42 protein-coding genes, 2 tRNA genes, 2 rRNA genes and 2 pseudogenes are annotated in these 43,582 nt (G+C 70.3%); 19 read left to right on the top strand and 29 right to left on the bottom strand.

Features of this window, described 5'->3' with window-relative positions; translation table 11 throughout:
* Nucleotides 1-629 precede the first annotated feature (629 nt).
* The 5 genes from K336_RS0109680 to K336_RS0109660 are packed head-to-tail and all read right to left on the bottom strand — an operon-like array spanning nucleotide 630 to nucleotide 4,965.
* A complete protein-coding gene (locus tag K336_RS0109680; protein WP_021797865.1) occupies nucleotides 630-1,403 on the bottom strand; it encodes an enoyl-CoA hydratase/isomerase family protein in 774 nt (257 codons plus the stop codon).
* Nucleotides 1,400-2,530, bottom strand: a complete 1,131-nt coding sequence (locus K336_RS15790) for a CaiB/BaiF CoA transferase family protein (RefSeq protein ID WP_043121983.1) — start codon at nucleotides 2,528-2,530, stop codon at nucleotides 1,400-1,402. Before K336_RS15790 ends, K336_RS0109680 begins: the two co-directional genes overlap by 4 nt.
* A gap of 40 nt (nucleotides 2,531-2,570) precedes the next feature.
* Nucleotides 2,571-3,377 (bottom strand): ABC transporter permease subunit, encoded by an 807-nt coding sequence (locus K336_RS0109670; protein ID WP_028706913.1) that lies wholly within the window; start codon nucleotides 3,375-3,377, stop codon nucleotides 2,571-2,573.
* A 14-nt stretch (nucleotides 3,378-3,391) separates the two neighbouring features.
* Nucleotides 3,392-4,315 (bottom strand): ABC transporter ATP-binding protein, encoded by a 924-nt coding sequence (locus tag K336_RS0109665; protein ID WP_028706912.1) that lies wholly within the window; start codon nucleotides 4,313-4,315, stop codon nucleotides 3,392-3,394.
* Nucleotides 4,312-4,965, bottom strand: a complete 654-nt coding sequence (locus K336_RS0109660; protein WP_162142597.1) for a response regulator transcription factor — start codon at nucleotides 4,963-4,965, stop codon at nucleotides 4,312-4,314. The genes K336_RS0109665 and K336_RS0109660 overlap by 4 nt, the downstream gene beginning before the upstream one ends.
* Before the next feature lie 583 nt (nucleotides 4,966-5,548).
* Between K336_RS0109660 and K336_RS15785 the strand changes: the two genes are divergently transcribed.
* Together K336_RS15785 and K336_RS0109650 are read left to right on the top strand one after the other, a co-directional pair.
* Nucleotides 5,549-6,523, top strand: a complete 975-nt coding sequence (locus tag K336_RS15785) for a sensor histidine kinase (RefSeq protein ID WP_162142596.1) — start codon at nucleotides 5,549-5,551, stop codon at nucleotides 6,521-6,523.
* Nucleotides 6,520-7,164 (top strand): response regulator transcription factor, encoded by a 645-nt coding sequence (locus K336_RS0109650; RefSeq protein ID WP_021797855.1) that lies wholly within the window; start codon nucleotides 6,520-6,522, stop codon nucleotides 7,162-7,164. Before K336_RS15785 ends, K336_RS0109650 begins: the two co-directional genes overlap by 4 nt.
* On the opposite strand, the gene K336_RS15780 is transcribed toward K336_RS0109650, so the two are convergent.
* The 6 genes and pseudogenes from K336_RS15780 to K336_RS0109625 form a co-directional block, all read right to left on the bottom strand.
* Nucleotides 7,151-7,963 (bottom strand): SDR family NAD(P)-dependent oxidoreductase, encoded by an 813-nt coding sequence (locus tag K336_RS15780; RefSeq protein ID WP_123825925.1) that lies wholly within the window; start codon nucleotides 7,961-7,963, stop codon nucleotides 7,151-7,153. The two genes, K336_RS0109650 and K336_RS15780, sit on opposite strands and share 14 nt — an antisense overlap.
* A gap of 8 nt (nucleotides 7,964-7,971) precedes the next feature.
* Nucleotides 7,972-8,937 (bottom strand): 3-oxoacyl-[acyl-carrier-protein] synthase III C-terminal domain-containing protein, encoded by a 966-nt coding sequence (locus tag K336_RS0109640; protein WP_155945055.1) that lies wholly within the window; start codon nucleotides 8,935-8,937, stop codon nucleotides 7,972-7,974.
* Entirely contained in the window at nucleotides 8,930-9,895 is a 966-nt protein-coding gene (locus K336_RS15775) for a ketoacyl-ACP synthase III (RefSeq protein ID WP_211223484.1), read from the bottom strand. The genes K336_RS0109640 and K336_RS15775 overlap by 8 nt, the downstream gene beginning before the upstream one ends.
* A 62-nt stretch (nucleotides 9,896-9,957) precedes the next feature.
* Nucleotides 9,958-10,845: a hypothetical protein gene (locus K336_RS19775; RefSeq protein WP_233418749.1), complete on the bottom strand. Its 888-nt coding sequence runs from the start codon at nucleotides 10,843-10,845 to the stop codon at nucleotides 9,958-9,960.
* Between the two features lie 261 nt (nucleotides 10,846-11,106).
* Nucleotides 11,107-11,628: pseudogene (locus K336_RS20210) on the bottom strand (CoA-transferase); the annotation flags it as partial.
* Nucleotide 11,629: 1 nt separating this feature from the next.
* A complete protein-coding gene (locus tag K336_RS0109625) occupies nucleotides 11,630-12,925 on the bottom strand; it encodes a beta-ketoacyl-[acyl-carrier-protein] synthase family protein (protein ID WP_028706909.1) in 1,296 nt (431 codons plus the stop codon).
* Nucleotides 12,926-13,199: 274 nt separating this feature from the next.
* Between K336_RS0109625 and K336_RS0109620 the strand changes: the two genes are divergently transcribed.
* Genes K336_RS0109620 through K336_RS0109585 form a run of 8 tightly spaced genes read left to right on the top strand, consistent with a single transcriptional unit; the run spans nucleotide 13,200 to nucleotide 21,646 of the window.
* On the top strand, nucleotides 13,200-14,183 hold the full coding sequence (locus K336_RS0109620) for a ketoacyl-ACP synthase III (protein ID WP_028706908.1): 984 nt from the start codon (nucleotides 13,200-13,202) through the stop codon (nucleotides 14,181-14,183).
* Nucleotides 14,184-14,186: 3 nt separating this feature from the next.
* Nucleotides 14,187-15,500, top strand: a complete 1,314-nt coding sequence (locus K336_RS15765; RefSeq protein WP_051245615.1) for a beta-ketoacyl synthase N-terminal-like domain-containing protein — start codon at nucleotides 14,187-14,189, stop codon at nucleotides 15,498-15,500.
* Complete coding sequence (locus tag K336_RS0109610; RefSeq protein ID WP_021797850.1) at nucleotides 15,497-16,882, top strand: SDR family oxidoreductase; 1,386 nt, start codon at nucleotides 15,497-15,499, stop codon at nucleotides 16,880-16,882. Before K336_RS15765 ends, K336_RS0109610 begins: the two co-directional genes overlap by 4 nt.
* The gene (locus tag K336_RS17115) at nucleotides 16,879-17,664 is read left to right on the top strand and encodes an SDR family NAD(P)-dependent oxidoreductase (protein WP_081660744.1); all 786 of its coding nucleotides are present in this window, start codon (nucleotides 16,879-16,881) and stop codon (nucleotides 17,662-17,664) included. The genes K336_RS0109610 and K336_RS17115 overlap by 4 nt, the downstream gene beginning before the upstream one ends.
* The gene (locus K336_RS15755; RefSeq protein ID WP_051245608.1) at nucleotides 17,657-18,610 is read left to right on the top strand and encodes an amidohydrolase family protein; all 954 of its coding nucleotides are present in this window, start codon (nucleotides 17,657-17,659) and stop codon (nucleotides 18,608-18,610) included. The genes K336_RS17115 and K336_RS15755 overlap by 8 nt, the downstream gene beginning before the upstream one ends.
* On the top strand, nucleotides 18,607-19,401 hold the full coding sequence (locus K336_RS0109595; protein WP_021797837.1) for an enoyl-CoA hydratase/isomerase family protein: 795 nt from the start codon (nucleotides 18,607-18,609) through the stop codon (nucleotides 19,399-19,401). Before K336_RS15755 ends, K336_RS0109595 begins: the two co-directional genes overlap by 4 nt.
* Before the next feature lie 18 nt (nucleotides 19,402-19,419).
* Nucleotides 19,420-20,244: an SDR family NAD(P)-dependent oxidoreductase gene (locus K336_RS0109590; protein ID WP_028706907.1), complete on the top strand. Its 825-nt coding sequence runs from the start codon at nucleotides 19,420-19,422 to the stop codon at nucleotides 20,242-20,244.
* A 1-nt stretch (nucleotide 20,245) separates the two neighbouring features.
* The gene (locus K336_RS0109585; protein ID WP_162142594.1) at nucleotides 20,246-21,646 is read left to right on the top strand and encodes an SDR family NAD(P)-dependent oxidoreductase; all 1,401 of its coding nucleotides are present in this window, start codon (nucleotides 20,246-20,248) and stop codon (nucleotides 21,644-21,646) included.
* 73 nt (nucleotides 21,647-21,719) lie between these two features.
* On the opposite strand, the gene K336_RS0109580 is transcribed toward K336_RS0109585, so the two are convergent.
* The 4 genes from K336_RS0109580 to K336_RS0109565 all read right to left on the bottom strand — a co-directional run bounded on the left by K336_RS0109580 (nucleotide 21,720) and on the right by K336_RS0109565 (nucleotide 24,754).
* Nucleotides 21,720-21,792 (bottom strand) — tRNA-Ala (locus K336_RS0109580).
* A gap of 94 nt (nucleotides 21,793-21,886) precedes the next feature.
* Complete coding sequence (locus K336_RS17110) at nucleotides 21,887-22,654, bottom strand: hypothetical protein (protein ID WP_123825929.1); 768 nt, start codon at nucleotides 22,652-22,654, stop codon at nucleotides 21,887-21,889.
* Nucleotides 22,655-22,760: 106 nt separating this feature from the next.
* Entirely contained in the window at nucleotides 22,761-23,432 is a 672-nt protein-coding gene (locus tag K336_RS0109570) for a GNAT family N-acetyltransferase (RefSeq protein ID WP_211223483.1), read from the bottom strand.
* 35 nt (nucleotides 23,433-23,467) lie between these two features.
* The gene (locus K336_RS0109565) at nucleotides 23,468-24,754 is read right to left on the bottom strand and encodes a molybdopterin-binding protein (protein ID WP_028706904.1); all 1,287 of its coding nucleotides are present in this window, start codon (nucleotides 24,752-24,754) and stop codon (nucleotides 23,468-23,470) included.
* Between the two features lie 18 nt (nucleotides 24,755-24,772).
* Here K336_RS0109565 and K336_RS0109560 point away from each other — a divergent pair, with 18 nt between their 5' ends.
* The 4 genes from K336_RS0109560 to mscL all read left to right on the top strand — a co-directional run bounded on the left by K336_RS0109560 (nucleotide 24,773) and on the right by mscL (nucleotide 27,397).
* Complete coding sequence (locus K336_RS0109560) at nucleotides 24,773-25,447, top strand: 5-formyltetrahydrofolate cyclo-ligase (RefSeq protein WP_081660743.1); 675 nt, start codon at nucleotides 24,773-24,775, stop codon at nucleotides 25,445-25,447.
* A 113-nt stretch (nucleotides 25,448-25,560) separates the two neighbouring features.
* Nucleotides 25,561-25,887 (top strand): FmdB family zinc ribbon protein, encoded by a 327-nt coding sequence (locus tag K336_RS0109555; protein WP_021796892.1) that lies wholly within the window; start codon nucleotides 25,561-25,563, stop codon nucleotides 25,885-25,887.
* A 170-nt stretch (nucleotides 25,888-26,057) separates the two neighbouring features.
* Nucleotides 26,058-26,690 (top strand): SAF domain-containing protein, encoded by a 633-nt coding sequence (locus tag K336_RS0109550; RefSeq protein WP_028706902.1) that lies wholly within the window; start codon nucleotides 26,058-26,060, stop codon nucleotides 26,688-26,690.
* 305 nt (nucleotides 26,691-26,995) lie between these two features.
* Complete coding sequence (gene mscL / locus K336_RS15745) at nucleotides 26,996-27,397, top strand: large conductance mechanosensitive channel protein MscL (RefSeq protein WP_021796897.1); 402 nt, start codon at nucleotides 26,996-26,998, stop codon at nucleotides 27,395-27,397.
* Nucleotides 27,398-27,550: 153 nt separating this feature from the next.
* On the opposite strand, the gene K336_RS0109540 is transcribed toward mscL, so the two are convergent.
* Both K336_RS0109540 and K336_RS0109535 read right to left on the bottom strand, forming a co-directional pair.
* The gene (locus tag K336_RS0109540; RefSeq protein WP_123825933.1) at nucleotides 27,551-27,928 is read right to left on the bottom strand and encodes a hypothetical protein; all 378 of its coding nucleotides are present in this window, start codon (nucleotides 27,926-27,928) and stop codon (nucleotides 27,551-27,553) included.
* Nucleotides 27,925-29,298 carry a UTP--glucose-1-phosphate uridylyltransferase gene (locus K336_RS0109535; protein WP_021796895.1) on the bottom strand — a complete coding sequence of 458 codons (1,374 nt, stop codon included), beginning with the start codon at nucleotides 29,296-29,298 and terminating at the stop codon, nucleotides 27,925-27,927. The genes K336_RS0109540 and K336_RS0109535 overlap by 4 nt, the downstream gene beginning before the upstream one ends.
* A 364-nt stretch (nucleotides 29,299-29,662) precedes the next feature.
* Between K336_RS0109535 and K336_RS0109530 the strand changes: the two genes are divergently transcribed.
* Nucleotides 29,663-29,735 (top strand) — tRNA-Arg (locus K336_RS0109530).
* A 99-nt stretch (nucleotides 29,736-29,834) separates the two neighbouring features.
* On the opposite strand, the gene trxA is transcribed toward K336_RS0109530, so the two are convergent.
* Together trxA and K336_RS0109520 are read right to left on the bottom strand one after the other, a co-directional pair.
* Complete coding sequence (gene trxA, locus K336_RS0109525) at nucleotides 29,835-30,194, bottom strand: thioredoxin (RefSeq protein WP_021796898.1); 360 nt, start codon at nucleotides 30,192-30,194, stop codon at nucleotides 29,835-29,837.
* A gap of 103 nt (nucleotides 30,195-30,297) precedes the next feature.
* The gene (locus K336_RS0109520) at nucleotides 30,298-30,984 is read right to left on the bottom strand and encodes a metal-dependent transcriptional regulator (RefSeq protein WP_028706901.1); all 687 of its coding nucleotides are present in this window, start codon (nucleotides 30,982-30,984) and stop codon (nucleotides 30,298-30,300) included.
* 295 nt (nucleotides 30,985-31,279) lie between these two features.
* Between K336_RS0109520 and serC the strand changes: the two genes are divergently transcribed.
* Complete coding sequence (gene serC / locus K336_RS0109515) at nucleotides 31,280-32,404, top strand: phosphoserine transaminase (RefSeq protein WP_021798786.1); 1,125 nt, start codon at nucleotides 31,280-31,282, stop codon at nucleotides 32,402-32,404.
* A 21-nt stretch (nucleotides 32,405-32,425) separates the two neighbouring features.
* Here the strand turns inward: serC and K336_RS0109510 are convergent, their stop codons facing one another.
* From K336_RS0109510 to K336_RS0109495, 4 genes are all read right to left on the bottom strand, one after another.
* Nucleotides 32,426-32,773, bottom strand: coding sequence for a hypothetical protein (locus tag K336_RS0109510; RefSeq protein ID WP_021798783.1), 348 nt, complete (start codon nucleotides 32,771-32,773; stop codon nucleotides 32,426-32,428).
* Between the two features lie 93 nt (nucleotides 32,774-32,866).
* Complete coding sequence (locus K336_RS0109505) at nucleotides 32,867-34,285, bottom strand: NCS2 family permease (protein WP_081660749.1); 1,419 nt, start codon at nucleotides 34,283-34,285, stop codon at nucleotides 32,867-32,869.
* Between the two features lie 229 nt (nucleotides 34,286-34,514).
* Complete coding sequence (locus K336_RS0109500; RefSeq protein ID WP_028706898.1) at nucleotides 34,515-35,297, bottom strand: DUF3027 domain-containing protein; 783 nt, start codon at nucleotides 35,295-35,297, stop codon at nucleotides 34,515-34,517.
* Nucleotides 35,297-35,683 carry a cold-shock protein gene (locus K336_RS0109495; RefSeq protein ID WP_028706897.1) on the bottom strand — a complete coding sequence of 129 codons (387 nt, stop codon included), beginning with the start codon at nucleotides 35,681-35,683 and terminating at the stop codon, nucleotides 35,297-35,299. Before K336_RS0109495 ends, K336_RS0109500 begins: the two co-directional genes overlap by 1 nt.
* A 176-nt stretch (nucleotides 35,684-35,859) precedes the next feature.
* Here K336_RS0109495 and K336_RS0109490 point away from each other — a divergent pair, with 176 nt between their 5' ends.
* The gene (locus tag K336_RS0109490; RefSeq protein ID WP_028706896.1) at nucleotides 35,860-36,915 is read left to right on the top strand and encodes a hypothetical protein; all 1,056 of its coding nucleotides are present in this window, start codon (nucleotides 35,860-35,862) and stop codon (nucleotides 36,913-36,915) included.
* 198 nt (nucleotides 36,916-37,113) lie between these two features.
* Here the strand turns inward: K336_RS0109490 and K336_RS15740 are convergent, their stop codons facing one another.
* Nucleotides 37,114-38,502, bottom strand: a complete 1,389-nt coding sequence (locus tag K336_RS15740) for an ATP-binding cassette domain-containing protein (protein WP_081660742.1) — start codon at nucleotides 38,500-38,502, stop codon at nucleotides 37,114-37,116.
* Entirely contained in the window at nucleotides 38,388-38,900 is a 513-nt protein-coding gene (locus K336_RS17105) for an FHA domain-containing protein (protein ID WP_051245602.1), read from the bottom strand. The genes K336_RS15740 and K336_RS17105 overlap by 115 nt, the downstream gene beginning before the upstream one ends.
* Nucleotides 38,901-39,076: 176 nt before the next feature.
* Here K336_RS17105 and K336_RS17100 point away from each other — a divergent pair, with 176 nt between their 5' ends.
* Both K336_RS17100 and K336_RS17805 read left to right on the top strand, forming a co-directional pair.
* Complete coding sequence (locus tag K336_RS17100; protein ID WP_051245600.1) at nucleotides 39,077-40,822, top strand: serine/threonine-protein kinase; 1,746 nt, start codon at nucleotides 39,077-39,079, stop codon at nucleotides 40,820-40,822.
* A gap of 420 nt (nucleotides 40,823-41,242) precedes the next feature.
* A pseudogene (locus tag K336_RS17805) lies at nucleotides 41,243-41,389 on the top strand (hypothetical protein); the annotation flags it as partial.
* A gap of 27 nt (nucleotides 41,390-41,416) precedes the next feature.
* Here the strand turns inward: K336_RS17805 and K336_RS0109465 are convergent.
* The 4 genes from K336_RS0109465 to K336_RS0109450 all read right to left on the bottom strand — a co-directional run.
* Nucleotides 41,417-41,992, bottom strand: a complete 576-nt coding sequence (locus tag K336_RS0109465) for an NUDIX hydrolase (protein WP_028706894.1) — start codon at nucleotides 41,990-41,992, stop codon at nucleotides 41,417-41,419.
* 358 nt (nucleotides 41,993-42,350) lie between these two features.
* Nucleotides 42,351-42,602, bottom strand: a complete 252-nt coding sequence (locus tag K336_RS18630; RefSeq protein WP_162142593.1) for a hypothetical protein — start codon at nucleotides 42,600-42,602, stop codon at nucleotides 42,351-42,353.
* Between the two features lie 456 nt (nucleotides 42,603-43,058).
* Nucleotides 43,059-43,175: ribosomal RNA gene (gene rrf / locus K336_RS0109455) — 5S ribosomal RNA — on the bottom strand.
* 158 nt (nucleotides 43,176-43,333) lie between these two features.
* Nucleotides 43,334-43,582, bottom strand: a 23S ribosomal RNA gene (locus K336_RS0109450); the annotation flags it as partial.

Here is a 43,582-nt window from a genome sequence, read left to right as displayed (position 1 = left end):
TGACCTCAACCTGCATGTTCCAATCATATCCGAAACGGCACAGGAAATCCACGAAAAATACGGTTTCGTTTCATGTCAGCCGTAGTTGCCTTCTTCGCGGTGGATGCGGCGGTGTTCCGCGCTCACCCGGACTCCCGGGCGAAGAAGGCCGCCGCTTCTTCCAGGAACTCGTTTTCCATGCGGGCTTCCCGGAGCTCTGCCTTCAGACGTTTGATCTCGGCGTGCTCTTCCGCGGTCATGGCATCAGCGCTGAGGCCGGGGTGCCCCCCGCCATCCTGCGACCCAGTTCCCGACTGTCTGCGCCACAAGACCGTACGATCCGGCCACCCCGGCCACCGGCCCGGACCCCCGGACGATCCCGAGAACGACTTGTTCCTCAAACCCCGCACTATATTTCGGTGCCGACATGATCTAATTCTACCTCACGATCATTTCACCCACTGTCCGAAAAACACCAATCACTCCAAACAAACAAACCCTCGGCGCATCCGCCCCATACGTCACCGGCCGCGCCTTCGACCACGACTTCGAACACCTCCCACCCCGCGAAACCAGAAACGATCTTGTTTCATGACGGCCATACCACCGGGCTCGGGCTGCCAGCGTCGTGCCGCTGAGGAACCGGCACGCTACCTCCCCCGGAACACGGGCTCGCGCTTCTCGAGGAATGCAGCGACACCCTCCTGCGCGTCCTGGGTGGCCAGCGCCTCGGTCGCGATCTGCCACTCGACGTGGAAGGCGTCTCGGAAGCTGAGGTTGTACGCAGCACGGACAGCCTCCTTGATCTTGCGCAGAGCAACCGGCGCGTTCTGCGCAATCCTGGCAGCGAGCCCCATCGCGCGATCGCGCACCTCTTCCGGCGGCACCACGCAGTTGACCAGGCCCAGCCGAAAGGCCTCCTGCGCGGAATAACGCCGGCCCGTGAGAAGCATCTCCATGGCGTGCGCCCATGGGATCTGCTGGGGCAGCCTCACGTGCGCACCGCCGTAGGGGACCAGGCCGAGGGTTGCCTCGGGCAGGGCGATGACGGCACGCTCGCTCATCACGCGCAGATCAGTCCCCAGTAGCACCTCCGCTCCCCCGCCGATGGCTGCGCCATTGACCGCTGCGATGATGGGCTTCCCGACCTCTGAGAAGAGCCGCTGCTCAGGGCTGTAGGCATCGTGGCGCTCCCCGACCCCCCGCTCGTGACCGAGCCGCAGGTCCCGGCCCGCGCAGAAGGCTCGGTCGCCCGCACCGGTGATCAGCAGTGCCCGTGCCGACTCGTCCCGGTCGTACTCCTCGGCGATGGCAACCAGATCATGGATCATCGCGGTCGAGAGCGCGTTGTGCACCTCGGGGCGGTTGAGCGTGACGACGACGACCGGGCCGTCCTTCTCGCACAGAATCTCCCTGCTGTTCATCCCTTCCCTCCGCTGTGCTCCGCTGCACCTCGGCCAGCCTCGGGCACGGCGACGCCCCACTCCTGGAACACCTCCGTCTGGTGCTGCCCAGGGCGGGGCGGGGCAGCGACCGGCTGCGCCATGGAGCATGAGAACCGAGGGGCAGCGGCGGGCACCGCGGCACCGGGCTGGGCGAACACGCCCCTGGCTCGCAGGTGCGAGTCCCGTCGAGCCTCGACCAGGCTGCGTACGGGAGACACGCAGGCGTCCACACCGCTGAAGAGCCTCTCCCACTCGGCCTGCGAACGTTCCCGGAACCGCCTCGCCAGACGCTCACGCAGCTCAGAGTGCATCTGCGGATCCTCGCGGTTCGGCGGAACCTCGATCTCCAAGACCCTGCACATCTCCTCGAAGAAGCGCTGCTCCAGCGCACCGACCGCCATGTGCTTTCCGTCAGCGGTCTCGTAGACCGTGTAGTACGGCAGGGAACCGTCCACGACGTTGCGGCCTCGCCCCTCCTGCCAGAACCCGGCAGCAGCAAGCCCATGGACCATCGTGCTCAGGTGACTGACGCCATCCACGATCGCGGCGTCCACCACGTCCCCGCGGCCCGTCCGGCGTGCGCGGTGGAGGGCAGCAAGTACACCGACCGCCAAGTACATCGCGCCCCCGCCGAAGTCTCCGAGCAGGTTCAGCGGCACCACGGGGCCGCCATCGGCCGGGCCGATCGCACTCAGCAGCCCAGTCAGGGCTACGTAGTTGATGTCGTGCCCCGCGGAGGCCGACAGGGGCCCGCTCTGCCCCCACCCGGTCATCCGCCCGTAGACCAGTGCAGGGTTGGCCTCATGGCACGCAGCGGGACCAACCCCAAGCCGCTCCGCGACCCCAGGGCGCCAGCCCTCGATGAGGATGTCCGCCCTGCTTGCGAGTGCGACCACCGTCTGTACGCCGGAGGAGGACTTCAAATCCACCTCCACCGACCGGCGGCCGGCGGCCAGCGGATCTGCCTCGGCGAAACCGGCGAGGGAAGTCAGCGGCGACGGCACGCCCCCCGGCCGGTCCACCCGCACCACATCCGCCCCTAGCTGGGTCAGCAGGAGCCCGCAGAAGGGCACCGGACCGATGCCCCCCAGCTCCAGGACACGCACTCCGTCCAACGGGCATGGGCCGGAAGTCTCCGGCTGCGTCTCACGGCGCATGCACATCACGCCTCACGACGACGACGGTACCGATCACCACGGCGACCACCGCGAGCAGGACCAGCAGGAGCAGCCCTCCGCCAGACACATCTCCAGCCAGTGGGTCCTCTGCCAGAGCCCACTCCCAGGGCGAGAGGCGTCGCAGATCATCCGTCCCCTCCACCAGGGGGGCCAGCGAGCGGAGCATGTAGCCGCCGACGAGGACGACGAGCGGCACGCCGAGACTGACCGCCGGCGGAGCACCACACGCTGCGAACCCATAGGTGAGGCAGGCATGGAACACGGCGAACAACAAGGTGACCAGGGTGATCGCCAACAGCCCCCTCCAAGGGACGTCCACCTCGAAGAACTGCCGGCCCACCACGACCGCGGCGAACAGCGCCAAGGAGGTCCCCAGGACCAGGAGGCACGCCGCCGTGAGGCGAGCGAGCAGAATCGTCGCCCGGGACACCGCGAAGGTGAAGAGCACCTCCAGACGCCCGTCGTACTCGTCCCGACTCACAGAGGAGGACACCGTGGCGATGCCCGCCACCGCCAAGAGCAGGGGCACCAGCATCGCGTACAGGTTGCCCATGAGATACCCGCTGGGGGTGGTCATGTCCGTCATTCCGAGGGAGGCGGCAAGGTCAGGTGGCAACCCCTCCGAGAAGCTCGACAAGGCATCGTTGTCCTTCATGGACGGCCAGACCGTCACGGTCAGCAGCCCGAGCAGGAAGATGGCGACGACCCAGACCAGCAGGGTACGGCGCTGAGTCCGCAACGAGTGCCGGGTCAACCTCAGGTATGAAAGTGACATCTGCTGAACCTCCTCTAGGCCGTCTCGGCGGCCGGCATTGCGCCGGACCCCTGCGAGTAGAAGGACATGAACGCCTCACCCAGGTTTGGTTCGGGCGCCAGGATGCTGTCGACTGGCAGGCGGACCAGCTCCTGCAGCAACGGCTTGACCGGACCGCGCCAGACGATATCAATGACGTCGCTGGAGAGCAGTTCGGCCGACTGCAGCCCCGGAAGCTGCTTGATCGACTGCGGGATCACTGCCGGTGCGTTCAGCCGGACCCGCACATGACGATCGGAGCGCTGGAGCAGCTCCGACATCGGACCGCGTGCGAGGATCTGACCGGCACGGATCACCGCCACCGAGTCTGCGACGGCCTCGATCTCGGAGAGGATGTGCGAGGACAGCAGCACCGCCTGACCGCGGAACTTGCACTCGTTGACCATGGTCTGGAACTCCTCCTGCAGCAGGGGGTCCAAGCCGCTCGTCGGCTCGTCCAGAATCAGCAGGTCGGGCCGGCCCATGAAGACTCCGACGAGCCCGATCTTGCGCTTGTTGCCAGTCGAGAGGTTGCGGGTGGTGCGGCTCGGGTCCAGAGCCAGCCTCTGGCACAGCTCGTCCCGATAGGCAGGATCGACGTCAGAACGCACCCGCGCCCAGAAATCGAGCGTCTGGGCCACGGTCAGATGACTGTCCAAGTGGAGCTCGGCCGGCAGGTACGCGACCCGCCGCCGCACCCGTGGCGTGGCAAAAGGGTCCTGACCGAGGATCCTGACGCGGCCCTCGGTCGGCCGGGTGAGGCCCATCATCATCCGGATGGTCGTGGTCTTCCCGGCTCCGTTCGGTCCGGCATAACCCAAGACCTGCCCGGGGTACACCGCCAAGTCGACACTGTCGACCGCGGTGAGGTCACCGAACCGCTTGGTCAGGGAGACGCACTCAAGAAGAGGAGTGGTCATACAGAGATCACCTCCGAGGAGACGTGGTAAATGGGCAGATCCTGCCCCTTGGCACTGGCATAGAACTCTGTTCGACCATTGACGCCGAGCTTGCCGTAGATGGTGCTGAGGTTGTTCTTGACGGTCTGCTCCGCTAGGTGCAGCTCCTGCGCGATCTCCCGGTTGCTCCACCGCCTGCACAGCAGGACGAGGATGGTGCGTTCACGCCGAGTCAGATCGGCCGGTCCGGGCTCGTTGGGAAGGGCGTTCCCCGGCGTCGGGGCATCGAACCGCCAGGCCTGATAACCCTCCAGCACCGAGGCGATGGCGCTGACCAGGCTCGAGACGCACGCCGTCCGCTGCACTATCCCGTCCACGACCCGCGAGGTAATGGCGGCGAGGATCGTGTCCGGGTCCTGGTCCTCGGCGAAGACAAGGGTCGATGTCCCCTCCCAGGACCGCTTGGCGAACCTGCACAGGTCCAAGCCGTCGAGGTTCCGCTGCAGGTGCAGATCGGTGAGCACGAGATCGAAATGCTGCTCCCCGGCGAGACGGCCGAACTCCTCCTCCGATGACGCTGAAAAGACCTGCCAAGTGGGCCACTGCTTCTCGAGCACACTCATCGCCCCGATCCGCGCTGTCGGCCGAGTATCGACCACCGCAGCAGCCACCACCGTGTCCTCCCGACGTCTCATCGAAGTCCTTCGACCGCTTCCCACGCCCTGCATGCATCGGCTCCTCGTGCTGGCCCGGTTCCGCTCACCACAGACATCCTCCCGAGGAAACGACACGACGAACAGGGGGTTTACCCCCAATCCTGAAAGGAGCAGGGCCCAAGAACGACCGCCGCCCCGCCACCGTCCACACTCCGCGCCGTGCGCTCTCCCCCTGCCCCCGTTCCCCCGTCAGCCTCGTTGCCCTCGATCAGGCTGCCCGGTCCAGACCGGACCTCGCGACGGTCCGCTGATCGTGATGCTCCATGACGCCGGGATGGACCACCACATGTCCGACCCACAGATCCCCGCCCCTCGTCGAGGCGGGCTGCCGCAGCCTCGTGCTCGACCTGCGCGGGCACGACGGCCGCCCGGGTGCGAGTCCACCGAGCCGATGGACCTCGTCGGAGACGTCCCCCACCTCCTCGACGAGATCGGGAAGGATCGGGCGCGGTGATCGGCCACTCCCTAGAAAACTTCGTGGCACAAGAGCTGGCTCGGCGCCCCCGAGAGGCTTTCGACATTTGCTAGAATAATAATGATGTCACTTTTCTGGCGCCTGTATCTTCCTCCGCTGGTGACATGCCTCATTGCGGCAGCGGTCGTCATCGTCGCGGTCTGGAATCAACCGGGCAACGTCACGCTGGGGCTGGCGCTGACGGCGCTCGGCTCACTCGTCGCGCTCACGATCTCCGCGCTGCTGGTCAGCAGCAGCCTCGACCCTCTGCGCGAGCTGCACACCGCCTTGCAGGAGAGCACCGAGCGGCCGAACATGCCCGTGCGCGTCTACCGTGACGACGAGGTGGGCCGACTGGCGTCCGAATTCAACCTGCTCGTGACCCGCATGGGCCGGCAACGGCATCACGCGGCCCTTCTCGCCCTTGAGGCTCAGGAGTCCGAGCGGCGCCGCATCGCCAGAGAGCTGCACGACGAGGTCGGTCAGAGCCTTACCCTCGCGCTCCACCAAGTGCGCTCCGCAAGCATCAACGGCTCTGCTCTGCACGCCCCCGACCCGGAGATGAGTGCGCTCAGCAGTACCCTCCGCGAGACGCTCGACACGGTGCGGACGATATCCACCCGGCTCCGTCCCGGCTCGCTAGACGACCTCGGGCTCGTCCCCGCGCTGCGCGAGCTCTGCCACCGGATCAACGAGACCACCGACCTCCAGCTCACTTGCAGCCTGCAGCGAAGCCCCAGCCCCAGACGTTGGCCGCCGAACACCGAGCTCGCGCTGTACCGGATCGCCCAAGAGGCAGTGACCAACGTCGTGCGCCATGCACACGCGACACGAGCGACCATGGTTCTCTGCGAGCACGCAGACCGACTGCTGTTGAGCATCCGGGACGACGGGACCGGCCGGACCGGCACACCGGGCAGCGGACAGCAGGGCATGCAGGAACGCGCCGCCATGATACACGGTGAGCTCTCGATCGTGGCCATCCCCGACATCGGTACGAGCGTCGAAGTGCGAGTTCCTCTCCCGCCCTCATCCGGATCTGTGAGGACCGAGCCGTGACCGCCGCGAGCGGACCCGTCCGCATCGTCTTGGCCGATGATCATGCCATGCTGCGCCAAGGCGTCCGTCTGATGCTGGACAATGACCCTCGGCTGGAGGTCGTGGCTGAGTGCGAGGATGGGGCGCGGGCGGTGCAGGCGGTACAGACCCACCGGGCCGACCTGGCGCTCCTCGACGTCTCAATGCCGGGCCTGTCCGGTTTCGAGGCCAGCCGGATGATCTCCGCCGCGTCGCCCCGCACACGGGTTCTTCTCATGTCGATCAACCAGAGCGATCCCTATCTCTTCGAAGCACTCAGGGTCGGAGCCTCCGGCTTCGTGCACAAGTCGGTGAGCGGCGAAGACCTCGCCGAAGCCTGCCTCGCAGCCTTCAGGGACGAGCCGGTCCTGTTCACCGGCACGATCCGCACCCTGCTCAAGCAGCACCTCATCAACGGTGACCACGCTATCCTGACCGAGCGCGAACGCGACGTCCTCGCGCTCATCGCGGAGGGATGGTCTGGACGGCAGATCTCGGAGGAGCTCTTCCTCAGCGAGAAGACGGTGGAGCGTCATCGGAGCCGGATCCTGACCAAGCTGGGCCTCACCAACCGGGTGGAGCTGACACGCTATGCGATACGCGTCGGTCTCATCGACCCCTGACGGAGCTGCGAACCAGCCGAGCCGGGAAGCCGCCCGCGTCGATCTCCAGGGTGGTTCCCGTCATCGACGTGCTCTCCAGAGCGAAAGCGACAGCAGAAGCCACCTCCTCCTCCGGCACGAAGCCGGGAAGCGCCTGGTGGTCTGCGAGATCTTGCATGTACCGCCGATACATCGGCTCCGCGGTGAAACGGCGGGCCAAGGCCTCTCCGTCCACCACTCCGGGCGCCACCGCAAGCACCCGGATACCGAGCCGGCCCAACTCGAAGGCCCACGTGCGAGCGAGCGAGGAGATCGCCGCCTTTGTCGCCGAGTACGCCCCTTGGCCTGCCGACCCATGCCGTGAGCAGCTCGACAGGAGCACCAGAGTCGAGTCGCCCGCCTCTGCGAGCAACGGCGCGGCGCTGCGTGCGGCGTTGAAGGTGCCAGTCAGGTTGAGGTCTACCAGCTCCCGCCACGCCTCTGGATCGTGCCGCTGCCAGCCTGTCGGGGTGCGCCGCAGTAGGGGCGCCGAAAGGTTCCGACCCGCGGTCACGACGCAGGCGGACACCCCTCCCTCCTCGCGGAGCCTGTCGAAGGCAGAATCCATCTGTCCTGCGTCGGTCACGTCACCGAATCGCCACTCGACTCCCCTGCACCCGACGTCAGCCGCACGTCGCACCAAGCGTCCGCCGACCTCCTCGTCGCGTGACAGGACGACCACCTGCCAGCCCTCACGAGCGAGGCGAAGGCTGGTGGCGGCGCCGATCCCTCGGCTACCACCCACCACCACCGCGCGGCGAGCGGCGTGTCTCTCCGGCATGGCCCGGATCACATCCTCAGCAGCATGGCCCCGGAGTACCAGCCGGAACCGACAGACGGGGCCAGGACCAGGTCCCCGGCCCGGAGATGGCCACTGCGTCGAAACTCCGAAAGACTCGACGGGATCGTGGCGCTCCCGGTGTTGGCCCGGTGCTGGTAGTTGGTGAGCACCTGCTCCGGGGGAAGCCCCAGACGGCCGTGCAGGTTCTCCAGCACCTGGGCCGTCCCGGAGTGCGGGACGGCCCAGTCGATATCGGGCAGGCCAAGCCCGCAGCGCTCGAGCACCTCTGTCGCCCGGGCGATCATGGCTCCCGAGGCCACCTCGGCGACGTCCTCGCGACTGGTGATCCACTGGCCCTTGCCACGAACCGTGACCACACCAGCGAGCTCTCCCTCCGAGCGCAGAGCGACGTCCAGCACGGTGCTCCCCTCTGCCGCGCCGGACTCGAGCACCACCGCGCCCGCACCGTCGCCGCAGACGAGCTCACCGCGGCTGCCGGGACGCACCCTCTGACTGAACCGGTCTGCAGCCACCAGGAGCACCACCGAGCTGGGGTTGCTCCGGAGGTGCTCTCCTGCCAGTCGCAGGCCGAGCAGGAAACCCAGACAGGCTGCGTTGAGATCGAAGGCCAGGGCTCGCGAGGACCCGAGCCGCGCGGCGACTGCCGGCGCTCGGGCCGGCAACGGGATCGGGTTCGTCCAGGAGGAGAGGATCAGCAGGTCGACCTCGTTCGGCTGACGACCCGCATCCTGCAACGCTTGCCGCCCAGCAGCCAGGGCCAGTTCCTCCACTCCCTCGCCCGGTGCGCACACGTGCCGTGAGTTCGGGACCGCGTGACCGACCACTGCCTGTTCCGGATGTCCGGGACGCAGCGCCGGAAATCCATCGAGCGCCCTTCGATCCTCGGGGAAGTAGTGCCCGTACCCGGTGATCACCAGCGGGTCCGACCCGGTCGGCCGTCCTGGCTCAGGCATGCCCGTCACGCCACACCCCCGCTGCCGCCGCTCCGGAGTAGCTGAGCACCATCCCCGCCCAGCTGAACCCGCGACCTACGCTGCAGGTCAAGACGCTGTCCCCCGGGCGGATGACGCCCCCGTGGACGGCCTCCGAGAGGCACCCCGGAACTCCGACGCTGGAGGTGTTCCCGCGTCGACTGAGGTTGGTCACCACCCGCTCCTGAGCGATGCCCAAGCGCTCGACCACCTCGTCGATCAGGTTGATATTCGCCTGGTGCGGGACGAACCAGGCGATGTCTTGCACCTGCGTCCCCGCCTCGGCGGCGGCGGCCCGCGCCGCATCCACCAGGCAGTCGGGGGCGAAGGCGCTGACATCTTTGCCTCGCATTATCACCGCACCGGTCGGATCGATGTCGAAGGCTCCGAAGTGCCGACCGTCAGACCCGATGACGCCGGCGCGGAGGTCGTTGCAGGCACCCGATGACGCTCGTGTCCAGACCGCAGCTGCCGCACCACCGCCGAAGAGCACGCTGTTGCGGTAGTGAAGGTTGAGGATCGGACGGGGGCTCTCCGCACAGGCCACGACGGCCGTCTGGGCATCGCTGGCCCCCAGGAGGGCCTGGACCACCAGGCTGGCGTGCAGGAAGCCTGCACACGCGAGGGCCGACACGTCGAAGCAGGCCGCCTTCGTCATGCCCAGCTGTGCTTGGAGCGGCAGGCTGAGGTCGGCGTAAGAGTTCTCGCGCGTCGTCGGGTTGGTCGACGGGCGAGCCGTCGCCGTGGTCCCGATGAGCAGGTCCACCTCGGAAGCCTCTGTTCCGGCATCGGCAAGCGCCATACGGACCGCCCGCGCCGCCAGGTCCATGTGGCGCTCGTCATCTCCGGCCCAGTGCCGTGCGGAGACCCCCGTGTGCTCGACGATCCAACGATCATCGATACCGAGCCCCTCCTGTTCCTCGAAGAAGCGATTCGTCACCGGCTCTCCTGGGAAGTAGTGCCCGATCCCTACCAGCCTCACGGGGACGTTCGAGCCCATTCTCATGATCCACTCCTCGGCTCGCTCGTCCTCGATCTCGTTCCTGCCTGCAAGGCGCGCAGGGCCTCCAGCTCCGCGCGCGAGGGCTGGGCCTCCTGCTCCAGATCCGGTCCTGGTCGCGTGGGCCAGGCGGTGGTCCTTCGCAGCGCCTCGGATGCTGCCGCCTCCCGGGTCGGGACCTGCGCCCCGCACCAGCTCGCCAACCTCAGGTCGCCCTCGGGAGACCGCCGGAAGCGCCCCAGCTCCGTCACCAGCCCGGTGACACGCTCCCCAGGACAGGTGACGAAACCCACCTCCGCCACCAGCCGCTCGTGACCGCCGCGCGCCACCACCAAGGTGTCGGTGCTGGTCACGATGTCGTTGGCGCCCCCGGAGCCGACGAGGAACTCGCCCGTCGCGCGTCGGCTCGCGTTGAGCCGCCCCTGCGGGTCGATCTCCGCGGCCGACAGCACGGCGAGGACACCCTTCCCGCCCGAGACCAGCCCACCCAGGACTTCCAGCGTCCCGGCCCAGACCCTGCTGCGTTCGACGTGGTGCTGGCTGAAGAGAAAGCCATCCCCTTCCGCAGGGCGGTAGTCCACCATGCCCAGCTCGGTGAGGAGCGTGATCTCGACCCCCTCGGCCCGCAGCTGCTCGGCCGCCAGCCAGCAGGCGAGCTGGGCCGTCCCGATGCCCGTGAGGATGGAGCGGTAGCCACGAGAACGGACCAACTCGACGATCTCTCGTGCCGCCACCACCACCGTGAGCTCGCGCAGGCTGTACGAGAAGCCTTTCGCCGTGACTTGGCCATCACCGGCCTCTCCAGTCCCGTCCTCGTTCAGGAGGAGCTCGCGAGCCCGCTCCTCGCCCAAGGCGACCAAGTAGGCCTCCTGGTCTTGAGGTCTCTCCACCCACCGGTGATACCAGGCCTGACGGGTCTCCTCTGTGCCACACGCATCAGCCAGGTCCACCAGGAACTCGGAGTCGTCGAGGTAACCAGCGAGACCCACCTCAGGAAAAGCCGGTAGCCCCTGCGGGTGCGCGCCCATCGGGCAGACGGCTATCCCGAGCACCCGTTGAGCAGGGATGCTCCACCCACCGCGGGGCGCTTGGTCGACGATGATCTCCACGGTTGCCAGGACACCGCGTCGAGCAGCCAGGCTCCCCCATATCCCTTCACCGGAAGGCCCGCACAGGTACAGGTTCCCCGCGCGGTCCGCGCAGTGAGCATGCACCAGCGTGACGTCAGGGCGCAGTGCGGGCAGGGTCCGTGGCGCTGGCCCGGCCTCCGGGTCCGGATCCAGGTCTGACCCGACGAGTGCGGGCACCGCGATCTCTGTCAAGCCGCACGCTCCTGCCAGGAGCTGAAGGTTGAGTGAGAGCAGGCTTGTCTCCTCCACGGGGTAGGGATCGCCCCACGGAAGCCGGTTGTACATCGCGTTCGGTCGGGGAGAAGGGATCGTGTCACCGACGAACGCGGTCCGAGCCCGCCCCACGACGCCGGCCATCGTCAGGCAGTGCCCCATCGCATGGATCGCGTTGGCGCTCACCGTCAGGCTCGCTCGGCCCGCCAAGGTCCTGGCCAGCACCCGGATCAGTGCGTTGGGACGCGACATGGTGGAAGCGAGGTGAACATGATCCTCCGGCTCGATCCACCGAGCCACGAGTTCATCAGGGGTGCGGAACTCGGCCATCTCAGACCCCCACCCTGCGCATCAGGGTCACTGAGCTGAGGCTCCCGATCGCGAAGGCGAAGGACAGCGCGTTCTCGATGCTCGTCTCGCGCGGACCGCCGGTGACGTGGTCCTGGGGACACTCGGGATCCGGTTCGGCGCAGTTGGCCGTCGGCGCGATCACCTGGTTCTTTATCATCAGCGCGGTGGCCATGCAGTTCAGCAAGCTCGAGGCACCGAGAAGATGACCGAAGACCGGCTTGATCGAGGTCAGCGGCGGCGAGGTCCTCGGGTCCTCTCCGTAGAGACGGGTGAGCGCACGCGCCTCTGCGAGATCGTTCAGCCGGGTGGCCGTGCCGTGTCCGCAGACGTACTGGACGTGACGCGGGGTCTTGCCGTTCCGCGCCAACAGCTGCTCGACCATTTTCGCCATGAAGGAACCACTCGTGTCCATCCGAGTGGGATGGGCTGCCTCGCTGGCACTCATCACGTCCTCGATGACCGCATAACCCGACATGCCTCGAGCACGCACACGATTCTGGCGCTCGAGGACCAGAACCACCGCTCCTTCACCGAGGACAAAACCGTCCCGGTTGACGTCGTACGGCTTCATGGCCCCGTTCGGTGCTGCCACCGCCCGGGAGAGCACGCAAGTCTTCTCCGCGGAGTAGATGTCCAGCACGCCGGGCACGATCGGGAACTCGTGACCGATGACGATCGCTACGTCGTTACGACCGCTCGCGATGCTGTCCATTCCCAGCCGCAGGGCCTGGTGCCCGCCGATGCAGGCGTTGCTCAGCGTGAGCACCTCTCCCACGACGCCCAACCGGATGGCGGTCATCGTGGCTGGTGAGCCGGCCATCGACGCCAGGATCCCGTCGTGCGGCTGAAGGGCGCCGCCGCAGTCGATGCCGCTCGTGGTGTAGTGCTGGTGCCACCATTGGAGCGGCCCCCGGGAGGTCGACGCGTAGATCGCTGCCCGCCCCGGTTCAATCGTGGCAGAGATGGAAGGGGTCTCACCGCACAGGCAGGCGTCCCGCACCGCCATCTCGGCAGCAGCCATGGTGACCAGGATGTCTCTCGAGCATTTGCGCAGATGGCGCTCGGAGAGATCGGGGAGCAGAGCGCGATAATCCGTGTCCCGGGTCTGTGCAGCCAGCGCGGTGTGCAGGAGACCATCCGTCCCGGTGTAGTCGAACCGGTCGACCCCGCAATGCCCCTTGAGGAGATTCCTCCAGGCCTCTTCGCAAGAACCTGCGTTGGCCAGGATCGCACCCATCCCGGAGATCACGACGTGATCTCCCTCGTAGTTCCTCATCTCTGCCCCTTTCTCAGGTCCTCGTCCGCCCGGTACGGGAGGCCGAATCAGCCCGAACCATCGTCGAGACGCCCCGAGCGCCCGAGCCAGAGTCGAGACGTACTCGGAAATCCGGGCCGCGGTACTCCGGGTACCAGTACCCGGAGTACCGGGAAAGTCCTGGCGAGGTACTAGTCGTGACTGTCCGGGCGCGACCCTGATCGCCTAGGTTCGACGCGGAGCAGGTTCTGGCCGAGCCGAGATGTTTCGACTCCGAAGTAAGGACAGGGAGAGCATGCATCAGGGCAGATGGATCGGGAAGGGTCTCGAGCTCTGCGGCTTCGGACACTACTTCGCCCGGCGCCGCGTGGAGAACAGCGCGGTCTCCGGAATCAGCACCACGCCCGACGAGGTGAAGGTGCTGGGGCGTACCGGGGGCGTCACGGCGCACCACGTTGCGGACGACACCGAAGACGTCGGCTACATGGCAGCGCAGGCCGCGCGGGAGGCGTGCCGCGCAGCTGGGCTCGACCCGAAGGACGTCGACCTGCTCATCCTGAGCAATTGGACCGACCGGTGGTGCGCCCCGGAGTGGGCTCCACTGATCGCCATGCAGATCGGTGCCGACAAGGCCCTGGCCTTCGACATCTGCCAGGGTTGCGCTGGATTCGTCCACGGCGTCCACACTGCTGCGATGTACCTGTCCGCTGGAGACTACCAGCACGCAGTGGTGATTGGCTCTGAGCGCTTCTCGCGACGTGTCCGGCCGGGGTCCACCGGAGAGTTGGTGGTCAGCGACGCGGCAGGGGCCGCGGTGCTCTCCCGGAACGGCCGGGACGGGCTGATCGACTCGGTCATGCACACCACTGGTACGCTGGCCCATACCACCACGGTCGATCCCCGCACCGGTTGGGTCCGCAGCCAGCGCCAGCTCAACGACCTCGCCGTGATCGCGATCGCCGACGCGTTCCAGGAGATCTTGGAACGCAATGACTTGGGGCACGACGAGGTCGACTGGCTCATCCCGCATGCGGCGACCGAGCCTTTCCAGGAAGGGCTGCGCCAACGCTTGGCCTTCCCGCCCGCGAAGATCCTCAGCAACTTCTTCACCCGCGGAAACACCTCCAGCGCGTCCATCCCGTCGACGCTCTCCGAAGCTTTGGAGACGGGTCGCGCCCACCGCGGCGAGCTCATCGCCTCTCCCTCGCTGGGCGGCGGTGTGTGGTCCTACGGTTGCCTGCTCTATCGAATCCTGCCCGACGAGACGACGAGGGACTGATCCGTGAGCACCCACGAGACGAAGGAGACGCAGCAGTCGCCCCGGGACCGCGTCGTCGTCACCGGCATGGGTTTCTGCCTGCCAGGGCCCGGAACAGCGACCTGCACCAGCAAGGACGCCTGGCAGCAGATGTCGACAGGGGCGGTGAACCTCGACCACCACGGCAGATTCTTCGGGGTCGTCCCCGGCGACGTCCGGGACCTCGTCTCCGAGCGCTGCCCCGACCTGAAAGCCCGGTACTTGGACAAGTACAACCACGCTCAGCACTACGGGCTGGTGTCGATGCTGGAGGCGCTCGCCCAGGCCGAGCTGACCCCAACGAGTCCCGAGCTGAGCGGGGCCGCCGTCCTGACGGGGCGCCACGGCCTCGACGAGCCGGTGGTCGCGTACAGCAACGCCCTCGCGGCTGACTCGTCCACCACTGCCGAGGCCGCGCGCGACCTGATCGCCCGCACCATGCTCGCGGGCAACACGATGGACGTCTTCCTCGCCCAAGCCACGCTCCTGAGCAGCACCGGCCCGGCGTTCACGCTCTCGGCCTCGTGCGCGACCACCGGCATCCTGATCGGCTCGGCCCTCCAGCTGATTCGTACCGGAGAGTCCGACTTGGTGGTCGTCACCGGTGCCGATCACTACGACCCGGGCCGGATGGCCCATTTCCAGGAGCTGGCCAAGACCGCCGTCGCAGACCTCGATGGTTCGTTCACCGGCGTCGTGGACGCTCTCCAGATGCGCCCCTACGACCGCGCGCCCGGGGGCCCGAATGTGGGGAACGGTGCCGCGACGATCATCCTCGAGCGCGAGACCAGCGCCCGCGAGCGCGGGGCTGCGCCCCTCTCGCGGATCACGGCTCAGAGCACCAGGCGCGGGCCTCTCCGCAGCGCCATGGCGGTGGACCTGAAGGGTTGGGGCGCGGTCGCCGCTGCCCGTCGCTGCCTGGCCGTGGCGGGGGCTACCCCGGACCAAGTGGACTACATCAACGGTGGCGCCGAAGGAGACCTCTCGCTGCAGAAGATGGAGTTCCACGCCCTGCGCGAGGTCTTCGGCGAGCGCGCCGCGACGCTCCCGGTCAGCTCGCAGGAGGCGTGCTTCGGCCACTCGGGAGCACCGCTGGGTGTCCTCGGCGTGGCCGCGACCACGATGATGCTCCAGCGGCAACAGCTCTGTCCGACCGCCGGATGCCGCGAGGTCGACCCGGACTGCACCTTCGACGTGGTCACGGGAGACGCGCCGCGGGATGCTGACCTGCGCTACGCGCTCTCGTTCAACTACGGCACCGGGATGGTCTCGAGCGCAGTCCTCGTGGAGGCTCTGTGAGCGGCCCTCGCATCGCCACGGACTGGGTGCCCGAGGGGATGGAGGAGCTCTTCTTCCTGCCCGACCCGATGGTTCCTGCGCAGGCGACCTGCTACTGGGACCTGGGCAACCAGCATCTCGGAGGCGGCTCGCCCAGGCACCGTACGTCCCCGAGCACGTTGCGCGCCCGTGCGCTCCGACTCGCGGACCACGGCGGGGGACGACTCGTCCTGATCAGCGACGCCATCGAGCACCTGCCGCCAGGCGAGGACAACTCGGACGCGGAAGAGCAGGAGGCGACGCTCCTCGAGGCCCGCAGGCTTGCCTCGTACCTGGCCCCCCGAGGCGTGAGGATCAACATCTGCCGAGTCGGGTACTGCCCGGCCCTCGGCCACCGGTTGCCCGAGGCTGAGCTGCGACACCTGCGCAGCTTCCTGGCGATCCGGCGAGACGTGACCCGCGATGATCTGGCAGCAACGATCCGCTTCCTGGCACAGGGCCCCGAGAACCTCGTCGGAGAAACCCTCACCCTCGACGGCGGGCTCTCCTGGCCGCTCGTGCGCGCGGGCAGCGGGTCCAGCCGTACCGCGGTCTTCGAGCCGGAGCCCGGTGGCCCGCGTCAGGAGGACGAGACCGTCCTAGTGACCGGGGCGAGCTCGAAGATCGGCCGCGCCATCGTGGAGCGGCTGGCCGACCAGGGATGTTCCCTCGTCCTGAGCGGCCGTTCCGAGGACAACCTCACCGAGCTGGCCGGCGCCGTGCGTGAACGTGGTCTCCCTTGCCGCATCGTCCCGGCGGACCTCTCCCAGCCAGGAGGAGCGGAGCAGCTCTGGGCCGAGCTGGCAGCGACACCCGTCACCGGCGTCGTCTACGGCGCAGGCGCCCTGCAGCTGGATCCCCCGTCCTCAGCGCATGAACGGCAGCAGCTCTTCCAGCTCAACCACCTCTCCTGGGCCACGCTGGCCGAGCTGGCTGCCGAGAGCTGGCGCGCCGCGGAGCGTCCCGGCGCCTTGGTCGCTCTCGGCTCGCTCTCCGCCGACACCGTCGCCGGACCTCGGCTCGCCAGCTACGCGGCGAGCAAGGCCGCCATGGTGCAGCAGACCAGCTACCTGGCTGTCACCTATGGGCGCTACGGCATCCGGGCCGGTGCAGTGCTTCCCGGTGGCGTCGCAGACACCACCATGGCCCGGGAGCAGCACGACAGCTACCTCGAGGCCGCCGTGGAACGAGTTCCCACCGGCAGATTCAGCACCCCGGACGAGGTCGCCGCCGTCGTCTCCTATCTCCTCCGCCCCGGCTCAGCGATGCTCGCCGGCCGTCCAGTCCGCCTGTGCGGTGGCGTCAGCACGTTGCGTCCTGCGCCCCCAGTCCCCCTCCCCCACGTCAAGGAGTACGCATCATGACTTCCCGGTCCAGCATCGCCCTAGTCACCGGCGCCTCCAGCGGCATCGGCGCCGCCGTGGCCCTCGAACTCGCCGAGGCGGGCCACGATGTCGCCCTCGTAGCCCGCCGTGGTGACCTCCTCGAGCGAGTCGCCGAACAGGTCCGGGCCCGAGGCGCCCAGGCTCTGGTCCTGACCACCGACCTCGCCCAGCCCGGCGCCACCCAGCATGTGCTGGACTCCATGACGGGGCTATGGGGCCCAGTGAGAGTCCTGGTGAACAACGCGGCCGTCCCCCGCTCCGGACCGATCGCGAGCCTGGACCCGCGGCACTGGGACCTGTCCATGCGCCTCAATCTGACCGTGCCCTTCGAGCTCGCCCGTGGAGTCATCCCTGCGATGCGCCGCGCGGGAAACGGCTGGATCATCAACATCGGATCGGTCAGCGGACTCCAGGCTCACGCGTTCGCCGGTCCGTACGCAGTGGCCAAGCGAGGTCTGAACGCGCTGACCGAGCTGCTCGCCGCCGAGAACGGTGACGCCGGCGTCCGGTCTGCCTGCCTCTGCCTGGGATGGGTCGCCACGGAGATGGCTGCTCCACCGGAGAAAGTGGGCGTCGACCCCCAAGAACTGCTCGCCCCAGAGGACGTCGCCGCCACAGTGCGATGGCTCGTCGAGAGCCCGGTCAGGCTCACGCTCGGCCCGGTGCTGCGAGTCTCCCCCACCCATCCAGGAACAGCTCTGGAATCGGTCTGGCCACGGTTGGCGAGCGAGATGCACGCGAGCGGATCCCTCCATGCCTGAACCCGTGGTGGACGTCTGCGCGCTGTGGTTGGATCGGGACAGCTGGCGTGCCCTGATCCAGCGCCTGGCCGGGTTCGGCCCCCGCTACCTCACACGTTTCGCCCCGCTGATGACCCGGTGGGCCCAGGCTGACCCTGCCCTCGTCATCAGGCTGCTGGACGCGGGCGACCTGGATCGCGTCGTGGACGTCCTGGTCGCTGATTTGCCGGTCGACCTGGATCCGGCGCAACGCGCGGAGCAGAACCAGCAGGAGGGGATCACCGCAGAGGTCCTGCACGGCATGGCCGAGGTGCTTCCCGACGGCTCGACCGTCAACCATCGGTTGCTCGAGGCCAGTCGCGAGGTGCCGGGGGCCCAGGTGTGGGCCGGGATCTCGTTGACGGCTGACCAGCCCAGCACCATGCTGAGGCTCGTGGAGGAAGGCGCGCGAGGATTCACGGTTTCCCCCTTCGACGAGGCGATCAGCCCCTGCGCGTCCGCGTGCGAGTGGTTCTTCCGAACCGCGTCGGAGATCGGTGTGCCGGTGTGGCTGCACAGCGGCGCGCACCTGCGCTCCGACGTCGCGATGGACATCTGCTCCTGGCAGGAGTTCGACCGCCTTGCCGAGCGCTGGCCGGACCTGACGCTGGTCGCCGGACACGGGTGTTGGCCCTGGCTTCGCGAGATGGTGGCGGTGATGCAGAGACACCCTCAGGTGTACCTGGAGATCTCCACCCACCGGCCCGCACGCATGCCCAGGCCTGGCTCCGGGTTCGCACCCCTGATCGAGTTCGGGGGCAGCACCGTAGCGGGACAGGTGCTCTTCGGATCCGGGGGGCCCTGGGTCCACCGCAAGCCACGGCACCACGTGGCCGCGGAGGTCCACGAGCTGGGCCTCGACCCCCAGGTGGCTCGCGCCTGGCTCCACGACAACGCCACTCGACTTCTGCAGGAGGGCGCAGCATGACGTCCGAGGTACTCATCGTGGAGGACCGGGGACCTATCCGGGTGATCACTCTGAACCGGCCGGAGCGGGGCAACTCGCTCGATGCCCGCTTGGGCAAGGCGCTGCTCGAGACGGTGCGAGAGACCGCGCACAGCCATTCGGTCCGCGCCGTGCTGCTCACCGGAGCTGGACGCAGCTTCTGCAGCGGGGACGACATCGCTGGAGTACTCGCCCTGACCGGCGCAGAAGACCTGAGCGCGGCGGCGGCCGACGAGAGCGGCCAGTTCTACTACCCGCTGATCTGCAGCGCGCTGCGCGCAGCACCCCAGCCGGTGGTCGCCGCGATCAACGGGACCGTCGCGGGAGCCGGCCTCGAGATCGCCTGTGCCGCGGATCTGCGACTCTGCTCTGACACAGCCCGGTTCGGGGTGAAGGTGCTCTCCATCGGCCACGCAGGCTGTGCCGCCCTGCTACCGCGTGTCATCGGCTGGCCTCGAGCCACCGAGCTCTTCCTGACCAGCCGGTGGATGGACGCCGCCGAGACGCATCGCATCGGCCTGGTCAGCAGCGTCCACGCAGAAACAGAGTTGGTGCCGCACGCTCTGGCCCTGGCAGCGGACCTGGCCCGCAGCGCTACGGGCGCCATCGGCTGCTACAAGTCCTTCCGCGCCCAGACCGAGCACCAAAGTGCCGACCAAGCCGTGCTGTCGCAGCAGCAACTCCACGAGACCGTCCTGGCGAACGTCGACGACGCAAGTGAAGGACCTCGCGCTCGCATCGAACGCCGTCAGCCACGCTTCACCGGTCGTTGAGCCCCCAAGGAGACCATCATGCTCACTTCACCGGAGCCCCCGTTCTTCCGTGGCAGGACCGCGCTGGTCACCGGTGCCAGCAGCGGTATAGGAGCAACCATCAGCCGCCACCTCGCAGCCGCCGGGTGTCGGGTGGGGATTCTGGCCCGACGAGAGGACAAGCTGATCGATCTGGCGAGCTCAGCCGAGCAGCAGGGCTGGGAAGTCCTGCCTATCGCCGGAGATGTGACGAGTATGGCCTCCCTCAAGCAGGCGCACAGCACGCTCTGCGCCCGGTGGGGACCGCCCGAGCTCATCGTGCACGCCGCTGGCAGCGGACGCGACCAGGTCTTCCTGTGCGACCAGACGGAGGAGTCATGGACCGCCTCCATCGACATCAACCTCAATGGCGCATTCCGCGTGTGCCGGACCGTCCTACCCGCTCTGCTCGACCTCGGACGCGGCTCTATCGTGCTCATGTCATCCGTGGCCGGTCGACGCGCCCTGCCGGCGAACACTGCCTACTGCGCTGCTCGATTCGGCCTACGTGGCCTCACCGAGGCGCTGGCCCTGGAGGCAGGGCCCGCAGGCGTCCGCGTCAACGCGCTCGCCCCTGGGCTGACCAGGGCCCCCAGCGTCACCGACGAGAGCCTCTACGGGGGACAGTTCATGGCCAGCCTGCGCAAGCATCACGGACCGGAGTCCCTGACCTGGGAGCGTTACCTGCGCAGTGCGGTGGCGTCCACCGCACTGCGCAAGATGGTCGAGCCGGACGAGGTGGCTCAGGCCGCGCTCTTCTTGCTGGGCCCGGCCTCCAGCGCCATGACCGGCCACGTCCTGGATGTCGACGCAGGGTCGCTCTGAGATGTCTCCCACAGCCGCTCCCCCCTCGCGGTACATCGACGAAGCTGTCCAGCTGGTGGGCTCGGGGCCGCTCGCCGACGCCCTCGTGTCGTGCCTCGCCCCGCGCGCGAGCGAGCTTGCGGCACCCGCGCTCGTCCTCGTGCTGGCTGGTTCGGCGGCCGACCTGGACCCCCGCTTTGATGAGCACCTCGCAGCACTGGCGCAGAACGGTGGCGGCCGCGCGGTGGTCATCACCGAGGCCGACGAGATCGCTGCTGAGGCACTGGTAGGCGACACGCGTCGAACACGTGAGGACGTCCTGCGCCACTGGCCGCACCGGACTGCCCGGCTAGCGACGTCCGGGGTCTTGCTGAACCGGATCTCCGTTGGCGCCTCCACCCTGCTCGGGCACGAGCCCATGCTCGTCCGCCGCGTTCAGGCGTGCAGCCGCGGCGCAGCCGGGCTCTCGGCGGGCGCGGTCGCCGAGGCCGTCCTGGCTCTCCTGCACCCGAGGAACACGTACTGCGTGGGCCAAGAGCTGCGCGTCGACGGCGGCCTCGGACTCCACTGGATCGCCCCAGCAGCCTCCATCTCCACGTTGCCCTCCCACCGCACCGTTCCTTCTGATCCTGCTCGTTCTTCTGATCCCGCTCGTGTCCTCGTCCTCGGAGCGAGCAGCGGCATCGGCGCAGCCATCGCCACAGCATGGGCAGCCCGCGGAGCCGAGGTGATCCTCGCAGCCCGCCGGGAGAAGGAACTCGGCGAGCAGCTGGACCAGATCCGCGCCGCGGGTGGGTCCGGACAGCTGTACTCCGTGGACCTCGGCACCCCAGGCGCGGCCCGCGCCGTCGTCGAACACGCATGGGAGGAGCTCGGCCCGATCGGCGGACTGGTCCACGCTGCCGGAGTCTTCGCGCTGACCTCCCGGGATGAGCCCACGCGGGCAACGCTGGACCGGTGCATGAGCATCAACTTCCTCCCCTACGCAGAGGCCGCTCAGACCCTCTGGGAGCGGTGGCGTGGTACTGGGACCAGCGGGTCGATCGTAGGCATCAGCTCGGTCGGCGGCTCTCGGGCGATGGTGCCGCACCTGCAGGCCTACGGGACCTCCAAGGCGGCGATGGACCACTTCACCCGGACCATGGCCCTGACCATGGCAGCCCAGGGCAGCCGCATCAACACCGTAGCGCCGGGGCTGATCCGGACCCGGCTGGCCAACGCCGTTGACGAGACCTTCCTCCAGTCCTGGCTCGCCCGCATCCCGATGGGACGACCGGGGACCACGACTGAGATCGTCCCCCTCGCCTCGTACCTGCTCAGTTCGCGATCCCAGTCCGTCACCGGACAGGTGATCGCCCTCGACGGTGGGTTCTCTCTGCCGAACCTACCCTCGGTGCAGCTCCACCGTCGCACCAGTGCCTAAGCCATGCCTGGCGCGGTTTGGAACGCTCCGCCCGCCAAACAGGCGAGACGAGTTCCGATCTTCACTACGTACGTGGAGCTAGGGGGATTCGAACCCCCGACCTTCTCATTGCGAACGAGACGCGCTACCAGCTGCGCCATAGCCCCTTGCCGCCGCGCCCGGAACGGGGCGCCGAAGCAGGGTTGAGCTTAGCACCCGGCCCGGCCGGGTCCAAGCGCACCCGCGCCGGGCCGCCGCGGCTCACTCGCCCGCCGCGCGCCGGCGCTCGTCCTGCCCGCGGTCCTCGTCGCCCTCGGCCTGCGGGGGCTCGGCGGTGACGGGCACCTGCGGGGCCGCGACCGGCGGCACCGGGGCCGACAGGTCGATGGTGCGCACCGAGCGCGGCACCAGCGGCTTCGAGACGTAGGTGGGCGGCGTCACGGCGATCGGCTCCCACAGCGAGCCGATCGTCGAGGCCACCGGCAGCTCGAGCGAGATGGAGATCTCGGTCTCCTCGTCGTGCACGCCGGTGAGGTCGACGGTGTTGACCGCGACCGTGTCCTCCTGCCAGTCCTGGCAGACGGAGTCGAGCTTCCCGTCGATCATGGCGTCGACGGTGCGCACGCTGATGCGGCTCGTCACGACGAAGACGACGAGCAGGGCCACGCCGACGAGCGAGAGCCACCAGGGCGCCGAGGTGAGCGCCGCGATGACGACCGAGGAGACCATGAGGACCAGCGAGCCGACCAGGCCCAGACGGCGCCGGCGCATCGCGATCTGCGCGGCGCGGCGCACCTCGAACAGGACGGCGTCGCGCTGGAGCGGCGTGGAGATCTGGAGCGCCGGATCGATGGGCTCGCCGGCCCGGCCGTCCCTGCCGCGCCGCACGACGCGCATCGACTCGGTGAAGTCGCCCACGCCGGCCTCGTGCACGCTCAGGCGCGGGTCGCGGTGCAGCACGAAGCGCGGGACGAGGTACGCCAACCAGCCGGCGACGATCGCCAGCCAGATCAACCCCGTCAGACCCATGTGAGACAAGCTAGGGCCTCACGGCTCCGACGGTCGCCCGCACACGCCGCCGGTCCGTTTTCGGGTCCCTGTGAAAACCCTCACAGGGACGACTCGGGGTTCATCATCATGGCTTGTCAGAGGGTCGACCGGCGCGGGAGAGCAGCCGGGCCAGCTCCCCGTGCGGCGGGCGCTCCTCGGCAGTCCGCACGTAGACGTCGTGGTCGCACCAGTGGCCGGCGATGTGCAGATAGCGCGGCCGCAGCCCCTCGTAGCGCCAGCCGAGCTTGGCGACGACGCGGTGACTCGGCCCGTTCTCGGGGCAGATGCAGATCTCGAGGCGGTGCAGGCCGACGACGTCGAAGCAGAAGTCGGCGGCCATGGCCACGGCCCTCGGGGTGTGACCGCGCCCGGCGTGGCGCTCGTCGACCCAGTAGCCGATCGAGGCGAGCTGGGCCGCGCCGCGGGTGATGCCGGCCACGGTGACCTGACCGATCATCGGGGCCCTGCCGAGGACGCGCCCGCCGGTCCGGCCGTCCTCGCTCAGCGCGAGGGCCCAGCCGAGGGCCGATCCCTCACGCCCCAGCCGCCGATAGCGGCGGACGAGTCGGGGGAAGTCGAGCGGTTCCTCGCCGGAGCCGGGCGGCAGGGTCGAGTCCCACGGGCCGGTCCAGTCGCGGTTGGCGGTGCGCAGCTCGGCCCACCGTCCGGCGTCCCGGGCGCGCAGCGGACGCAGCACGAGCCCGTCGTGGTGGAGGATCACCGGCCACGAGGGGCCGGCGACCATGGTGCTGCTCACCCGAGCGGTCGCCACCGGCGGGACGGACGGCCCGTTCACCGGGGGCCGAGCACCAGGCAGTCGAGGTGGTCGCCGTGCCGCGCGGACGAGACGCCCTCGTCGAGCACGAGGAGGCCGTTGCAGCGGGCGATGACGCCGAGGTCGCCGAGCCGCTCGGTCATCGGCAGCGCATGCGGGCCCTCTGGCCCGATGGTGACCCATGCGGGGATGTACTCGCAGAAGCCGCTGCTGCCGCTCACCGGCGCGTCGAGCCGCACCCGGGCGGCGACGCCGCCGGCGCCGGCGCCCATGAGCACGCGGATCATGGGACCGCCGAAGGCCACGTAGCCGGTGTAGGCGCTCGCGGGATCGGAGCCGAGCATGAGGACCGGCACCCGGTCCGCGCCGATGAGACCGAAGCCCTGGCCCGGTCCGGGGTGCAGGGCGACCGTCGAGAAGTCGATCGGGCCGAGCCCGTCGAGAGCCTCGGCGAGCAGACCGTCGGCGCCCCTCTCGACGCCGCCGACGGTGATGAGCAGATCGGCGCGGATGAGCTGGTCGGTGACGGCCTCCGCGACGGAGTCCGCGTCCTGGGCGTCGGAGTTCTCGCGCCACACCTGGGCGCCGTCGGCGCGGGCCGCCGAGGCCACCATGAACGAGGCGGCGTCGCGGTGCTGCCGAGCCGCCACCTCGAAGGCCTGGCTGGTCGGGCCGCCCTCGCGCAGCGACAGGACGACGACGCGCGGGCGCGGGCGGCACAGCACCTTGTCGAAGCCGGCACCGCCGATGAGGCCGAGCAGCCGTTCGTCCAGCATCGTGCCGGGCGCGGCGATGACGGCGCCGTCGGCGACGTCGGAACCGACCTGGCGGACGTTGTCGCCGGCGTCGACCGAGTGGTCGACGAGGAGCCTCCCGCTGTCGACGACGGCCGCGTCGAGCGGCACGACGGCGTCGGCGCCCGGGGGCATGGGGTGACCGACGAGCACCGGCACGGCCGAGGCCTCCTCGTGCACGTCGGCGGCGACCGTGAGGACGACGCCGGTCCCAGGATCGACGTCGCGCACGTCGACCGAGATCACCGCATAGCCGTCGCAGGCAGCCTCGGGCAGGGCCGGCAGGTCGCCGTCGGCGGTCAGGTTCTCGCACAGGCTGAGCCCGGCGGCGTCGAGGAGCCTCATGCCGAAGGGCATGAGCGGTTCGAGCATCGAGCAGATCCAGTCGCGCTGGCCCTCGACCGTGCGCGTCCCGTGCGGGCCCGGCGCGGGCGGGGGCGCCAGCTGCGCCGGGTCGGGCCGGGACGGTTCCACCGTCACGGGCTTCTTGCTGCGACCGAACAGTGCCATGCCTCTTACGATATGTGCATGTCGCAGCTCGATCCGGACGGACCCACCGCGCGGCGCTCCCCCCTCGACGCGATCGCCGCCGGGGACGACGTGGCCGGACGCAAGGAGGCGGTCCGCAGGGCCGTCCGCAGGGCGCGCAGCGCGGCGCCGGAGGCCCGGCGTCTGGCCGCCGACGGGGCCCGTGCGGCGCGGGCGCTCGCGCTGGTCGACGAGCTTCTGGCACCCGGCTCGGTGATCGCCTGCTATCTGTCCACGGCCGAGGAGCCGGGCACGCTGGGGCTGGTCGAGTCCCTGCGCGCCGGGGGCCACCGGGTGCTCGCGCCCGTCCTCGGCGGGCTCCCCGACGGGAGGCCCCGCCACGACGTCGCCTGGGCCTGGTACGAGGGCCCGGAGGCCCTCGCGCCCGGCCTGTGGTCGATCCCCGATCCGACCGGCGAGGCCCTTCCGGCACGGGCACTCGCGCAGGCCGACCTGGTCCTCGTCCCGGCGCTCGGGGTGGGGCTGGACGGCAGCCGCGTCGGCGCCGGCGGCGGCTGGTACGACCGGGCCCTGCGGCACGTCCGGCCCGGGACGCCCTGCTGGGCCCTGGTCAACGACGACGAGGTCGCCGACCGGATGCCGCGCGAGCCGCACGACCGCCCGGTGGACGGCATCATCACGAGCACCCGCGCCGTGGCCACGCCGGGTCCGTGACCGTCGGGCCCGCGGGTCCCGCTCTGCGACGAACGGCTTCGACCGCCGCGGGCGCGCACGTAGAATGACCTGCGGCCCGCGCACCCTGCCGGGCTGTGAGGACGAGGGAGCACATGCCCACCTATCAGTACCAGTGCAACGCCTGCGGCAATGAGCTCGAGGTCTTCCAGAAGTTCACGGACGATCCCCTCACCGTCTGCCCCAGCTGCAGGGGTCGTCTTCGCAAGGTGTACAGCGCCGTCGGCGTGGTCTTCAAGGGCTCCGGCTTCTACGCCACCGACAACCGCTCGCACGGCGCCGCCTCGGCCGCCGTCCCCGCGGCCTCCCACCACGACGCGGAGTCCGGCGGCTCGTCGGACGGGTCGGGCTCCGAGACGGGCGCCGCGAAGGCCGGCTCGACCGTCGCGACGGGCTCGGCCCCGGGCGACTCCGCCGCCTGAGACCCGACACGGGCCCGGACCGGCCCGATGCGCAGACGCCGAGGACGTGTTCCCAGGGCTCGGGCCCTGCACGGCCCGGACCGGCTCCGCCGGGGCCCGTTCCGGATCCCGCCCGGAGAAGACCTGTGGACAACTGATCGTCCGGGGCGGCCCGCGAGCACACTGCGGGCATGAACGTCAGCAGCTGGATCTCCTCCGTCCTGCGGGCGGTGCGCTGGCACCGCCGCGGCCTCGCCGTCGTCGCGGCCGCCTGCGCCCTGGTCCTCGCCCTGGCCGCCCTGTCCCCCGGTTCCGGGCCGACGCGCACGGTGGTCGTCAGCGCCCGCGATCTGGCGGCGGGCGTCGTCGTCGGCGCCGACGACGTGACGACCGCCGAGCTGCCCGTGGGCGCGGTGCCGGCCTCGGCGCTGACCGATCCGGCCCAGATCGTCGGGCAGCTCCTCGCCGCGCCCCGCCCGGGCGGGGCGACGCTCCTGAACGAGGACGTCGTGAGCTCGTCCCTCGTGTCCGCCTCCGACGGCCTGTCGCTCGTGCCCTTCCGCATCACCGACGCGGCCATCGCGTCGATCCTCGAGGTGGGCGATCTCATCTCGGTCGTGACCCTCGGCCCGGACGGCCAGTCGGTCCCGGTCGTCGACCGCGTGCGCATCGCGGCGCTGCCGGCCCCGGCCGAGGCCGGCGCGATCGGCGGCTCCGGGTCGAGCGGCGCCCTGGTCGTCGTCACGGCGGACGCCGACCAGGCGGCGCTGCTGGCCGCGGCCTCGTCCTCGTACGAGATGGGCATCATCCTGGAGGCACCCTGACGGGGACGGGGCCGGTCCTCCCCACGTGGCGCGCAGCTCGGCACGGCAGGGGAGGTACCCTGGCAAGGATGGGGGCGGCCCTCCTCGCGGGCAACGAATACCCTTGTCGACTGTCGTGATGTCATCACTCGGGCGAGGGGCCCGGCCCGATGCCGGGCCCCTCTAGACTCAGGGGATTGGGAACAACCCGCTCCCCCACGGCGTTGGGACCCGGGTGAGCACCTTCCTCTCGAAGGCATCCTCATCACGCCATGTCCATTCCCGTCCCGATCCATCCCCATTCCAGTCATCCCACGAGGAGAACCATGAAGGGTTTCAAAGAGTTCATCATGCGCGGCAATCTGATCCAGACTGCCGTCGCCTTCATCATCGGCACCGCGTTCGCCGCGGTCGTGAGCACGTTCACCAATGTCATCCTGAGCCTCATCGCCCTGGTGCTGGGCGGCAGGGAGCCGAACTTCGACAACTGGGCCCCGGGCGGCATCCCGGTCGGCACCTTCCTCACCGCACTCATCTCGTTCCTCATGGTGGCCGCAGTGGTCTACTTCGCGATCGTCAAGCCGATGAACGCTCTTGAGGCCCGCAGGAAGAAGGGTCAGGAGGACGAGGGCATCCCCCCGACCGAGGCCGACCTGCTCACCGAGATCCGCGACCTGCTCGCCGGGAAGAGGGGCGCCGAGCGCTCCGCCGGTGACGTCCAGGCCTGAGCCCGGAAGTCCGGACCATCGGGAGGGTCCCCGGGTCGCCGTCCCGCAGCGCCCGACGAGGAGTTCTCCCGATGGTCCGCTGGCCCCGATCGCCTCGGGGCCCGAACCCTCGCGCCTCATGGCCGAGCGGAGTCGCGGAACGACCTCCGGCGCTCAGCCGACCGAGCCGTGATGCGGCGGCCGCTCGGCCATGAGGCGCAGGTCTTCACGGTCGAGCGGGCGGGAATGGTCCCGCACGCCGGCCTCGACCGCGTCGAGGGCCAGCAGCGCCTCGCACCGGCCGACCCAGGCGTGCAGCTGGGCGGGGCCGATCCCCGCCCGGATGTCGTCGGACACGGCCAGGGGCCAGCGTCCGCCCTCGGCGCGGCAGGCATCGCGGAAGGCGCGCAGCCGCCCGGCCGTCCAGCCGGCCTCGTGCAGGCGCGAGACGAGCTCATCGGGCGTGTCGGCGCCGCGGGCCATGGCGCGTGCGGCATCAGCGCCGCCCAGGGCGTGGGCGGCGGCGATCACGAGCCGGGGAACCGCGCTCATCGCGCCCGCAGCACCGCCCCGTCAGGAACGGTGCCCCCCTCGGCGCCGAGCACGACGTCGCCGACCACCCGGACGTCGGAGCCGAAGCTCCAGTCGCCGGTGACCGTCAGCGAGTTCGCCTCGCGCAGGTGCACCGGGTGGGGGACGCGCCGGTCGAACTCGTCCACGAAGGTGTACGCGGGGCCGAGGTCGATGCCGGGGATGCGCCCCACCCGCGCCCTGAGCACGCCGTCGTCGCCGATCTCGTAGACGTCCGAGCGCAGCAGGAGCAGCTCGTTGGTCTTCTTGACCGGCACGAAGCGGTCCCGGCCGACCTTGAGGACCCTGGCGTCGTCGAACAGCTCGATGGCCGCGCCCATGGCGCTCTCCACCTGGATGACGGCGGGGCTCCCGGGGTCGGTCGGGTCGACGGTCTTGGTGTTGCGGATGAGCGGCAGGCCGAGGACCCCTCCGGTCTCGTCGAGCTTGGCCCTGAGGGCCTCGAGGTTCCACCACAGGTTGTTGGTGTTGAAGTAGCGGTGCACCGTCTCGTCGGTGAAGAACCGCATGTCCGCCTCGGCGGTCTGCGCGGTGTCGCGCAGGATGAGCCGGCCGTCGACCCTGCGGACGGCCAGGTGGCCGCCCTTGCGATCGTTGGGCGTGCGTTCGCAGACCTCGGAGCACCAGGGGGCGCCGGTGGCGGCGAACCAGCCGGCAATCCTCGCATCGGGGATCGCACCGAGATTGTCGGAGTTGGAGACCGTGGCGTAGCGGTAGCCCGCCGCGAGCAACCGGTCGAGCAGACCGCTGTCATGGAGGGACGCGTAGATGTCGCCGTGCCCCGGCGGGCACCATTCGAGCGAGGGGTCCGCGGGCCATTCGACCGGCGTGAGATCGCTCGCCAGGAGCTTGGGCTCCTTGCTCTGCAGGAAGTCGAGCGGCAGGCCGTCGACGGGGAGCCCGGGGTGCTTCGCCAGGGCGGCGAGGGTGTCCTCGTGGGTGTTGAAGGAGTCCATGAGCAGCAGCGGCAGGCGCGCACCGTACCTGCGGCGCGCCGACAGCGCCTGTCGGACGAGGATGTCGAGGAATGTGCTGCCGTCGCGCACCTCGAGGAGGGACTTGGCCCGGGCCAGACCCATCGAGGTGCCGAGCCCGCCGTTCAGCTTGATGAAGACGGTCCTGTCGAGGGCCTCACGGGCCTGCTGCTCGTCGACGCCGATGTCGTCGAGGGCCGGGACCTCGCCGACCGGCCGGATGGAATCCTCGCTGATCAGGCCGGTGGCGCCCGAGGCGACCCGCTCGTAGTAGTGACTGAACACGTCGATGGCCGTGGGGCCGACGCCTGCGTCGGTCATCTTCCGCCTGGCCTGCTGAAGTCCCTGCTCGCTCATGCCCTCAGCCTAGCCAGAGCCGGACCGTCGTGCTCATGGCCCCGCTGGTGGACGCCCGGGCCGGGACCGGCGAACGGGAGGGGGGAACGAGGGGCGGAAGAAGACGACGCCTGCTGAGGAGCCGAAGCCGTCTGCCCACCCCCAGGAGACCTACAACAGCAAGGCGCCGCCTTCATCAGCGATGATATGACCGGCTGGGCGCAAGACAAGGAGCTGAGAGAAATCCTCAGGAAGTGTTTATGAAAAGCGGTTCCCCCGCGATGCCCCCCTCCGGCCCCTCCGGGGCGCGCCGCCGTCCGGCCCGCCGGGCGGCACCGGGATCCTTTTGTCCCGCCCCGGTCAGTGCGGCTAGGCTGAATGATGAGGCCCCGTAGCTCAGGGGATAGAGCAGCGGTTTCCTAAACCGCGTGTCGAAGGTTCGAATCCTTTCGGGGCCGCCGAAGCGGAGCGCAGACGCGCCCCGAAACCAACCACCCACGACGTCCCGCGGACGTCCCTCACCGGACGTCCGCGGGACGCATGCACGGGGTCGGGGCTCAGGCCTGCCCGGAGGTCTTCTCCTGACCCTCCTGGCCCTCGTACTCGCGGACCTGCGCGATGAGGCCGTCGAGCTGAGAGGCGTTGAGGGCACCGGCGTTGCGGTACAGCAGTTTGCCGTTCTTGAAGGCCATGAGGGTGGGGATGGCCTGGATCTGGAGCTGCGCCGCCAGCTCCTGCGCCGCCTCGGTGTCGACCTTGCCGAAGACGATGTCCTCGTTCTTGTCGCTGGCCGCCTCGAAGATCGGGCCGAAACGCTTGCAGGGGCCGCACCAGTCGGCCCAGAAGTCCACGAGCACGATGCTGTTGCCGGTCACGGTGCTCTCGAAGGTGGCCTCGCTCAGTGCGGTGGTGGCCATGGTCGTCCTTTCCACGAAGAGGCGCCTCGCTTCCGCCGAGGCGCTGACGCCTGTAGAACATGCCCGGTCACCGGGGTATTCCCGTCGGGCGTCCGGGCCCCGGTCAGTGGCGGGCCCTGACGCGCAACGAGCCCGTGTACTCGGCGGGGACGCGCACCGAGTGCCGGCCGTCCTCGCCGGTGAGCACGAGGTCCTCGCCCTGCGCAGTGAGGGTCACGACCGAGCCGGGGCGGATCAGGGAGGCGTCGAGCTCGGCCATGAAGCACGGATCGGTCTGCGGGTGCTCGTCGACCATGACGAAGACGACCTCGTCCAATCCGGCGGCCGCGGCGGTCCTCAGCTCCTGGCCGTGGTCGGCGAGGCGGTGCACCTTGCGGGCGTTCGCCGCGGGGATCGGGGTGCCGTACGGGCTGGTCTCGGGGTTGCCGAGGTACACGGCCATGCGTTCGGCGGCGGCGTCGCTCATGACGTGCTCCCAGCGGCAGGCCTCCTCGTGGGCGAGCGCGTAGTCGAGTCCGAGCACGTCGACGAGGAAGCACTCCGCCAGTCGGTGGTGGCGCATGACGTCGCGCGCCTCCTCGAAGCCGGCCCTGGTGAGCTCGATGGTGCGTTCCTCGGTCAGCCTCATGAGGCCGTAGCGCTCCATCCTCGCGACGGTCTGGGAGACCGTGGGACCGGCCTGGTGGAGCCGGTCGACGATGCGTGCGCGCCTCGGCTCGATGTCGGCCTCCTCCAGTTCGAAGACGGTGCGCAGATACATCTGGGAGGTGTCGATCAGCTCGCCGCTCATTCCATGCCCCTCGTTTCCTCACTTCGCGGTTCTCACAGGTTAACCGGCGGGGACCGGTGGTTGTTCCCCGCAGGATCAGTCTCGCCTTGAGCGAGCGCTCCGCGCCAGCACCCGGCGCCGATGGGCGGGTCGTCTCCTCCCCCCTGCGCGCCCTCGCCGCCCCTGCGGGCCCGCGGTCGGCACTGCGCCGGCAGACGCGGAGGAGCCGGGCGGGCTGCCGCTCCGGGCCCGTGGTGGACGGCACGGGCCCGGGACCGGCCCGGCGCTCCGCGGGCGAGGTGGAAGAATCGGGGGGGTGAGCGAACTCGTGATTCCCGCCGAGCTTCTTCCCGAGGACGGCCGTTTCGGCTCCGGCCCGGCCAAGGTGCGCCCCGAGGCCCTCGCCGCCCTGGCGTCCAGCCCGTTGATGGGCACGTCCCACCGAAGGCCGGGCGTGCGCGGTGTCGTGGCCCGGATCCGTGAGCGCCTCGCCGAGCTCTACCGGATGCCCGACGGCTACCAGGTGATCCTCGGCAACGGCGGCGCGACGAGTTTCTGGGACCTGGCCTGCGTGAGCCTCATCGAGCGCCGCTCCTCGCACGCCTCGTACGGCTCCTTCAGCAGGAAGTTCGCCTCCGCGGCCTCGCGCACGCCGTGGTTGAGACCGCCCCTCGTCACCGAGGCCCCCTTCGGCCAGGGCTGCCTCCCGGCCGTCGAGGACGGGATCGACGTCTACGCCTGGGCCCAGAACGAGACCTCCACCGGCGTGGCCATGCCCGTCGGGCGTCCGGCCGGCGCCGCCGACGACGCCCTCGTGCTCATCGATGCGACGAGCGCGGCCGGCGGCATCGACGCGGACCTGACCCAGGCGGACGCCCTGTACTTCTCGCCGCAGAAGAACCTCGGCTCCGACGGCGGCCTGTGGTTGTCCTTCTGCTCCCCGGCGGCGCTGGAGCGCTCGGCCCGACTCACCGCGGGCCATGACGGCCGCTGGGTGCCCGACACGCTCAACCTGACGCTGGCCGCCGCGAACGCGGCGAAGGACCAGACGCTCAACACGCCGGCCCTGGCCACGCTGATCCTGCTCGACGAGCAGCTCGGCTGGATGCTCGAGCACGGCGGCATGGGCTTCGTCACCGCGCGCACCGCCGACTCCTCGCGGCGCATCTACGAGTGGGCACAGGCCTGCCCGTGCGCCCGCCCGTTCGTCGCCGATCCGGCGCTGCGCTCCCCCGTCGTCGTGACCGTCGTCTTCGACGGGACGGTCGACGCGCCGCTGCTGTGCCGCACGCTGCGCGCCAACGGCATCCTCGACATCGAGCCCTACCGGGCGCTGGGCACCGACCAGATGCGCGTCGGGGTCTTCGCCTCCGTCGATCCCGACGACGTGAGCCGACTCCTCGGCTGCATCGACTGGGTGCTCGAGCGCATCGTCGACTGAGACCGGCCCGCCCGGACGCGGTCAGCCCAGGCGGTTGTCCCGGGCCGAGCGACGGTAGACGAGGACGGCCGCGGCGAGCGCGACGACGAAGCCGAGGACGAGGGCGGCGACCGTCTTCTTGCGGCTGAGCGAGCCGCTCGACACGGTGGACTCGGCCGTCCTGCCGGCCTGCTGGGGCGTCGTGGAGGCCTGCTGCGCGGTCGTGCCCGTCGCGGTGGCGGTCGCCGTGGCGTGGGGCGTCGGCTGGGCCGGTACGGGCTGGGCCGCCGCGGGGACCGGCGCCAGCAGACCGACCGCGAGCACCGCGCCCGCGAGGACCGTCCTCACCCGACGGGCGCCCGAGGTTCCTGCGCTGTCCTGCGTGTCCACGTCGGCAACTTTATGCGCTGGACGCGCCGGGAGCCCGCAGACCCTCCGGGGCGGACCCGGACCGGGCCCCGAGCCGCGGCGCGGAAGGGCTGCTCAGGCGGCCCCCGAGATCGCCCTGTTGATGACGTCCGAGGCGAAGTAGACGACGAACAGCGCGCCGACCACCCACATGAGCGGGTGGACGTGGCGGGCCTTTCCGTGGAAGATCTTCAGCGCGATGAAGACGACGAAGCCGGCGCCGATGCCCACCGAGATCGAGTAGCTGAAGGGCATGAGCACGATCGTGATGAAGGCCGGGATCGCGTCGACCAGGTGATGCCAGTCGATCTCGCCGACCTGCTGCATCATGAGGAAGCCGACGACCACGAGCACCGGCGCGACGGCCTCGGAGGGCACCATGTTGGTCAGCGGCGACAGGAAGATCGCCAGCAGGAAGAGGACGCCGGTGACGATCGAGGCGACGCCGGTGCGGGCACCCTCCGCGACGCCCGCGGTGGACTCGATGTAGGAGGTGCTGGACGAGGTGGAGCCCAGGCCGCCGAGCAGGGCGGCCAGGGAGTCGGCGAGCAGGATGCCGCGCAGGTGCGGGGGCTCGCCCCTCTCGTCGAGGATGCCGCCCTCGGCGCCCACGGCCACGACGGTGCCGAGGGTGTCGAAGAAGTCGGCGAGCAGCAGCGAGAAGATCATCATGACGGCGCCCAGGACGCTGGCGAGGGTGAACCGTCCGTCGGCGGCGGCGAAGGCGCCGACCAGGTCGACGCGGCCGAGGAGCCCCAGGTCGGGGACGGTGAAGGCGGAGACGCCGGGCCAGGCCGGAACGTTGAGGGCCCAGCCCGCGGGATTGGTGGTGCCATCGTCGAGGGTCGCCGGGATCCTGGCGACCGCTTGGACGAGCACGCCGATGAGGGCCGTCGCGATGATGGCGATGAGCATGGCGCCGCGCGTCGAGCGCACGTACAGGAACAGCAGGATGAGCAGGCCGATGACGAAGACGAGCTGCGGGGTCGTGCCGAGCGAGCCGTCCAGGCCGAGCTGGACCGGGGTGCCCGAGCCGGGCGTGACGATGTGGGCGTCGACGAGGCCGACGAAGGTGATGAACAGGCCGATGCCCACCGAGATGGCCACGCGCAGCTCCCGCGGGACGGCGCGGAAGACCGCCTCCCGGAAACCGGTCAGCACGAGCAGGGTGATGATGATGCCCTCGATGACGATCATGCCCATCGTGCGCGGCCAGGTGGAGTTCGGGGCGATGACGTAGGCGCACATGGCGTTGAGGCCGAGGCCGGTGGCCAGGCCGATCGGGAACCGCCCGATGACGCCCATGAGGAGGGTGCTCACGCCGGCGACGAGCGCGGTCGCGGCGGCGACCATGGCCATCGAGTGGTTGACCGCCGCCTGGTCGACGATGCCGGCCGCGGCGTCGGTGTACTTGGGGGCCCCCGAGACCAGGTTGCCCCTCGAGTCGGCTGCGGTGCCGATGACCACGGGGTTGAGCGCGAGGATGTAGGCCATGGTGAAGAAGGTCACCATGCCGCCGCGCAGCTCCTGCCCGATGGACGAGCCGCGCGCGGAGATCTGGAACCAGCGCTCCACGGCGGAGGGGTTCTTCAGGGTCTTCTCAGGGGACAACGACGTCATGGCCGCCATGGTAACGGGGGTCCCGGGGCCGCCTCCGCGAGCGCCCGCGGACGCCGCCGCCCCGGCTCGTCCGGCCGACCGGCGCGTTCGGCCGACCGGTGGTTCAGTCGAAGAGCGCCCAGTCGATGCCGATCGTGTCGTAGACGGGCTCGGGCAGGTCGACGCCGCGCTGGTCGGCGACGACGTTCGAGTGGCCGCCGCAGCCGTGGTCGACGCTCACGACCGCGGCGTCGCGCGGGGAGTGCTCGTTGGTGCACACCCCGAAGAGCGTGCCGAGCGAGCCGGAGATGCGCTGGAAGTAGGCGCACTCGGCGCACTGGCCGGGGGCGTGCCGCGTCGAGGCGTTGTCGGGGCCGGCCTCGCCCGCGAGCCAGCGCTCCGCGGTCCGGGAGCGGCCCTCGTGGGAGAGGACGCGTTCGCGACCAAGGCCCAGGTCGGTGGCGATGGCGCGGACGGCGCTCCACTCGGCGGGGTCGTCGTCCTCGGTCATCTCGCCGCCGGTGAAGCCCGGCTCGAGGCGGGGATCATTGTCCGGTGTGGGCAGCAGGGTGCCGGGGGTGACGTCGCCGGGACGGATGCGGTCGGCCCACGGCACCCACTCGGCGGCCAGGAGCGCGTCGGCGCCGGGCACGAGGACGACCTCGTCGACGGTCGCCGTGCGGGCCCGCGGGGCGCGTGTGAGCGTGACGGCCCAGCGCCACCCGCGGTAGCCGTGGTGGGGGCACGCGAAGTGGTGGGTGAGGAGGCGCTCGCCCTCGGGCTCGCAGCCGAGGTACTCCCCCACGCCGAAGTCGCCGGCCTGGCGCTCAGCGGCGGCGTGCGCAACCTCGACGGCCGCGGTGAGCACCGTGTCGGTCTTGGGGGCGGTCGTTCGTGCAGCAGGCATTACTTCTCCAGCTCGTCCGCCACCCCGCGCAGCATGGTCGCGATCTTGGTGGCCTGACTCGGATTGGGATGGCGGCCGCGACGGTATCCGTTCGACAGGCCGTCGAGCAGCTTGATGAGGTCCTCCATCATGACGGCCAAGTCCTCGGGCCGGCGGCGGGAGGCCTTGGACAGCGACGGGGGCGGGTCGATCAGCGCGATGGACAGCGCCTGCTCCCCGCGGCGGCCCTCGATGACGCCGAACTCGACGCGCTGGCCCCTCTTGACGACGGTGACGCCGGCCGGGAGGGCGTTGGAGCGGAAGTAGACCTCGCCGTCGCCGTCATCCTTCGTGATGAACCCGAAGCCCTTCTCGGAGTCGAAGAAACGCACCTTGCCGCTCGGCATCTCCTCACCTCATCTTCCTTCCAGGACGCCAGGCCCGGTGGCCGCCCGGCGCTCGCGCGGGCGCGCGGGACATCTTCAAGATTATCGAGAGGAGCAACCCCCACACCCCGCCCCGGGCCGAGGGGCGGCGCGGGCGTCCCGGCCCGGCCGTGTCGCGGGCCCGTAGAATCGCTGGCATGGCAGGGCAACGCATCTTCGACACTCTCACGCTGGACGGTGCTCCCCGTGAGGCGCCCGCCGCGTTCGCGCAGCCGAAGGCCGAGCCGCTCACGGAGCCCGCCCACGAGCCCGGGGTCGAGGTGAGCGGCGTCGTCGTCCACCCCGACGAGATCCGGCCCCCGGCCGTGCCGGGGCCCGCCCTCGAGTCACTGGCCCCCGCCGAGCAGGCCCCGCGCGATCCCCGGGAGCCCTTCGAGAGCCCGTCGATGCTCACCGGCCCGCGGTCGCGCGAGCACGATCCGCACGACCCGTTCGAGTTCCCCGACGACCCGGTGTCGTCGTCCCCGACCACCGAGTTCGCCCCGCCGGACGCCTCCAGCCTCGTCGTGCCGACGGCGGCGGGGCCCGGGACCGCCGCTGCCGGCCAGGGGGCCCCGAGCGGCCGGGGAACCCTGGACGGCGCACCGCCCAGGGGCTCCGCGCACCTGCTCATCCTGTCCGACGACGGATCGGCCGTGCCGTGCACCGCGGGGAGTCTGCTGCGCAGCACCGGCATCGCCGTACTGGTCTGCCTCGCCATCGGTTTCATCATCCGGCCCGCCGCGGCCGCGGCGCTCATCCTGGCGTGGATCCTGTCGACGACCCGCTCGCGCAGCCGCATGGCGCGATTCATCGGCATCGTCATCATGCTCGGCTTCGCGGCCTCCACCGTGTGGCTCGTGCTGTCCGACGGCCTCACGTTCCTGGACACGTTCGACTCGCTCGCGCGCTGGCTCTGCCTGGGTCTGGTGCTCGCCTGCCCGTGGATCACCCGCTCCGACCTGAAGCGGTGCGGACGCCTCGTCTCACCGGAGCAGGCCGCGGCCCTGCGGGCGGCCGGCGGCACGAGCAGCGCCCCGCAGGGACCGGGCGCGCAGCAGCCGCAGTGGCCGGCCGCACCGGCGCCCGGGCCGGTGGCGCCCGTCGCGCCGTCCCCGGGCACGATGCCGCCCCGGGGCGCCGTGCCGCCGAACGCCCAGGGCCCCCTGCCGCCGTACCCCGGAGGCCCCGGCGGCAGGGGGCCGACCTGGTGAGCGGGCCCCGCTCGCCGGCGGACGACACCAGTGGTCCCCGCAGCAGGCGCTCGAGCGCCTGCTGCGGGCGCGCCCCGACCTGGCCTGCCCGCCCCCTCTCCACCTCGCCGAACGGGTCTGCTCGCACGCCTCGACCTCGCGCGCCCCTCGAGGGCCTCGACGCCTGGACCTGTGCGTCGCCCGGACGATGGCGGCCCGTCAGGGCGGCGACGAGACGCCGACCGCCGGGCTCGCCGACTCCCCCGGTCTGACGGGCCGCGACGACGAGATCGCCGACGCCGTCACGCGCCTGACCGAGCTGGCACCCGCCTGGGGCGAACCGCCGGCCCTCACCTCGGCCACCCGCGCCGTCCTCGGCCCCCTGCCCCGATCCTGGTCGAGATGATCAGGCGGGCCCCAGCCTCGGCCCCCACCCGTGCGGGATGCCCCGCGTCGGCCGCGCCGCTGCGGCGGGGGCCGGCCGATGTCGGGCGTCTGGGGGAGGCTGAGCGGGCGCGCCCGGGTGGAGTCGGCGGTAGCGCTCGGCGTGCCGGTCCGGGGTGTCCGACAGCGACTGGAAGACCTCCGCGTAGCGCTCGGCGCCGAAGTAGCCGAGCACCCCGGCAGTAGCCGAGCACCCCGGCGGGGCGGGCCGAGGTAGGCGGCCCGGCCGCCGGGCGCCAGGATGAGCACCTCGTCGCACAGGTCGAGGTTGTCGGTGCTGCGGGTGACGACGAGCACCGCGCGCCCGCCGTCGGTCTGGGTGCGCAGCAGCTCCATGACGGACTTGTCCATGCCCGGGTCGAGCCCCGAGGTGGGCTCGTCGAGCAGCAGCGGCTCGGGCCGGGTGAGCGGTTCGAGGGCCACCGAGACGCATTTGCGCTGGCCGCCCGAGATACGGCTGATGAGCGTGTCGGCGTTCTCGGTCGGCCCGAGGTCGCCGATGACGCGGTCGACCTCGTGCTCGCGGACCTGCGCGTCGTAGTCGGCCGGCAGGCGCAGCTGCGCCGCGTAGCGCAGGGCCCTGCGGACGGTGAGCCGACGGTGCACGACATCGTCCTGGGGGACGACGCCGATGCGCTGGCGCAGGCTGGCGAAGTTCTCGTAGAGCTCGATGCCGCGGTAGACGACGCGGCCACTCGTGGCCGGTCGGGAGCCGGTGATGGCGCGCAGCAGCGTCGACTCACCGGCGCCTGACGGGCCGATGACGACCACGAGCGATCCCGACCGGACCCGGAAGCTCACCCGGTCGAGCAGGGTCTTGCGCTGCCCGTGGTCCTTGATGACGAAGCTCAGCTCGTCGGCGCTGAGCGCGGTGTGGGCGGGCTCGGTGGCGACGATGCGACCCCCGCTGATGACCAGCGTGGTGCGGCCGATGCCGAGCCGGTCGCCGTCGCGGAAGACGCTGCCGCCGGGGGCGGGCCGGCCGTTGATCCGGACGCCGTTGAGGCCGGAGAGGTCCTCGATGCGGTAGCCCTGCCGGGGTCCGCCGGTCAGGCGCGCATGGTGCCGGGAGACGAGCGGGTCGTCCAAGACGATGGCGTTCGAGGGGGCACGGCCGATGGTGATCGTCCGGCCCTGCACCGCCCGTTCGGCGACGACGAGCACGGTCTCGCCGGTGTGCCCGGCTCCGGTCGCGCCGGCGCGGTGGCCAGCGGGGTGATCGAGGACCGCGGAGCGCCCCCGGCGGTGCGCGTGACGGTGAGGGCCGGACCGTCGGGGGCGCCGAGGGTGAGCACGGCGCCGTCGCCGACGACGAACTCGTCGAGCCGCCGGCCGTCGACGAAGCTGCCGTTGGCGCTGCCCAGATCGCGGATCGTGACCGCGCCGGAGCGGTCCGCACCGATCTGCACGTGCCGCCGGGAGGCGGGCGGGCTGTTCACGACGATGTCGCAGCCGGGGTCGCGCCCGATTCTGATGGTCGAGCCCGCGACGAGCGGGTGGCGGACAGGCCCCGCGACGACGACGGCGACCGGCCCGTCGACCTGCGTCGCGGGTCCGCTCATCCCTGCCGCTCCTTCGCCTGGTGGTCATCCAGACCTTCACCCTGTCATCCCCGAGTCGCTCTACCCGTACTATGTCAGGGGCGCGGCAGGGCGCCCGCCTGCAAGGTCCGCGCTCCGCGGGCACCCGCTCCCGGCGGCCCGCCCGCGCGAAGAGTCCACCCACACGAAGAGGAACCGTGACGACGCACAGCCCCGACGAGCACCTGGGCAGCCGCTACACGCTGGTTTCCCACATCAACGACGGCGCGATGGGTGAGGTCTGGCGGGTCGAGGACGCGCAGGGCCGCCTCCACGCGGCGAAGATCCTGCGCCCGGGCATCAGCGACAACGCCGAGATGGTCAAGCGCTTCGTCTCCGAACGGAACCTGCTGCTGAGCGTGCACCATCCCAACGTCGTGGGGGTGCACGACCTGGTCGTCGAAGGCGACACCCTCGCGATCATCATGGACCTCGTCGAGGGCCGCGACCTGCGTCAGATCCTCAGGGCCTCGGGCACCCTCACCCAGTCGGACGCGGCCCTCGTGTGCGCCGAGCTGGCCGACGGGCTGCAGGCCATCAACGAGCAGCACATCGTCCACCGCGACATGAAGCCCGCCAATGTGCTCGTCGACGAGACCGGTAGCGAGCTCGTCCCCCGCATCACGGACTTCGGCGTCTCGCGCCTCGCCGAACCCGGACCGGGCGCCGTCAACCCGACGCTCGTCGCCGGCACGCCGCACTACATGGCCCCCGAGCTCCTCATGAACCAGACGCCGACGCCGGCCAGCGATCTCTACTCGCTCGGCATCATGCTCTACGAGCTGGTCACCGGCGTCACGCCCTTCGCCGACCGCGCCCCGGCCGCGGCGATGCAGGCCCAACTGAGCCTCGACCCCGGTCGTCCCGCCGGCCTGGACGACCGTGTCTGGGACGTCCTGGTCTGGCTGACCCGCAAGGAGCCCTTCCGTCGGCCGGCCAGCGCCGCCCGGGCCGCGCAGGCGCTCCGCGAGGCGAGCGACCAGACGCTGGTGCTGCCCGTGCTCGAGCCGCTGCGGACTCCTCCGCCGGCCGTCCCGGTCGACGTCCCGAACGCCATCGTCCTGGCCCCCGGGCGGGCCGCGACGATGCTCGACGGCGGAACCGCCCCGGGCTCCTCCGGCTGGGGATCCACCTCGGGCTGGGCCCCCGGCACAGCGGCCGGGGCGTCCGGCCAGTGGACCGGCGCCGGGGCCCCGTCCTGGCCCGGCGGCGGCGCGAACGGCCTGAGCGCGATCGGCTTCCCGGGCGCCCGGCAGGTCCCCCGCCCCGGCCCCCTCCAGGGTCCTCCGCAGCCGGCGCCGCCGACCCGCCGCAGGGGCGACATCACGACGGCGATCATCATCGTCCTGGCCGCGCTGCTCGTCGCCGCGGTCGTCCTCGGCATCGTCCGGGGGCACGGGGACTCCTCCGACGCGGCGCCCTCGTCGGTCCCGGCCAGCTCCGCGAGCCAGACACCCACGCCGACCCCCACGCCCACCGTTGACGAGCGCACCCAGGCCCTCGACAATCTGAACGACGCGCGCAGTCGCAGCATGCAGAACCTCGTGCTCAACGGACGCTGGGTGCTCCAGCTCGACAGCAAGTACGAGGGCGTCTACGACCCGCAGCAGACGACGGCGAACGGCTCGCACAGCTTCGGGCTCCCGGACATCTACCAGCACTACCAGGATCTCGCGAGCTACGCGGGCAGCAAGGGCCTGCACAACATCCTGCTGCTCAAGGCCACCGATTTCGGAACCCAGGTCGCCCTGCCCGCCGACACCTGGGTGACGCTCGCGGACCCGGGCGGCATCGACAGCTACGAGGCCGGACTGGCCGTCTGCTCGACGCTCTACCCGACGCTGTCCGGTGACGACCTGCTCAACAGCTGCATGCCGCGCCAGCTCTCCCAGCCGCACTCCTGAGCCCGTCCGGCGGCCCGCGGGCCGCGCCGTCCGCCCCCGACGGGCAGACGTCCGGGAGGCGCGGCGGATCGCGGAGGCTCCCCCTCGCCCGATGACCGTCCCGGCACCGCCCGGCTCGCGCCCGCCCTCACAGGCACCCGTCGGCATCGGCAGGGGCGGGCCAGCCGGCACGAGGGGGAACGGATGCCCCGATCGCGCGGGACGTCCGGCGGACGGGCTCGACGGAGGGACGGATACTGGCCCCTGTACTGGTGGCCCCTGGGGCCCGCGCGCGGCTGCGGGCGGACGGTCCTCGCCGGCCGGCACGGGATCGGCTCCGGAGGCCCCGCGCGGGGCCTCCGGTGGAGGAGTGGTGCGACATGACGATCGTCTCAAGCAGGCGCTGCTCGTCCTCGGATGGCCGGCCGAGGCGACGCGCAGGACGGCACGGCGCACTTCTGCACGGTCGTGGCCCGGGACACGGTGGACGCCGACTTCGCGCAGCACCGCCAGCGCTTCCTCACCGAGCAGGGTTACGCCTACCGGATCATCGACGCCGCGGAGGCGCCGCTGGAGGGCCGGCGCTGAGCGCCTCCGCCGCGGCATGTCCGTCCCTCAGCGCAGGCCGAGGAAGGCCCGCTGCTCGGCGGTGAGCGGGATCGTCGACTCCTCGACGCTGCCCAGGTCGAGGAAGTCGCCCCGCCCGGCGTCCCAGAGCTCGAGGATCCGGCTGGGCCAGACGGTGCTGGCGGCGACCTCCTCGCGGGTCATCCACGCCGTGTGGAGCAGCGTCCGGCGCTCCTCGTCGGTGTAACCGGAGGTGTCCACCGTGAAGCGCTCGGTGCGGACGACGAAGAACTCCTCGGTCTGCACGAGCACCTGGTCGGTGTAGCCGTGGTGGGTGAGGCGACGGGCGACGGGGCCGATGAGATCGGCCTCCGTCACGACGAGGCCCGTCTCCTCGCGCAGTTCGCGCACGCCGGCCGCGACGAAGCTCTCACCGGGGTCCAGGCCACCGCCGGGGGTGACCCACCAGTGCACGCCGGGAAGGCCCGGGTCGGTGTCCTGCTCCAGGAGCACCCGGTCGTCTGCCAGGACGATGACCCTGGCGCCCCTGCGCCGGCGGATCACCCGCTCGCCGGGCTCGACGGTGACGAGGGGACGGCGCTCGAGATCATCATCGACGTGCATGGCCCTCAGGCTAGCCCCTGCGGCGCAGCGTCACGGCGCGCGCCCGGTGGTGGTTCGGTGTGGGGCGTCGGGTTCCTGCGGGAGCGCCGAGTCACCGGCTTCGGCGGGGACGTCCTCACCTGTCTTGGGCGGTTCGGGAATCTTCGACAGGGCCTGGCGTCACACCTGCCCGTTCTTGATGCATCGGTAACGACGAATCCTGACCACCAGCGTGGTGGACTGTCACTCTGACGGCTCGTGGACCGGGCGGGCGGGTACCGTCCCGCGGAAGCCCTCCGCACCCGCACCTGCGGCACCGCCGGCCATCGGTCAAGACCCCGGTATCCCCACACACCAACTCGCCTACTGTCACAGCCTCTTACTTGAAGATGCTTCCGGGTGCGGCCCCGAACCCGCCCTTCTTGATTCTCCATGTGCTGCCGCAGTCTTGGCAGATGCCCATGGTCGTGTTCACGGTTTTGGTCTTGTTCGTACCTCTCGATTTTTTCCAGAGAAGGTTGGACATGCCGAACGTTGCTACAGCGGTGGTCGTCCTGGCGGCGTTGTTCATGTGCCCGCCGAAACCGACGCCCTTCTTGTTCGTTTGCTGTCCCTGTTCAACGAGTTGCACTTGACAGTTCCCGCTACCGCAGTTGGGGCATTGCATGATACGCTCCTCTCACCCATCAAGTCGGCGAAACATACCGACCCGTTGGAGCGCTTTGTTTCATTGAAGCACTTCTCATCGGCCATGTCCAGCAGACATGCCGGTCCGGGCCCTCAACGTTCCGGGGTCGTGACCACGGACGCGCACCACCCGTCCCGTCCGGAATGGCGTCACACGTGCCCATCCACGCCTAGGACCCGCACGCCGTCTAAAAACAGGTTCTTCGTCGTCGGTCAGAACTCGTCTGCCCTCGGCTGGGACCGCGTGGTGGTGGGTTTTCGTATCATACCCGGGTGTCCGTTGTCTGGTGCCGGTGTACCGTTGTCTGGTGTGCTGGTGTGGTTGTTGAATGGTTGTCCCCCCGCAGGGGGTGGGGGGCCCTTGGTGGGGTTCCCGGCCCCCTGCGGGGGATGGTGTGTGGTCCGGCGGTCTCCTACTCTCCCACACGCTCCCGCGTGCAGTACCATCGGCGCTGGAAGGCTTAACTTCCGGGTTCGGTATGGGACCGGGTGTTTCCCTTCCGCCATGGCCACCGGCACAGCATCTGACACTTGACGGCCCCCGGGCCTCCCCCCCCCCTCTTCCTTTTCTGGGGGGTCGGGTTCCGGGGTTTCCTGTTCGTGTGTCCAGAACAACACAGTGGACGCGAGCACCAGCAGTCACGGGCCCACCCCCTCTTCGTGGGGCGGGGTGCGTGTGGCAAGCCTCTCGGCCGTTTGGGATCGGTCAGCTCCACGCCTCGCGGCGCTTCCACGTCCGACCCATCAACCCGGTGGTCTGCCGGGGGCCTTACCAGCACGGGGCTGGGGAATCCTCATCTTGAAGCGTGCTTCCCGCTTAGATGCTTTCAGCGGTTATCACTTCCCAACGTGGCCAACCAGCCATGCTCCTGGAGGAACAACTGGCACACCAGAGGTTGGTCCGTCCCGGTCCTCTCGTACTGA

The organism is Propionibacterium acidifaciens DSM 21887 (assembly GCF_000426605.1).
Taxonomy (GTDB): Bacteria; Actinomycetota; Actinomycetes; order Propionibacteriales; family Propionibacteriaceae; genus Propionibacterium; species Propionibacterium acidifaciens.
The sequence above is the reverse complement of the archived record's forward strand: the minus strand, read 5'-3'. Positions and strand labels throughout refer to the sequence as shown.

Bases quoted from the DNA above. Each gene is read 5' to 3' on its own strand.
- K336_RS0109500 (WP_028706898.1), bottom strand. From the start codon at position 35,297: ATGCCTGCTGCACGAACGACCGCCCCCAAGACCGACACGGTGCTCACC.
- K336_RS0109565 (WP_028706904.1), bottom strand. From the start codon at position 24,754: ATGGCACTGTTCGGTCGCAGCAAGAAGCCCGTGACGGTGGAACCGTCC.
- mscL (WP_021796897.1), top strand. From the start codon at position 26,996: ATGAAGGGTTTCAAAGAGTTCATCATGCGCGGCAATCTGATCCAGACT.
- K336_RS0109620 (WP_028706908.1), top strand. From the start codon at position 13,200: ATGCATCAGGGCAGATGGATCGGGAAGGGTCTCGAGCTCTGCGGCTTC.
- K336_RS17115 (WP_081660744.1), top strand. From the start codon at position 16,879: ATGACTTCCCGGTCCAGCATCGCCCTAGTCACCGGCGCCTCCAGCGGC.
- K336_RS0109670 (WP_028706913.1), bottom strand. From the start codon at position 3,377: ATGTCACTTTCATACCTGAGGTTGACCCGGCACTCGTTGCGGACTCAG.
- K336_RS0109535 (WP_021796895.1), bottom strand. From the start codon at position 29,298: ATGAGCGAGCAGGGACTTCAGCAGGCCAGGCGGAAGATGACCGACGCA.
- K336_RS0109590 (WP_028706907.1), top strand. From the start codon at position 19,420: ATGCTCACTTCACCGGAGCCCCCGTTCTTCCGTGGCAGGACCGCGCTG.
- K336_RS0109585 (WP_162142594.1), top strand. From the start codon at position 20,246: ATGTCTCCCACAGCCGCTCCCCCCTCGCGGTACATCGACGAAGCTGTC.
- K336_RS0109555 (WP_021796892.1), top strand. From the start codon at position 25,561: ATGCCCACCTATCAGTACCAGTGCAACGCCTGCGGCAATGAGCTCGAG.
- K336_RS0109520 (WP_028706901.1), bottom strand. From the start codon at position 30,984: ATGAGCGGCGAGCTGATCGACACCTCCCAGATGTATCTGCGCACCGTC.
- K336_RS0109680 (WP_021797865.1), bottom strand. From the start codon at position 1,403: ATGAACAGCAGGGAGATTCTGTGCGAGAAGGACGGCCCGGTCGTCGTC.
- K336_RS0109595 (WP_021797837.1), top strand. From the start codon at position 18,607: ATGACGTCCGAGGTACTCATCGTGGAGGACCGGGGACCTATCCGGGTG.
- K336_RS0109550 (WP_028706902.1), top strand. From the start codon at position 26,058: ATGAACGTCAGCAGCTGGATCTCCTCCGTCCTGCGGGCGGTGCGCTGG.
- K336_RS15780 (WP_123825925.1), bottom strand. From the start codon at position 7,963: ATGCCGGAGAGACACGCCGCTCGCCGCGCGGTGGTGGTGGGTGGTAGC.
- K336_RS0109665 (WP_028706912.1), bottom strand. From the start codon at position 4,315: ATGACCACTCCTCTTCTTGAGTGCGTCTCCCTGACCAAGCGGTTCGGT.
- K336_RS0109560 (WP_081660743.1), top strand. From the start codon at position 24,773: ATGTCGCAGCTCGATCCGGACGGACCCACCGCGCGGCGCTCCCCCCTC.
- K336_RS0109505 (WP_081660749.1), bottom strand. From the start codon at position 34,285: ATGGCCTACATCCTCGCGCTCAACCCCGTGGTCATCGGCACCGCAGCC.
- K336_RS15755 (WP_051245608.1), top strand. From the start codon at position 17,657: ATGCCTGAACCCGTGGTGGACGTCTGCGCGCTGTGGTTGGATCGGGAC.
- K336_RS17105 (WP_051245602.1), bottom strand. From the start codon at position 38,900: ATGAGCGGACCCGCGACGCAGGTCGACGGGCCGGTCGCCGTCGTCGTC.
- trxA (WP_021796898.1), bottom strand. From the start codon at position 30,194: ATGGCCACCACCGCACTGAGCGAGGCCACCTTCGAGAGCACCGTGACC.
- K336_RS0109540 (WP_123825933.1), bottom strand. From the start codon at position 27,928: ATGAGCGCGGTTCCCCGGCTCGTGATCGCCGCCGCCCACGCCCTGGGC.
- K336_RS15785 (WP_162142596.1), top strand. From the start codon at position 5,549: ATGTCACTTTTCTGGCGCCTGTATCTTCCTCCGCTGGTGACATGCCTC.
- K336_RS0109465 (WP_028706894.1), bottom strand. From the start codon at position 41,992: ATGCACGTCGATGATGATCTCGAGCGCCGTCCCCTCGTCACCGTCGAG.
- K336_RS17110 (WP_123825929.1), bottom strand. From the start codon at position 22,654: ATGGGTCTGACGGGGTTGATCTGGCTGGCGATCGTCGCCGGCTGGTTG.
- K336_RS0109640 (WP_155945055.1), bottom strand. From the start codon at position 8,937: ATGCCTGAGCCAGGACGGCCGACCGGGTCGGACCCGCTGGTGATCACC.
- K336_RS0109490 (WP_028706896.1), top strand. From the start codon at position 35,860: ATGGCAGGGCAACGCATCTTCGACACTCTCACGCTGGACGGTGCTCCC.
- K336_RS0109625 (WP_028706909.1), bottom strand. From the start codon at position 12,925: ATGAGGAACTACGAGGGAGATCACGTCGTGATCTCCGGGATGGGTGCG.
- K336_RS0109495 (WP_028706897.1), bottom strand. From the start codon at position 35,683: ATGCCGAGCGGCAAGGTGCGTTTCTTCGACTCCGAGAAGGGCTTCGGG.